Raw genomic sequence first — 43030 nt, forward strand, 5'->3', positions numbered from 1 at the left:
TTAATATTTTTCATAATTTGATCACTTGTCGAATTATGAAAATCAGAAAGCAAAACAACGTAATCTTTATCGGTTTTTTCAGCAGCTGTTAGTGGAGTTTTATCTTTAGGATAAATAACAAAAGCACCATATAAACCGTCTTGTTCTTGTCCTTTACTATGTGAATGATACCAATAAGTACCATTTTGGCGGACTTTAAACTTATATTCATAAGTTTTATTAGGGGCAATGCCATTAAATTTGTTAAATCCAGGTACACCATCCATAATTCCAGGTAATAATAAGCCATGCCAATGGATTGAAGAGTCCTGATTTTTTAACTTATTGTGAACACGGATAACGGCCTCATCACCTTCTTCAAATTCAAGAAGTGGTGCAACGAATTTACCATTTACAGTAATTCTCTCAACTGGTTTTCCTGTGATATTTACAGTTTGTTCAGCGATTGTTAAATCATATTCTTTAACTGCCGCCATTACCCAAGTTGATGAAAATAAACCAACTCCAATTAAGAGTATATGACTTAACTTTTTTGACATTCTATCTCACCTTTAGAAAGGTCAAGATTGAAGTAATAAAGCAAATATTTAGTATAAACTTTAATACTTCTTTCTCGCTATTTATAAAATTATTTATTGCTACTAGGCATATTCATCTTTGAATGATCCATTTTAGAATGGTCCATATTCATCATAGAATGATCCATTTTTGACATGTCAGATGAGTTAGGAGACTGATGTTGACTATGATCTTGCTGAGTCTTGTCATCTTTTTCCATTTTACAAGGTTTTGTACAAGGTTCCTGTGCTTTTACCGTTTTAGTGGCACTTGAGGTTGATACATCTTTTGCCCAAGATTGAGTACCAGCAATTAAAGTTCCAGCACACATTAAAATTGTTAGACTACGACGCACTACAGTTTTCATAAGTTTCTCTAAAAGTTAATTTCTTGCTACTACAATAAAGTGAAGCACTGAACATCTAAGTGACTTGAAAATGACATTTTTGTAATCTATCTCGATCAGATGTTTTATAACGTTATTATAGTTTTAATGAATGACTTAGGATTCGGAAATGAGAATACTATTAGTTGAAGATGAACAAAAAACTGGTGATTATCTCAAGCAAGGTTTATCCGAAGCTGGCTATATTACGGACTGGGTTACAGATGGGTTAACGGGTAAACATCAAGCTCTTTCTGAAGAGTATGACTTAATTATTTTAGACGTGATGTTACCTGGACTAAATGGTTGGAATATTATCAATGATATTCGTAGCAGCGGTAAAACAATGCCCATTCTTTTTCTTACCGCCCGAGATCAAATCGAAGATCGAGTAAAAGGATTAGAGCTAGGCGCTGATGATTATTTAATAAAGCCTTTTGCTTTTGCAGAGCTTCTTGCTCGAATCAAAACTCTCCTTAGACGAGGGCAGCAAAGAGAAGATAGTAATATTATTAAGATTGCTGATTTAGAACTTGATTTGAGAAAACGTCGGGTAACGCGAGCGGGTCAACGCATTGATCTGACGGCAAAAGAATTCGCGCTTATGGAACTTTTTATGCGTAGACGAGGTGAAATTTTACCAAGAGCGCTGATTGCTTCTCAAATTTGGGATATGAATTTTGATAGTGATACGAATGTCGTTGAAGTCGCTATTAAACGATTAAGAAGTAAAGTTGACAGTAACTTTACTCCCAAATTAATTCAGAATATTCGAGGAATGGGGTATGTACTAGAGGTAGAGGATGAATAATAATTTATTCAGAGCGATCAGTTTCCGGATCGGTATCATTTTCTCATTATCTACTATTTTCATTCTAATTATTATGGGTTTGTTCATAAATAAATTAGTAATGCATCATTTTGAAACTCAAGACCGTACCCAATTAGAAGGTAAAATCCAGCTTATTCAGAATCTTCTCCAACAGCATCCTAAAAATTCTCCAGAACTTAATCTTTATTTAAGAGATGCGTTAGTTGGACACCATGATCTTATGGTCCAAATAGAACGACCGACAGGCCAAATTTTATTTAGTTCAGCATCCTCAATCATTAATACTCAAAATTTAATCAAGTCAGCAAATAATTCATGGATTAAATGGCAAGTTCAAAATAAGACCTATCGTGGCATGATCTACACTACAGGTATAAATAGAAATTCTGAAATACAATCTGTACGAATTATTGTTGGGATCGATACATCAGAACATCTACATTTTCTAAAAGATTTTAAGCGTCAACTTTTGTATATTGGTTTGGCTGGTACAATTTGTTTAATGTTTTTAGGTTGGTTTGCAACCTGGAGAGGTTTAAGACCCGTGCAAAAAATGGCTAAGGTCGCAGAAGGAATTTCTGCTCAACATCTTTCAGAACGTTTAGAAGTTGAGCATACACCAACCGAACTAAAATCATTGGCAATCGCCTTCAATGCTATGCTGGACAGACTAGAGTCAGCTTTAGAAAAACTTTCCGATTTTTCATCTGATTTAGCACATGAAATTAGAACACCGATTAATAATTTAATGACCCAAACTCAAGTATGTCTCGCCCGTAACCGAGATATTGGTACTTATCAAGAAATACTATTTTCTAATTTAGAAGAATTTGAACGTTTGGCTCGAATGGTGTCCGATATGCTTTTCTTGGCAAAAGCAGAACATGGCTTAAATTTACAGAACTTACAGAATATTGACCTCATTAAAGAAGTTACCGCTTTATTTGATTTCTATGACGCTCTAGCTGCCGAAAAAAATATGACACTTCAACAAACAGGATCTGGCAATGTAAAAGGTGATCCTGCTATGTTACGTCGCGCACTCAGCAACCTATTGTCTAATGCAGTTAAATATGGAAACAAGAATTCTACAATACAGATAAAACTTCAACAGAATTTAGATAACACAATATTTTCAATTGAAAATGAAGGCCCTGAACTCTCTCCTGAACAACTATCCAGATTATTTGATCGTTTTTATCGAACAGATGCGTCTAGACAAAGAACAGAAGAAGGAACCGGCTTAGGGCTTGCCATAACAAAATCTATTCTTGATATGCTTGGGGCGACCATCCAGGCTGAATCCCTCAATGGTCGAATCATTTTTACCATTGTTTTTCAAAGTGAATCCATGCAAGGGGAATCATTTTAACTCATTTTTTGAACCTCTTCCATTTACCCGAGTTGACCTTACATAAAGCTCAAACTGAGAGCCAGAGCTACGCCAGCACCTATCATGGCAATTGTGTAGCCAAATATGATAGCTCGGCCAAACTGTGCCCCCCCTGTCATCCATGCAATTGTCGCTTTGCTTAACATGTTGCTCAGTGTGGCCAGCCCTAGCGCGACAGCAGCCACATTTGTTGTTAAGCCTTCAGTACTATGCAGGCGGGCAAGTGAGACTAAAATAGCATCTACGTCTGCTAGCCCAGAAATAGTCGATAATACGAAGATGCCGCTGGTGCCCAACCATTGTTTTGCTGCCGGGACCAAGACTGCCATGACAGCCAGGAAAGCAGCGAAGCTGAATGCTGTCCCAAGATCAAAAGGAGCCATTGCTTCTATTGTTCGATCGTTGTTTTCAGCGCTGGTAATTTGGCGTTGTCTCCACAATGCCATACCCAGCAGAAGGATTCCCGCAATCATCATTGCACCACCAAAAGTGCTTAGCAATGCTGGCTCAATGACGCCTATCAGCACAACCATACGAAAAAACATGATGCCACAGGCAGCCAATGTTCCAGAAATAGCAGCACTGACCATGACGGGGTGCTGGCGTGTATAGCGTGCCAGTGCGACAGTTGCAGCTGTAGAAGATGCCAAACCACCCAATAGACCTGTCCAGAATATGCCTCTTTCTGAACCGGTAAGCCGCATGGCAAAATGACCTGCCAGAGAGAGTCCGGCAATCAGGATCACTGCCCACCATAACTGGTAAGGATTTAATGCAGCAAAAGGTCCCAGACCCGTATTGGGTAAGTAGGGTAATATAACGACAGAAAGTACCAGCAACTGCAGGGATGCGGTTAATTCACGATGCTCTATCAAGCGTAGCCAACCGTGTAAGGTTGGCTTGAGATCCAAAAATACAGCGACGATTACAGCCGCGGTTAATGCTAAAGTAACATTACCATGGGATGCATATGCACCTAAAACTAATGTCAACAGCATCGCGATCGTCGTGGTAGCGCTTAGATTACCGGAAAGTTTTGCGGTACGCGCGTAGGACACTGTTAATAATAAGGAAAGCCCTAATACGGCCGCGACCAGCGGCCAAGGCCCGAAGTTTGGTTGTAAATGACCGAGCACTCCTCCGAGCAATCCTGTCAATGTGAAGGTACGTAGGCCTGCTACTCGGCTGCCCTCGGGCAATTCACGATCGTGCCATCCTCGTTCTAAACCAATGAGCAGGCCGATGGCAAGTGCTGCAATAAGACCTGGTACATCTGGTGGAAGAAAGGAACTCTCTATCATAACTTTTTATTTCGCAGGCGAAGGGCATTCGTGATGACTGAAGCTGAACTCAAACTCATAGCCAAGGCGGCAATCATCGGTGACAACAACCAACCGGTAAATGGATATAGTACGCCAGCCGCGATAGGGATACCCAAAGCATTGTAAAGGAAAGCAAACATGAGGTTCTGTTTCATGTTGCCGACAGTAGCTTCCGAAAGTGAACGGGCAACAGCAATCCCTCGTAAATCTCCCTTGACCAGCGTAACTTGGGCACTATTCATTGCAACATCAGTCCCGGTTCCCATAGCGATACCGACATCAGCTTTAGCCAAGGCTGGTGCATCATTGATGCCATCACCAGCCATAGCCACGATGCGACCTTCCTTCTGCAATTTGCTGACCAGTTCTAGTTTATCTGCGGGTTTGACTTCGCCATGTACCTCATCAATGCCTAGACGTGCTGCGACTGAACGGGCAGTGGTGAGACCATCTCCTGTTGCCATCACGATACGTAGACCCGCTTCCTTCAGGGTGGCAAGTGCTTCTGGGGTATTTTTTTTAATGGGATCGGATACTGCAAGCAGACCGGCCAATTCACCATTGATGGCTAGATGCATCACACTTGCACCTTCCGAACGCAGCTCTTCGGCTTGCGGAATCAGAGATTGTACCGAGATACCCAATTGCTCCATCAGTGCTGTGTTGCCCAAAGCTAACTGACGATCGCCCACTTGACCTCGAACACCAATCCCTGAGCCCGATTCAAAATTATCTGGTGTTTCAAGAGACAGGCCACGTTCGTGTGCTGCGTTTACAATCGCTTCGGCTAGCGGGTGTTCACTGCCTTGATCAAGACTGGCGGCTAAACGTAATACTTCAGATTCGTCAAAATCTGATGCGGCAACTACACGATCGAATACAGGGCGTCCTTCAGTTAACGTACCTGTTTTATCGATGATTAGTGTGTCAATCTTGCGTAGATTCTCAATGGCTGCTGCATCACGAAACAGCACACCATGAGTAGCACCTTGACCCGTCGCAACCATGATAGACATTGGAGTTGCCAAGCCTAGTGCACAAGGACAGGCAATAATGAGTACTGCCACAGCATTGATTAATGCATAAACCCAGCTTGATTCTTCTGGGCCGAATAGTCCCCATCCAAAGAAGGTAAGCAAGGCAATGGTCACTACAGCCATGACGAACCAACCTGCTACCTGATCAGCCATACGTTGCATTGGTGCTCTCGATCGTTGAGCTTGCGCCACCATCTGTACGATCTGGGATAACATGGTACTTGAACCAATTTTCTCTGAACGCATGATCAATGAACCATTGGTATTCAGGGTAGCTCCAATGACTTTATCGCCGATACGTTTAGTGATAGGTAAAGGTTCACCTGTCAGCATCGATTCATCCACTGAACTACTTCCTTCAGTGATTACACCATCCACAGGCACTTTTTCACCTGGGCGAATTCTGAGTAAATCTCCTACATGGACATGCGTTAGAGGAACATCTTCTTCAGTTCCATCAGGCAGGATTCGGCGAGCTGTTTTAGGAGCGAGCCCAAGGAGTGACTTAATTGCAGCAGAAGTTTGCGAACGTGCTTTTAACTCCAATATTTGTCCCAGTAGGGTCAATGAAATGATGACCGCTGAAGCTTCAAAGTAAACAGCGACACGACCCATGGAAATAAATGAGTCTGGGAAGATTTGCGGTGCAATGGTTGCGACCACACTATAAATAAATGCAGCTCCAGTGCCCAAACCAATCAGCGTCCACATGTTCGGGCTGCGATTCACAACCGATTGCCAACCCCGGGAAAAAAATGGCCAACCTGCCCAAAGTACAATTGGGAGTGACAACACCAGTTCAATCCAGCTCTGAACAGCCATATTGAACAGGTTCATTTGATGACCAAACATCGCCAAAAAAGTCACGATGATGGTCAATGGCAGTGTCCACCAGAAGCGTCGGCGGAAATCACGTAACTCCGGATTCTCATCTTCCTCTAATTCAGGAATGAGTGGCTCCAGTGTCATTCCGCATTTAGGACAGTTTCCAGGATGATCTTGCCTGATTTCTGGATGCATTGGGCATGTATAGATGGTCGTACCTGTTGTGCTTGCCGCATTAACGTGTTGAACAGTCTGATGATGCTGTGTATGTGCATCGGCAGTCGTCGTTGCGGGTTTAGCGATATATTGCACCGGGCTGCTATGAAACTTTGATTGACATTTATCACTGCAAAAAAAGTAAGTTTTCCCCTTAAATTCCTCATGGTATTTCGATTCTTCAGTGACGGTCATACCACAGACTGGGTCTTTCAGTACGTCTGTTGTAGCCTGTGCCATATGGTCCTGGTTATGATTTTTTTGATCTGACATAAATAATTCTCTTATGGCAAAGTGGTTTTATGGCCGAATTTTGGAATAAATCTCGGAGTCTGTTGAGCATAGCTGTCATAGACAGCGCCAAACTGTTTACTCATTTCAGCCTCTTCCTTAATTGCCAAGCGGCTGTACATTAAGAGTAAGATTGGAAACATAATCAGTGTCAGTAAAGTTGGCCATTGCAATAAAAACCCCAGCAAGATCATCACAAAAGCTACGTATTGTGGGTGGCGTATGCGCGCATAGGGTCCGCTTATTGCCAATTGGTGATGACGTTGTGCGTGGTACAACACCTGCCATGCTTTTGATAGTAAATAGAAACCATAGCCCAAAAAAATATAACTCGCGATGTGCAGAATGCCAAAATGTGGATCACCCTTTTCGCCTAGTAGCGTTGACCATAAGTGACCTGAGTTATGCGACAGCAAGTCAAGTTGAGGGAAGCGAGTTTGTAGCCAGCCTGACAACAGATAAATTGTTAAAGGGAAACCATACATCTCGACAAACAATGCAATGATGAAAGCAGAGAAAGCGCTAAAAGTACGCCAATCTCGCGCTGTGGCGGGTTTAAAAAAACTGAAGGCAAACATAATGAAAATTGCCGAATTTATGATGACGAGCCACCACAGACCATAGGCCGATTCCGCATGATTCATGAGGGATCTCCTGGTTCGCGTGATTTTTTATTATCTGATGTGTCTGGATTTTTCTGTTGATGATGGTGATGTCCATGACCCCCATGCATAAAAATATGCATGACTGGACAGGCTAAAAGGAGTAAAAAGGGCAAAACACCAACGACATGGGCCAAATGCTCGGTTAAGAGAAAATAGGCTGCCACACCACCCAACACGAATAGACCGATGGCGTAGCGAGTAGACCAGAAGTTAGGTACTGAATTATATTCTTGGTGTTGGTTATTCATGGTGCTTTCCCCTAATTCATGGGTAACTATTTAGTTGCTGAAGGAGGCATACAGTCCATCATCATCTGCATCATGGATTGCATCATGTCCATACGTTTTTCCATCATCTGCTGACGGTCAGCCATATTTGCATTCATGCTTTGGCTGCCCATCTGTTTCATCATACTCATACCTCCTTGCATGAGTTTCATGTGCTCAGCCATAAGTTTCTGACGTTCTTGTGGGGTTTTTGCAGCCATCATCTTCTCATGCATGGCTTGCATCGCCTTCATGTGTTGATCCATTGCAGCCATTTTATCTGTAGCAGTGGTGCTGGTAACTGTTTGCTTAATTGTTACTGCAGATGGTGCTGTTTTTTCAGGGTGGTGATCTTTGTGTTCATCGGATTGCTGTGCAAATGTATTCAATGACGCGGCTGCGATACATAAGCCCAAAAAAATGTTTTTGAATTTCATCATAATTTTTTCCTTTAAATAATTTGGAAGTAAAAGCTATGTTTTAGTACTGAACAGAGTCTAGGAATTTGACTACTAAACTGATGAAATTTTTGGTTATTCTCTGTCTCTCTTAAAAATTTTAGCACTATTAATTAATTATTTTTAAAAATGACAAAAATGTAATTTTGAGATCTTCTCGAAATATATAGTCTATGCTGAGATGACAAAAATTTTATTTAATATTAATCTTTTAAAACTATTAAAGTTGTTATGATTTTATGTGCTTAAAAAAATAAAAATGAAATGATTAGATGACTCCAAGGCTAGTTAGAGACACATTCTTAATGTAATTTACACTGTTATTCCTTTAAAGAAAAAATACAGTTGATCAAAATAGTTTTTTATAGAAAAAAGGGTGGATAATTTAATTATTAAACTTATTGGTATATTTATTAGATAGAAGGTAAAGAAGATTATTTTTAATATTAGGGTTTATAATCCAAATTTCAGAGTAAGGAATCTACTACTTATATAATAGAGATTCCATCTCCAAAACAGTACTACTGTATGAATGAGTTGTATTCAATGCAGGGAAGAATGTAGATCCTTAATACTAACGGAAAATTATTTTACTGAATTTTCATGTAAAGACTCATTTAATTGATCAATCACTGTCGTCCATTCACCATCAGAGTGTAGTTTTTCTTCTAAAAAATGACGTTGAGCATCAGTCCAAAAAATTGCTTGTGTTAAAAAAACATCTCCAGCTAGCTGATGGCTCTCTATGAATTTTGCAATTGCTTCTTCAGTAGAAGCTAAACCAAGCTGTTCAAATAATTTGGTCATTCTTGGACGTGTTTGAGTCATGTGCTTAGCCCACAAATTTATATTAGATCAAATTAAACATAACATGTTTATATTTAAACTAAAATATAAAAAATTAAATAGCTACTATTTTCTTAGACAAAATGATTACTACATTTCATAAATCAACCACCTACATAATTTGTTTGTTAAATGATCATTATTTTTCAATAAGATTATTTTAATAGTTAAAGATTTTAAATTTTAAAAATGACAAAAATGTAATTTTGAAGTCATCGCTCTGTTTCTGTCTCTCACTAATAATTGAAATATAAGAGGAGATGATGTGGTCTCATTAAATATAGATTTTATAAAGTCATCTCTAATGAACTAACGAATCAAGAGGAAACGTAAATGAAATTATTTCAAAATAAAATGACTGCTCTACGTAATGTTGTAGTAGCTGCAACGATGATTGTGGCTACTACAACTACGTTCGCTCATGTGAGTTTAGTGAGTGCGATTCCTGCGGAAAATGCATCTATCCTTAGTCAACCAAAGAACTTGACCCTTAACTTTGGTGCAGAGGTTATGTTGATGAATATTAAGTTACTGGATGCTCAGCGAAGAGATGTTCCTTTAAAATATAAAGTTACTCATGACTTAAAGAAATCCTTTGATGTCGCTCTTCCGAAACTGAAAAAAGGTAAATATACCGTTGTCTGGACAACAATGGGGAAAGATGGTCACAACATGAATGGTGAATATAGTTTCACTATCAAATCAACTAAATAAGAATTGATTACCTTTCAACATGTCAGTGAGGTGCTGGCATGTTGTTCTAGAATGGACAAAAATAATGATTTCTGAATATTGGATGTGGGCCACTTGGTTAACTAAGGTTATTTTATATTTAAGTGTAGCTTTTGTCGTTGGTGGAGCCTTTTGCTATTTTTTACTTAGACAATATCTTGAACTAAAAGAATCGATTCTTAAATATATTACAATTGGCGCTGGATTAGGCCTAATTTCCAGTACCTTGGGATTTTTTATTCTGATTGGTAGTTTTGCCAATACTGGTATTACAGGTATGGTGGACCCCACGTATATTAATATATTGGTTAATACTCCGACGGGGTATATATACGTTCTTCGTTCTATTAGTTTTGCTCTTTTACTTCTTCTCATGGTGGTTAAACTTAACAGGAACAAAGGTCATTTTTCTATAATTGAAAGTTCAATATTTTGTATTTTACTTATCCCGATTATTTTTAGTTTTTCCCAGCTCGGACATGTCGCTAATTTAACCTTACTTGCTCAAATTTTATTATCAATCCATATTCTAGTTATGTCGTTATGGATGGGGTCTTTATATCCGTTATGGAAAACCAGCCGGGAAATAAGTGGTTTACCTTTAAAAGATCGCATGCATGTATTTGGACGTATTGCTGCTTTCATTGTTGGGATATTAATCGCCTGTGGCGCTAGTGTAGCTCTTCTTTTAATTAAAGATTTTAATACCTTAATCAATACTGCATATGGCTATGGTTTCATGGTTAAAATGTTTTTTGTTATAAGTATTCTACTTTTAGCTGCCTTCAACAAATGGTATTTCACCCCGCGTCTTCAACATCCTAAATTCGCTAAACACCTTAGTCATGCCATTTTATTTGAGATGTTATTAGGTCTATCAATTCTATTAACAACAGGCTATATAACCACTGTCGTGGGTATTGAATAAGAGAATTTCAAAATAAGGGAATTGAGGAAATTTAACATTACTGCATTTATCTTTTGTAGCTGAGCAATAAAGTTTCTACTGGACTGTCAACTTACGACAATCAGAACAGTAAAATCGCATCATGAGGCATTATACATAAAGGTAGTCACCGGTTTTTAGCTTATCTTCAACCCATAACGGTCTCATCTATTCAGTTCACTACCATTGATTGAAATAACTAATCTTATAAATTTCAGAGTGATCGTAGATGACAAAAATGTCATTTTAAAGTCACATTAATGTTGGTTAAGTACTTTTACTGTAGTCATTAGAACACTCTTCTTTGGAATACTCTGAAGAAAACTGTAAGGTTGTAAACAGACCAAGTTACAGCGAGTAACTGATTCAGAAAAAGGCTGGTTGTATGGTGAAAGTTTAGAGTTACTGTTCTAATGTTTTAAACAAATGTTTTGTTAAAAAGGAGCAACATATGAAATTTCACATCGCTAATATGACTTGTGGTGGTTGTGCACGCGGCATTACTACCGCAATTAAAGAGCTCGACTCGAATGCTTCACTCGATATTGATTTACAAAACCGTATCGTTGAAATCAACACAACAGTGAGTCAGGACAAAGTCATTGCCACTCTCAGTGAGCGTGGATTTACAGCTGATCCTGCTTAATCTCTGTTAGAGTAACAGTGGGAATTCCTTACCACTTTTACTCTCTCTTATTTTCCTCATCGTACAGATAAAATCTGTACTTGCTTGCAATAAAAGTAGCCCCTGAATTCCCCATAATCTTGGTTCGAGCTGATCTTCGCATATAGAACTCAGCATATCTAAATGATAGAGATCGTATATGAGTACCGAAATGACTGATACGCCACACTACAGTGAAACATTAGAGATTGAGGGGATGACATGTGCTTCTTGTGTAGGCCGTGTGGAAAAAGCCTTAAAATCTCTTGAGGGTGTTGAATCGGCTCATGTAAATCTGGCTACCGAAAAAGCAGTCATTTATTCGCATCGTCCCCTTGATCGTTCTAGTTTAATTAAAGTTGTAGAAAAAGCTGGCTACGAAGTGGAAGCGCTGCAACCAATAGAGCTTACGATTGAGGGTATGTCATGTGCTTCTTGTGTAGGTCGAGTAGAAAAAGCCTTAAAATCTGTTGAGGGTGTGGAATCAGCACATGTAAATCTGGCTACTGAAAAAGCGACTATTCAGGCAAGCTCATCTGTCACTCGTGACTCGTTAATTCAGGCTGTCACCAAAGCAGGGTTTGAAGCAAAGTCAGTTCATCAAACTACGGAAAGCTTTCAAGATAAAAAGAATATTGAATTAGAAAAACTTAAAAAAGATTTAATTTTGTCAGTCTTATTGACTCTACCCGTTTTTATTTTAGAAATGGGATCACACCTGATTCCGGCCTTTCATACGTTTATGATGGATAACATTGGCCAACAAAATAGCTGGTTAATGCAATTTTTCTTGACCACAGTAGCATTAATTTTTCCAGGCCGACGCTTCTTCAAAAAGGGCATCCCAAGTTTATTCCGCTTAGCACCAGACATGAATTCCTTAGTGTCTGTAGGAACATTCGCTGCATATCTTTACTCAGTGGTTGCCACCTTCTTTCCAAGTGTCCTGCCACAAGGCACGGTCAATGTTTATTATGAAGCTGCAGCGGTTATTATCACTTTAATTCTATTAGGTAGATTTTTTGAAGCCAAGGCAAAAGGCCGAACGTCTTTAGCAATTCAACATCTAGTTGGAATGCAGCCTAAAGTTGCCAGAATACAGCTCAATAATCAGGTGATAGAAGTTCCGATTGCCGAAGTTCAAACAGGAACGATTGTAGAGATTAGACCAGGCGAGCGTATCCCTGTCGATGGTGAAGTTATTCACGGCCAAAGTTTTATTGATGAATCCATGATAACTGGCGAGCCTATGCCCGTTGAAAAAACGATAGGCTCTACTGTGGTAGGAGGAACAATTAACCAAAGTGGCAGCTTAAATATCAAAGCCACCTCTGTTGGTAGTTCATCAGTGCTTTCTCAAATCATCCGAATGGTAGAGCAGGCCCAAGGCTCCAAGCTGCCGATTCAGGCATTGGTTGATAAAATTACCATGTGGTTTGTACCTGTAGTAATGGGTCTCTCTCTTTTAACTTTTATTACTTGGTTTATCTTCGGCCCTGAGCCAGCCCTAACGTTTAGCTTAGTTAATGCAGTTGCGGTACTCATTATTGCATGTCCTTGTGCAATGGGACTTGCAACGCCTACATCAATCATGGTGGGAACTGGGCGGGGTGCTGAAATGGGGGTTTTATTTCGTAAAGGTGAAGCTTTACAGCTGCTCAAAGAAACTAAAGTGGTTGCAGTTGATAAAACAGGGACTCTGACTGAAGGGAAACCAGTTTTAACCGATCTGCATGTCTTAGAAGGTTTTGAATACAATGCCGTACTTTCACTGATGGCAGCCGTTGAATCAAAGTCTGAGCACCCTATTGCTCGAGCAATTGTACAAGCAGCTATAGATAAGGAATTAATCCTGTCTCCTATTGCTGATTTTAAATCAGTGACTGGCTACGGAATAGAAGCGAAGGTTTCTGAGCATTTGGTTCATATTGGTGCAGATCGATATATGGAAAAACTAAGTTTGAATCCTAATGTTTTTTCTCAATTTTCGGATCGTTTGGGAGAAGAAGGAAAAACCCCTCTCTATGTTGCGATTGACCAGAAACTTGCTGCCATTATTGCTGTAGCAGATCCAATTAAAGAATCAACATTTGCTGCAATTGAAGCGTTACATCAGTTAGGTTTAAAGGTTGCCATGATTACAGGTGATAACCGTCATACAGCTCAAGCGATTGCAAAAAAACTAGGTATTGATGAGGTTATTGCAGAAGTCTTACCTGAAGGTAAAATAGAGGCCGTTAAAAAATTAAAAAATCAATATGGTAAACTCGCATATGTTGGAGATGGCATTAATGATGCCCCTGCACTTGCAGAAGCAGATATTGGTTTAGCGATAGGTACAGGTACAGACGTAGCTATTGAAGCTGCTGATGTGGTTTTGATGTCTGGCAACCTGAAAGGAGTGCCGAATGCTATCGCTTTAAGCAAAGCGACTATAACCAATATTCGTGAAAATTTATTTTGGGCATTTGTTTACAATGCAGCTCTGATTCCTATTGCAGCAGGTGTACTTTATCCGCAATTTGGACTGCTACTTTCTCCTGTATTTGCTGCTGGTGCAATGGCTCTCTCGTCAATATTTGTACTAGGAAATGCTTTACGATTAAAACGTTTTAAAGCCCCCCTTGCAATTATTTAACCATTTTTTATATACATTTAAAGTTTTGTTGGCTTTACTTTATATATTTGGAAATAGTCTAAGCCATGTTGGCTTTTATTAAATATCATACAGTTGATATTCTAATTATTTGAGAGGGATTAAGATGAAAAGAATTTTATTAATATGCTTTATAGGCATGTCATTTACCTATGCGAATGCTCATTCTGGGGGAACGAACTCACAGGGTTGTCATACCAACAGTAAAACTGGTGATTACCACTGTCATTAATAGGTGCGCACACAGTTTTTTTATTTAAAAGACTGTGCTTTAAAGTTATAAGTAGCGTTTAACTAAAGCTAAAAATTCATTCAGTTCTTTTTCCTTTATTTCCTCAGTATCACCGAGTACATGTTCTCTAAGATGAAGTTCTATTAACTCATTCATTAAGCCATTTATCGCACCTTTAATGGCACTGTTGCAAATAGAGATTTGAGACGATGATATTCCCTTCAAAAAAGCTTAGAGACCGAAAACCCTGTTGATTAGACACACTTCACCCTGAGGCTGACCATAATAAAATGACGATGCTTGTCCTTTACGGTAAGCGTCCGCTGAACACACCTTATGAATTCATCCTATAAGCCTTAATTTAGTCCCCACTTAAAAACAAGTGGGGACTAAAATTCATGACTACAAATAACCAGACATCTATCGCATCTCTTGCGAAAAAACGAAGAACATACAGTGCTGAATTTAAACAGCAGATCGTTCAGGCTTGTAAAGCACCGGACGTTTCAATTGCTTCGGTCGCTTTGCAACATGGATTGAATACAAATCTTGTATCCAAATGGATTCGCTTAATTGATGGTAAGCCAGGGAATGATCGCTCACCACTACCGAATAAACCTGCATTTATTGCCTTATCTTGCTCTGCACCATTAGATCCTACTCCTACTGACATGTTAACGGTTCAAATTACTTTACCCCACTCAAAAGCAGAAATTGGCTTGAAATGGCAAGTATCAGAAATATCTGCTTTAGCAGAATTACTCAAGGCACTTGCAACATGATCCGCATTGATGAAATCTGGCTTTCTACCCAACCTCTGGATATGCGAGCAGGGATGGATACGGCTATGGCTCAGGTGCTGAGAGCCTTTGGCTACATTAAACCGCATTGTGCTTACCTGTTCTGTAATAAACGTGGCCATCGCATGAAAGTGCTGGTACATGATGGACTGGGCATCTGGCTGTGTGCCCGGCGGTTGGAACAGGGCAAATTTCACTGGGCTAAAGTTCACCAGGGTGAAAGCGTAGCCCTCAGCCCGGAACAGTTACAGGCACTGATCCAGGGTTTGCCTTGGCAACGTATTGGACGACAGCAGGTGGTCACGATGCTCTAAACCAAGCTCGGCTATTCTGCCATCCTCCAAACGTTCTATTTCATTCTCTTCATGACCTCAGGCATACTGCGGTCATGAATACGCTGCCTGACTTAAGCCAACTGACCCATGAACAACTACTGGAATTCACCAGACAGTTGGCTCTGCAGCATCAGTCTCTGGCGCAATCAAATCAAGAATTGGATGCCAAAGTTCAACACCTCTCTGTTCTCACTCAAAAATACGAGCATGAACTGGCGCTGTTTAAAAAGCATAAATTCGGCAGTAAAAACGAACATCTCACCGCAAAACAAATCCATCTCTGGGATGAAGCGGTCGAAGAAGATATTGCAGCCGTTGATCTGGAACTGGAACGGCTGAATGCAGATAAAACCGATGCAGCGACACACAAAGCCAAAGCAAATAAACCTAAACGTCGACTGCTGCCCGATCATCTACACACCATTCGTATTGAGCATGAACCTGCATCAACCCAATGCAGTTGTGGCTGCCAGTTACGTCGTATCGGCGAAGATATCAGTGAAAAACTGCATTTCAGACCGGCACAGTTCTATAAGGAACAGCATGTGCGTGGCAAATGGGTCTGTGATCAGTGTGACACCCTGACTCAGCAAGCGATGCCTGCCTATCTGATTGATAAAGGCATTGCCAGTCCTGAACTACTGAGCCATGTGCTGGTCTCGAAGTATGCCGATCATTTACCGCTGTACCGTCAACGTCTGATCTATCAGCGGGCGGGAATCGAGCTTTCTAGATCAACGTTATCTGACTGGATAGGTCGCTGCGGTGTAGAACTGGAGCCTCTGGCCAATGCCTTAAAAGAGGTGGTGCTGCAACAGCAGGTGCTGCATGCAGATGAAACACCAGTCACCATTATGCGGATGGGTGAGAATGAGAAAAAACCGAAGAAAGGTTATGTCTGGGCCTATGCCACCACACAGTACAATCCAGTTCAGGCAGTGATCTATGACTTTCAAGATAGTCGTTCAGGCCAGCATGCTGAAGAGTTCTTGAAAGGCTGGCAGGGCTATCTGGTCTGTGATGATTACAGTGGTTATAAAGCACGCTTTAAATCAGGCCAGGTCATTGAGGTGGGCTGCATGGCCCATGCACGTCGTAAATTCCATGAACTGTATGTGACCGGGAAAAGTCAGGTCGCTGAACAGGCATTGGTGCTGATTCAGAAACTGTATGCGATAGAAGCAGAACTCAGGAAAAAGACCGATGGTACGGCAGAACAGCGCCGCGAATACCGACAACAGCATAGTCAACCGGTGATGCAACAACTGTATGAATGGCTTAACCAACATCAACTGACTGTGCCATCGAGTTCTCCAACCGCCAAGGCCATCAATTACACTCTGAAGCGTTGGCCAGCTTTAAGCCGCTATCTGGATGATGGCAATCTACCTATAGATAATAATTGGGTGGAAAACCAGATGCGTCCTTGGGCCTTGGGACGCAAGAACTGGCTGTTTGCTGGGTCACTGCGTAGTGGTCAGCGAGCGGCAAATATCATGACTTTAATCCAGTCAGCAAAGCTGAATGGCCTGGATCCGTATGCCTATCTCAGTGATGTGCTGAAAAGGCTGCCGACACATAAAGTGACCCAAATAGAAGAATTACTGCCACACCGCTGGAAATCCGACCAAAATTAAAAAATAGGCATGGGATTCAGCGGACGCTTACCCTTTACGTAGTGCACGCATGACTTCAATACCTTTAATTGTGGCATAAGCCGTCTTCATAGATTTGAATCCTAATGTGGCCCTGATGATCCGCTTTAACTTACCATGATCACATTCAATGACATTATTTTTATACTTAATCTGCTTGTGCTCAATATCTACTGGACATTTTCCTTCTCGCTTTAACCGTGATAAAGCATGGCCATAGGTCGCTGCTTTATCTGTATTGATGACCCGTGGAATTTGCCATTTTTTCACCGTATTGAAGATCTTTCCTAAGAAACAATAGGCTGATTTACTGTTCCGTCTAGCGGAAAGGTAAAAGTCAATCGTATGACCACGTTGATCAACTGCACGATACAGGTAAGTCCATCGCCCCTTCACTTTGATATAAGTCTCATCCATATGCCATGAATGTAAATCTGTAGGATTACGCCAATACCAGCGTAACCGTTTTTCCATTTCTGGAGCATAACGCTGAACCCAACGATAAATTGTACTGTGGTCCACATTTATGCCTCGTTCAGCGAGCATTTCTTGAAGTTCACGATAGCTGATGCCATATTTACAATACCAACGAACAGCCCAAAGAATGATTTCACCTTGAAAGTGCCGACCGTGGAAGGGATTCATCTGCTGTATCTCGAAATAAATAAGATATTTAGCTTATCATGTCAGCCTATTTGCAACAGTGCCATAAAAAATGGGTAACTGTCAGATCAGGTTTGAGCTAGTACAGCTAAGTAAATGACCTTTTTCACTGAATTATTAGAAGAGAAGATCTTTCTCTTTTTAGCTGAATGGCGGATTACGCTATTCAACGATTCAATCGCATTCCTCGTATAAATTACATGACCTATTTCAGCTGGATTGCTAAAGATCGTTCGTATATTTTCCCAATTTTCCTGTCAAGATTCGCCAATTTTTGGATATTGTTGATTCCATTGATCACACAAGATATCTAGGGACTTTAATGCATTGTCCTCTGTGCTTGTCTGATAGATTGCTTTTAGACCAGATGTAAAAGAGGTCTCAAATTCTTTCTGATAATAGATTAACTAATGCTTTTAATTCATCTCGTAATTGATTTAAGTTAGCAAACTCAATGTTCTTGGTAAGCTCTTTAGGAATCTTTTCTGCTTCAGCAGATAAGTCTCGCCCTTTATCTTTTAATGAAATAAGAACTCGTCTTTCATCATTAGGATCACGTGATCGATTAATTAGACCAGATGTCTCCATTCTTTTTAATAGTGGGGTTAATGTTCCACTATCAAGATGTAAAATTTGTCCAAGATCACCCACACTTACACAGTCTTTTTCCCACAAAACCAACATTACTAAATATTGAGGATAAGTAAGTCCGAGAGGTGTAAGAAAAGGGCGATAAGCTTTTACGATTAAATTAGATGCAGCATAAATAGGAAAACATAGTTGCTCATCTAAGCAAAGCTGATTCTTGGACATAACTTTTTATTTGGTATAGACAGTGGTAGACACCTGTATATTACCTCGAATAGCATTTGAATAAGGACATACTTGATGTGTTTGTTCCACTATTTTCTCTGCGTCAGCTTGTGAAATACCTGAAATCGTGACATCTAAGTGTACTGTCAAGGCAAATCCACCATTGCCATTAGCAACCATTCCAACAGTGCTCAGGACTTCTACATCGTTATCACGGATTTTATATTCTTTATTGCTACGAGTTACATGGATCACTGCATTTCCAAAGCATGCAGCATAGCCAGCTGCAAATAATTGCTCAGGATTCGTTGCATCACCTTTACCACCTAATTCTTTTGGTAAAGCCAATTTCAACTCTAGAATACCATCTTCGCTACGAATAGTTCCCGAACGCCCACCAACTGCTTTAACTTGAGTTGAATAGAGATTACTCATGTGTGTTACCTTAACTTAATTTAATTTAATTTAATTTGTACAAAATATAATTGCACACAATTTAAATTAGATCAAATATTTGTTCACTATTTCTTTCTATTAATTGGACTATCTTCTATATAGATATTAGGATAAAGATTCCGAATCCTTATCTATCTTTAAAATAGAAAACGCCCAATGAAACTCATTAGGCGTTTACTTAAAATAAGTGTCAGCTTATTTTAAGGCTAGAAAATCATCATCTTTTTTCTCAATCTCCTTGAGAAAAAATCAATCTTGCTATTTTAGCTTTTCACACCATCTTGTTCAATTTGTACTGCGGCTTGCCAGCTAGGTAGTTGGCTTAAACCTGCTACATAACGTTGGATATGGGGATAATTTCCACCTTGTCCCATATGATAAACTAAAGCATGTAGCCCAAAGCCCATCATAAAGTCAGCACCGGTTAAACGGTCTGCCACTAGAAATTCTTTATCTTTTAAATATTCATTTAAATGGCCAAATACTTTATCGAACTCAACTTGAGTATAATTTTCTAGAAATACCAACTTCGTGCCCTGCTTGGTTTCTATCGCATTAAACGTTTTTAATAAAAATGGCAGCATGGCAGAGCTTTCTGAGAAATGAATCCACTGTAGATAATCGACATAGGTAGGTTCATCCATATCTGGTCCTAAATGCGGCGCAAGTTTCTGAATTAATAACTCAACGATTGCGCCTGACTCTGCAATAACTTTGCCATCCCATTCCAATACTGGAGATTTCCCTAACGGATGGATGATTTTTAAAGATTCAGGTGCCAAATGCGTGCTTGAGTCACGATAATAGCGTTTCAACTCATAAGGCTGCTTGATTTCTTCAAGTAACCACAAAATGCGAAAAGAACGTGATTGATCTAAATGATGTAGTGTAATCATGATAATTCCTATTTTTTTAAATTTTTACAACCACTTTGCCAAAGTTTTCGCCTTTTAACATACCATTGAAAGCATTGATCGTGTTATCTAAACCTTGCACCATATGCTCTTTATATTTGATTTTTCCGTCTTTCAACCATTCGGACATTTGCTGATTGAATTCTGGATACTGACTGCCATAATCATCAAAAATAATAAAGCCTTGCATGCGAATACGCTTTCTTAAAAGGGTGGAAATAAAGCCCGGTAAACGGTCTGGCCCTTGTGCTTGCTCGGTAGCGTTATACTGGGAAACCACACCACACACCGGTACACGTGCCGTAGAGTTAAGCAATGGCCATACCGCATCAAACACTTTACCCCCTACATTCTCATAATAAATATCAATACCGTTGGGAACTGCTTGTTGTAATTGTTCTGCAAAATTTTCATCATGATGATTGATACAAGCATCGAAGCCGAGTTCTTCTACTGCATAACGACATTTTTCAGGCCCACCTGCGACGCCAACCACGCGACAACCTTTAATTTTGCCAATCTGTCCAACCGTAGCACCAACAGGTCCCGTTGCAGCTGCAACGACTAAAGTTTCACCGGCTTTAGGCTGACCAATGTCCAACAGCCCCATATAAGCAGTAAATCCTGGCATTCCCAAAATACCCAATGCCCAAGATGGATGTTCAGGTTGCATACCTAAGCTTTGACATGCAGTCCCATTAGAAATTGCGTAGCCCTGCCAGCCATTTCCGGAAAGAACCCACTCGCCTTCTTTGAATTTTGGGTTTTTAGAGGCCACCACTTGACTGACTGTTCCACCGACCATCACTTCGCCAATTTCAACCGGTGCTGCATATGAAGGAGCATCACTCATGCGACCACGCATATAAGGGTCGAGTGACAAGTAAATGGTTTTTAACAACATTTCGCCTTGTTTAAGTTGAGAAAGCTCAACTTGCTCAATTCGAAAATCGCTGTGTTTTGGCTCACCGACTGGCCGTTTAGCTAAAACGATGCGTTGGTTATTAATTGTGCTCACCTGTATAACTCCATGTTTTATATAGAAGTATTTCTATTGATAATCAAAACTGTCGATTAAAACGTCTTTACATCCATTGTAGATGAGTTATAATGAAAAGCAATACGACTGGTCTATTTTTTACAATAGAGTACACAATTAATATGAAGCTTACCCCTATTAAGAAGTCTGAAGCTAAGCGCTTACACATTCTTAACACCAGTTCAGACCTAATTTTGCATAAAGGTTTTACCGGTGTAGGATTACAAGAAATTTTACAAAGCTGCGAGATCCCTAAAGGCTCATTTTATCATTACTTCCAATCCAAGGAGTCTTTCGGCTGTGAATTGGTACAGTATTATGTAGATAATTACCAAGTCCGTTTAAATGAAGTATGGAGTAGTGATCAATCCGCTTATCAAAAGCTGATCGGGTATTTTAAATTATGGATTGAAGATCCTGAAACGCAGTGTGGTTGGGCAGATAGCTGTTTAATTGTGAAACTTGCCGCAGAAGTTGCCGACCTATCTGAAGATATGCGCTCCATTATGTCCGCTGGTGTCGATGATGTAATCCAACGGATTGCTGGGTTAATTGTTTTGGGAAAACAAGATCAGTCTATCCAAGCAGACACTGATGCCTCTACGTTGGCACAAGTGATTTACCAAATGTGGTTGGGTGCAGCATTACTGAGTAAGTTGCAAAAAGATAAAACACCATTACATCAAGCCCTGAGAGCGACTGAGTTTCTATTAAAAAGTGCAGAGTCTTAAAAAGATTATATTCAATATCAATTAGATAAGTAAAAAGTTGTGATAGCAGCCAAATGATTACTTATTAATGTGCTGCTATTACATCAACTTAGTATCAATGAGTATAGCGCACAATGAATTCTCCTTCTAAAGCCCTCCTGACTCGTATTTTAGTCGGATATTTAGGCTTATATCCCACACTATTACTGGTACTGACTTTATTAAAGCCAATTACTCAGCATCAAAGTTTCCCGATGATGGTGTTCATTGAAGTCATAGTATTAGTGCCCGTGACGCAACTCATTTCCTTTCCACTGGCGGGTTGGCTCATTACACAGCTAAAAAATCTTAAGAATTTGTTTTAAGAAGAAATTGTGCTAGCAACAGCAATCCTAAGTCCTTATTTTGCCAACCACAAAGGTTGGCAAAATAACTCACTTAGTCAATATTAATCTGCGTAAGCTGGGTAATCAATATAGCCTTTTTCCGTCCCACCATACATACTGCTTGCATCTACTGCATTCAATGGCCAGCCATGGGCGAGACGATTGGGTAAATCTGGATTCGCAATAAATGGCCGTCCAAATGCAATTAAATCGGCCAGTCCTGCCTCTAAAATTCGAGTCCCTCTTTCTGCCGTATATCGACCTGCATAAATAATGCGACCACTGAAAGTGTCTCTGACATCTCGACGAAAATCATGAGGAAGTTCTGGTGCATTGTCCCAATCAGCTTCTGCAATCGATAAATAGGCAATCCCAACTTCTTCAAGTATCTTTATGGCCTCAATATAAGTCGCATGTGGATCTTCTTCAACCAACCCCATGTAAACACGATCTTCCTCTGTACTTTCAAATAGCGGGGCAAAACGCACTCCTAAACGATCTGCACCAACCACCTCGGCAACCGCCTGTACCACTTCACGTAAAAAACGCAAACGGTTGTTTAGTGATCCACCATATTCATCTTCACGGTGGTTACTATGTGCAGAGATAAATTGATTCACCAAATAACCATTTGCACAATGAATTTCAACCCCATCAAAACCGGCAGCCAAGGCATTGCGTGCAGCTTGAGCATAGAGTTGTACTAACTCTTTAACTTCTGCATTGCTTAAAGCACGTGGCATGGAGGGATCAGCTAAGGTCCCTGCATTGGGCCCCGTCTCAATAAAGACTTTAACATTGCTATCAGCCGCAATAGCCGAGGGTGCGACCGGTGCTGCATGATTGGGTTGCAAAGATGTATGTGAAACACGCCCAACATGCCAAAGTTGCGCAAAAATAATGCCTCCTTTGGCATGCACTGCTTCGGTCACTTTACGCCATCCAGTAATCTGTTCAGGGCTGTAAATACCAGGAGTCCAAGCATAGCCTTGACCACGTGGCTCGATTTGCGTACCTTCGGTGACCATAAATCCAGCCCCGGTACGCTGTTGATAATAGGTCGCCATCAACTCATTTGGAATATTCCCTGGCTGAGTACTGCGCGACCGCGTTAATGGTGGCAATACAATACGGTTTTGCAAAACATACGGGCCTAAGCTCAGGTTTTGAAAAAATTTGCTGGCTTTCATTTCATTGTTTCCAAGTGATCATGACCATAATTGATCTAAATTTTAAAAAAAATACCCCTCCTTCCTGCAACAGAAAAAATAAAGGGGTAAAAGGGTATTAGAGGCTAGGCTTTGGTTTTACTATCAGTAACATAAATCAGTTTATGATTAATAAATTCTTTGATACCAAGACCGATAAGTTCACGCCCATAACCAGAACGTTTGATTCCTCCAAAGGGAAGATTTGCATTGGAAAAAGCAGGTCGATTAACGAATACCATTCCACTCGAAATACGCTTAGCTACTTCAGCACCATGTTTTGTATCTTCTGTAAAGACCGACCCACCCAGACCAAAAGGCGAATCATTAGCTATATCAATTGCATCTGGTTCATCTTTAGCACGTAAAATCATTGAAACAGGACCAAAAAACTCCCAATAATACGCTGGATTTTCAGGGGTTAGATTAGTCAGGATAGTTGGTTGCACAAAAGCTCCTTGACTCGGCACTCTAGCTCCTACTTCAGTAGCAATAGCACCATGTATAACTGCTTGACGAATTTTCTCACGTACTTCTTCAGCAGCTGCCTGTGAGGATAGAGGTGCCAATGTAGTTTCTACATCAAAAGGATTCCCTGCTTTTAGTTGTGCAACACCTTCTGTATAGAGTGTTAAAAATTCATCATAAATTTCATCTACAACGATTATTCTTTTAGATGAAATACATACTTGACCTGCATTTGAATGACGGCCTTTTACTGCCCATTTTACAGTTTCTTTTAATACCGCATCACGCAGAACCACCAATGCATCTGCGCCTCCTAATTCCAATGTGGATTTTTTTAATGCCTGCCCTGCTTGGGAAGCAACAACAGAGCCTGCACCTTCTGAACCTGTTAACGCGACTCCATGTACGCGTGGATCATTCAAGATAGTCTTAATTTGCTGTCTTGTTGCAAAGATATTACTGAAAGTACCTACAGGAAGACCTGCATCTAACATCAATTTTTCAAAAGCTAAAGCACATTGTGGGACATTGGATGCATGTTTGAGAATCAATGTATTACCAGCTGCTAATTGCGGCGCCAAAATGCGTGCAATTTGATAATAAGGAAAGTTCCAAGGCTCAATAGCCAATATAATACCCAAGGGTTCATTAACTAGTGTTGCTTGCCCTTCATTAGGATCAAATGGTAACTGCTCATCAGCCAGTAAAGACTCTGCATTCTGAACGTAATATTCGAAAATACGTGCAGAAATTTCAACTTCTGCCAATGCTTCACTGGTGATTTTACCCATTTCAAGAGTAAGCAAACCTGCGTATCTATTCGCATCTGCACGCAGGAGATCAGCGGCACGTTGCAAAATCACACAACGCTCAGAAACCGATCGATCTTTCCAAGCCAAGAATGCTTGATGAGCGTTTGTGAGGATTTGTTCTACTTCTGTATCACTTGCAACAGGAAAGGTTTTTAGTACTTCACCGTTATAAGGATTAATAGATGCATAAGCCATATTATTTTCCAGATTTTGTAATCAAAAACATACTCTGATTAATTTTGTTACCACCCTATTAGAGTGCTTCTTCGATACCTTCGATCATAAAAACACGATAAGTCGCCCCTTTCAGACGATGTTGTAATGCTTCTTGGTAGGCAGGACTGTGATACCAGTCTCGCGCTGCCGCCATATCAGGAAAGCGTAGAATGACAGCTCCTTCAATTTCATTGCCTTCGAGCACTTCTAATTGACCATAAAAAGCCAATGCTGTTAACTCACGACCTTCACGAGCAAGTGGGGCTTTCTCTGCATATTGCACCAGTTGCTCAGAATCAGAAGTTTGCTCACGGGTAAATACCACATATGCAGACATTGACTACTCCTTATTTTAACAATTGAAGTAATGCTGTGGCGGTTGCAGCAGAAGAGGCGGGATTTTGTCCAGTAACCAGTAAGCCATCTACTTGGACATGCACTTGCCAATCACCCGCTTTAGAATAATGACCACCATTTTCTTTGAGCATGTCTTCGACCAAAAACGGTACAATTTCGGTCAACCCTACAACGGCCTCCTCAGTATTGGTAAAACCAGTCACAGATTTACCGCTGACTAAAGGCATTCCATTACTCTCTTTCACATGACGAAGAACACCCGGGGCATGACAAACTGCTGCAACTGGTTTTCCAGACTGAATCGCCTGTTCAATCAGAGCAATTGAAATCGGATCTTCTGCTAAATCCCACAATGGACCATGCCCGCCCGGATAAAACACTGCATCATAATCAGCAACAGAAATTTCGCTAAGTTTTTGCGTCTGTGCCAATGCTTGCATTGCAGTTGGATCCGCCTCAAAACGATGTGTGGTTTCAGTTTGTGCATCGGCTAAGTTACTTTTCGGATCGAGTGGTGGCTGCCCACCTTGAGGTGAAGCTAGCGTGACTTCAGCCCCGGAATCAATAAAGGTGTAATACGGTGCAGCAAGTTCTTCTAGCCAGAAACCTGTTTTCTCACCAGTATTGCCTAGTTGTGCATGTGAGGTCAGAACGAGTAAAATTTTCATATTATTTCTCTGATAATTTTTAGGATTGGGGGAGCATCGTTACATGATCACATGCCGTGTGGCGTGACCATGACAGATACGCTTGTTTAGAGGCTCGTCTCGAGAATTTGGCGACTGATCTCTAATGAAACATTTTTATGTTCACCTAACTGGGTCAGATTGTGTGATTCGAGTTGCGTAATGATGATCTCAATATCTGTCGCCCCCAATTGATAATCGCTAAGACGAGTTGGCAGTCCGAGTTGCTCAAAGAAGGTTCGAGTACGGGCAATGGCTGCATCAATACGTTGTTCTTCATCACCTTCGACAATCTGCCAGACACGAGTCGCATATTGTAGTAATTTTTCTCGCTTCTCTTGACGACGTACTTGTAGATTGGCCGGCAACACAATTGCTAAGGTACGAGCATGATCAATACCATGTAAAGCCGTGAGCTCATGTCCAATCAAATGGGTCGACCAATCTTGTGGTACACCTGCTCCAATCAGGCCATTCAGTGCCATGCTGGCGGTCCACATTAAATTGGCACGCGTGTCATAATCTGCCGAATCTTCCAAGACTTTCGGTCCAATCTCAATCAGGGTTTGCAATAGACCTTCGGCAAAACGATCTTGTACTTGTGCATTGACAGGGTAAGTTAAGTACTGTTCCATGACATGAATAAATGCATCGACCACGCCATTTGCCAACTGGCGCGTCGGCAAGCTATAGGTTTTATTCGGGTCTAGCACCGAAAATTGCGGAAAAACATAGGGACTGCTAAATGCAAGTTTGGCTTGGGTCGATTTTCGGGTAACTACCCCACCGTTGTTCATTTCTGAACCGGTTGCCGGAAGAGTGAGTACACTGGCAAAAGGCAAAGCTTGGCTAATTTGAGTGCCATGGGTTTCTAAAATTTCCCATGTATCACCTGCATAATTGACTGCTGCTGCAATAAATTTGGTGCCATCAATCACCGAGCCACCGCCGACAGCCATTAAGAAATCAAGCTTTTGTTCACGAATCAGTTCTACTGCTCTCATTAGGGTTTCATAGCTCGGATTCGGTTCGATTCCTCCGAATTCGTGAATTTCTCGTGTACCTAATGCTTCACGCACTTCAGCTAATGTGCCATTTTTACGGGCACTTTCGCCACCATACAGCATTAATACCCGTGCTTCTGCAGGCACATAGTCATTGATTTTGACAATCGTGTCGGCACCAAAAAGAATACGGGTTGGATTATAAAAGTCAAAATTCAGCATATTTTTATCCTCAAAAATCAGTTAATGATTTGAAAAACCACCGTTATTAATCGCGTCAACTATAAAAATTAATCCACACTGCGGTTTTTGCTGTGATCATGCAGCAACTATATACAAAAATAGACCAGTCGTCTATTTATATATAAATTAAAGAAGAAGGCACTGTTGCAAATAGAGATTTGAGTCGATGATGTTCCAATAAAATGGCTAATTAACGAGGTGCTTATTAGCAGTAAGCGATACCCTGAAGAATTCAAAATTGAAGCAGTAAAGCAAGTGACTGAAAAAGGTCATAGTGTGGCTGAAGTTGCCGCACGTTTAGGTACAACCACGCATAGTCTTTATGTCTGGATTAAACGTTATGATCCTCAACAGCCTAAAATCATAGAATCTGGTGATCCACTTGCAGAATTGGCAAAGCTAAAAATGTGTGAGAGTAAAAAATTATCATACTGGTTTACTCTCAACCCTTTGATTTTACGTAGTAAGACCTAAGCTAAAAAAATAAAGACTCATACTGAAGCAATCCAACATGACCTACTAAATTTTTTTAGAGTAATAAAGTTTCATACTTATATGAAGCTTTAGGCTCAATGAGTTAATTTCATCTTATAAGTCTTATAAAAACTAAATAAACAAAAGATTACTTTGTAAGGCAGAAAACATTCTAAATTGGAATATCAATCGAATTAAAAGGATACTATTGAAAAATGAAAAAAACTTATATTCTTGCTTTGTCTTTATCTTTAATAACAGGCCAGTTATACGCTGCTGATAAAAAGAGTAGATGTTATTGGTGATTTAGCACCGAATGCTTCATATAAATATCAAATACATTATTCAGATACTGAGGATTCAATAAGTATTAATTATACGGACAAAGATAAAAAACTTCATTCTGAGTCTGTAGTAGCATATTCTGCTAAATATGATAAAGAAAATCTTATATTTGATATCAAATAGATATATCAAATTAATTTAAAAAACCACTGCAAAGTGGTTTTTTTGTAGAATTAAAAAAGTTATGGATAATAGAATATTAAACACTATTACTCAGTATGATACTTTAATACTTAGTATGAAACTTTATTACTCTCATACAAAAAAAAGAACTTCAAAGGGTCACAGAAGAAAGAGGGCACTGTTGCAAATAGGCTGACATGATAAGCTAAATATCTTATTTATTTCGAGATACAGCAGATGAATCCCTTCCACGGTCGGCACTTTCAAGGTGAAATCATTCTTTGGGCTGTTCGTTGGTATTGTAAATATGGCATCAGCTATCGTGAACTTCAAGAAATGCTCGCTGAACGAGGCATAAATGTGGACCACAGTACAATTTATCGTTGGGTTCAGCGTTATGCTCCAGAAATGGAAAAACGGTTACGCTGGTATTGGCGTAATCCTACAGATTTACATTCATGGCATATGGATGAGACTTATATCAAAGTGAAGGGGCGATGGACTTACCTGTATCGTGCAGTTGATCAACGTGGTCATACGATTGACTTTTACCTTTCCGCTAGACGGAACAGTAAATCAGCCTATTGTTTCTTAGGAAAGATCTTCAATACGGTGAAAAAATGGCAAATTCCACGGGTCATCAATACAGATAAAGCAGCGACCTATGGCCATGCTTTATCACGGTTAAAGCGAGAAGGAAAATGTCCAGTAGATATTGAGCACAAGCAGATTAAGTATAAAAATAATGTCATTGAATGTGATCATGGTAAGTTAAAGCGGATCATCAGGGCCACATTAGGATTCAAATCTATGAAGACGGCTTATGCCACAATTAAAGGTATTGAAGTCATGCGTGCACTACGTAAAGGACAAGCATCGTCATTTTATTATGGTCAGCCTCAGGGTGAAGTGTGTCTAATCAACAGGGTTTTCGGTCTCTAAGTACTTTTTAAAGGGAATTTCATCGACTCAAATCTCTATTTGCAACAGTGCCTTAAATTGTCATATAAAATCAGCAAGATAGTGCATTGTAAAAAGCCTATTCACCCTCGAATGGGCTTTTCATGGATTTATCACGTTTCACGATTTTTATAAGCTAAACTAAATATAATCGCCAATTTCAATTGAGTTAATCACCTACTTTCAAATACCGATATACCGCCTGACGACTAATTCCAAATGCCTGGCCTAATGCCATTTTTGAAGAGTACTTTCCTTCCTTCCATGCTTGTCTTAAAGCTTCAGCCTGGTCAGGTTTCAATTTATGTACACGACCTTTATATTTCCCTTGAGCAGAGGCTAGTTTTATTCCTTCCTTTTGCCGTTCCAGAATGATTTCACGTTCAAATTGTGCAAAGGCCCCCATCAGTTGCAGCATTAAATTATCCATCGGGGTAGATTGAGCAGTGAAAGTAATATTTTCTTTTACAAACTGGATGGAAATCCCTCGTTTGACCAGTTTATCTACTTCAGTGACCAAATCTTTTAAGCTTCGCGCAAAACGATCCATGGAATGTACTATCACCCTGTCCCCTTCCCGGACATAGTTCAACATTTCTTGAAATTTCGGTCGGTCGGTATTTTTACCCGAAGCACGGTCAACAAAAATCCGGTCGACTTCAATCCCCTCAAGTTGACGCCCAGTATTTTGCTCGACCGAACTCACTCGCACATAACCTACTTTTTGGCCTTTCACTCTTTCTCGCCCCAATTGGATAAAAATGAACAATTTTGTAAATTATAAATCTTTAATATCAAAGTTACATGTTACTTATGATTAAAAATCATTTAAATGGTACATGGTTTTACGAACTTTTAAAGTGTTACTTTAGGGTATACTCTAAAATTACATAAATTTTATTATGCATTCAATAGTTCCATATCGCTCGATACATGAGTTCTGATTTTAGAAAAATAATTTATGCTTTAATACAACATAATTTTTGATTGGAAAAATTAATAAGAAAAAAAGGCTATTTGTATGGCTTTGTTAGCCAAGTATTTAAAATGTTAGAGCATTCATCAATAACCAAAGTTCAAGTTCTAACTCGAGGAGTATTTTTGCCTAATTTTGTAAATTTATTGAGTACCGTTACACGTGTATGTTCCCTCTTAAACCTTTAATCAGTTTTTATTTAGAATTAGTCTTCAAGCGGTATACTGCTATTTAAAATCCGATGAATAACTCAATTGAAATTAGCGACTATATTTAATTTAACTTATGAAAATCTTATAATTCGATAAAACCATTTAAATACATATTCAATTTTAACGGACCACTACAATTTACTATTCTAATGAACTTATATAAAAATTTAATTCAATTTTATAGAACATATATTATCTTAATATTTTAAAAGACTTTACCCCAAAAAGCCCATATTCATAATAAAAATATCTTCAAAAAAGACATTAATAAATTATTAAAAAAGATGATATAGCCTTAAAAATCAAAAAAATAATTTTATATTTTAATCTATTTAACAGTTATATAATTTTAATTATTTTCTTCCAATATTTTTATAAAATATTTAATATATATTTATAAATAAATCAATGTAATTTCTCATTATGTAAACAAATTAATAATATTATTAAAAACGTACGCTGCTTAGCCGACCTATAAAAACGGTCGGCTAATAACGCATACTACTTTTTCTGTTAATTTATTCATTATAAATCTGAAAAGGATTATTTGGATTAATTAAAATAGAATTCTTTTTGTTATTGAACTCTCTACCGATATCGGAAATGTTAAATTCATTAATCTCTGCATGAGATAATAAATCTTTTCCGAAATAATCATGCATCAGATGCAATTTTACCATTTCAAAAAAAATTTCAAGTGGGTCATCATCAATCCCATATAAGTTAAAAAATGAAAGAAATGTTGCACCAATAAAAAATTTTTTATGATCTTTCATTTTTTTATCTTTTACTTTTTGTTTTTTTTCTACTTCATTATCAGCAGATAAAATGTTTTTATGAATATTTATTTTTATCTCATCTGGTAAATTAGACATATAATTTTCTAACATTTTCTCAGCTAATCGGTAATGTTCGATCACCAACGGGATAACTTCTTTTCTATAGCTGTAATCTAAAATATCTTTTTCTATAGGCGTAATTTCATTTGGATCTTTTTGAGATATCGTTACAAGTACTTCATTAATTTTAATTCTTTTTTGAATGTACTGATATGTCTTTTTTAACAATAATATTTCTTCATGACTTAAATCTTTTAAATCTTTTTCATCAATTAATTTAAGAACAGTGAAATGAGATTTTTCAAAATCCGGATAGATACTAGCGAAATCGAGTATTGCATAAATGTGATCTGTACTTGTTAATGCTTTGCGACTCATCGTGATAATTCCTCAAAAAATAAAAAATTTATATCACAAGTCCAATTTTAAAATTGAGATATGTTCAAATTTTGAAAAAAAAGTTCTACTTTTTTTTACTGCTCTCTTTTAGTTTACTTTTAATTTGCTGCTAGTTTGACTGTTAGTAATGAGAGATAAAAACCTTCTTTTGCGAATGCAAAAAGAAGGTTTTTATCTCGTCTCCGTGTTCATTAAAATTCGCTTATCAGCGAATTTTAATGAACACTACACCTCGTCCTGCGGAGCCCTATTAGTTTTCAAGTTACTGTTTTAAAATAAATTATTAAATATTTATTAAACATTTATCAAATTTTTATTTGAGCGTGTTACACGATAGCTTTACCCGTGTTACACGATAAAATGAACGAAAATAGACAGTGTTACACGATAGCTTTACCCGTGTTACACGATAAAATGAGCGAAAATAGACAGTGTTACACGATAGAATGAGTGAAAAATAGACAGTGTTGCACGATAGTTTTAAGAATTTGATGAAATCTTCATACATAATTTAAATGAATTTTAAAAATCTAATTATTAGTTTGACTGTGCTAATACGTATTTTTAAATAGCTTAAATTATTTTTCAGTTTTCTATATGAAACGAATAATTTTTTTTAGAAATTTTATATGATCTCTGCTCTTTATTAAAATTTTAGAGTTCATATATGTATTATTTTGATTTACGTCATAATCTAAAAAAGGTAAAAAGTGAGCGTAAAAATACGCGTAGAAATAAATTTATACATTCATCAAAAGCTGGCTATCACTATATTACTCGTACTTCGCATTTTTCGATGCATAAACAAAATGTTGAAGAATTAGAATATACAGCATCAGCTAATATGCCAAACTGGGCGGAAGATAATCCTGAATTTTTTTGGAATGCTGCAGATCAATATGAAAGTATGAGCAAACGAACGTCTACCCATATTACCATCGCCTTGCCCAAAGAGCTCAGTAAACTAAAACGCGTAGAATTATCTAATCAATTAATACATGAATTTTGTGGTAAATATAAAATGCCCTATAGTTTTGCAATTCATAGTCATATTGCATCAATTGATGATCGTTATGAGCAACCGCATTTGCATTTATTATATTGTGAAAGAAGTATTTTTGATGGAATTGAACGTACACCGGAAAAATTTTTTAAAAAATATTGTTATAAAAATCCTGAGAAAGGTGGCGCAAAAAAAATTACTGCAGATGTACTAAAACTTGGACGTTATCAAATTAGTCATTATCGTAAAATAACAGAAAAAGTAATAAATAATTTTTTGAAATTATATGCACCAGTTAAAGAGGTAGAAATTTATGGAATTAAGATCGAGGTTGAAAATAAAGTCTCTTGTTTATCAAATGAAGATTATAATCAAAAATATGGTACAAATTTACAAGATGTTCCCCAAATACCGCGTCATTATTTTCATAGTCAAGATCAAGAAATTCAAGATAAAGTTCATAGATTTAAAACCTCAATCAAGAAAATTCGAGAAACTAATTTATATGAAATTTATAAAAATGAGTATCATCTTGAGTTATCCAAAAAAAGTGAATATCAAAATGAGACTACTTATACGGTAGAGTTTGAGGAGTCAGAAGAAAATAACTTTGAATGTTAATTATAATTTTTAAGACCAATAACTAACAAATACCATTCTGATTAATCAGTAATTATCATTAAATTATCTATAGTCTTTATACAATGATTTTATTTAATTAGAATGTATTTGTTTTCATGCTAAATGCTGAATAAAATGACCTCACCTTCTTATTCGTGGTTTAGCGCTCATGCTTATTCTAAATAGCTCCTCATAAAATTACATATCTGATTTTTCTATTATCGAACGTTTAAACAAGCATTATATTTTATATTCAAGATAATATAGTATCTATCATATCGTGTGAGGTCTTAGATATGGACAGACTAACGTTTATTGATGGTGCAATTGTTTTTGCCACTGATATTTGCAATATCCTGGAGCAAAATTGTTCAAAGTGTCAAAGAAAACCACAAACCCATTTTTGTTTGCACCAATAATACGCCCGAAGCTGTCATTTTTAGTTTCGATGAATATTAAAACATGCAGGGAATCGTGGAAGTTGCTCATCGTGAATAGCTAGGACAACAAATGGTTGGTGATCTTTTAGAGATTGATCAGCCGATCAGACATATGATTTCGAATAAAAATGGGTGTTTGAGGAAGCATAAGAAAAATAAATAGGGTTGTGGGTGATATCTATCGAATCTTCACAAAATTTGACTAAGATCCGGCTGATGGATAGGAATTTATATAGTTGAAATTGTTAAAATTAATTCAACTGTTGTATTTGTAGATTCGATTACAAACCAAGACAAACCAGATTATATTAAATTGCAATATTATCCGATTCAAGAAAGCTGAGTGCCCTCAGCTACTTAAGAAGTTACTTTCTAAACGAATAAAAATATTAGTAAGCTCATCATTAATTCTAATGCTTATTTCCCGAAATAGCTTTCCATTTGAAGCTGCTCAAGCTGATGCCACCGATAACGTTCATGACCACAAAAGGAATGTTTGATATACCCAATATGCCGAATAATCTGCTTTTGATATTTCAATAGTTGCTGAATACGTTGATCTTCATAATGAATATCTACCCGTTGCTGTCGCAATGCTTGATAAAAATAACGGTAATCTAAGGGCATGTTGTTGAGGATTTCATCGGGTGCGACAGGACAGAGAGATTGGCTCAACCCTTGTATTGTTATGTTTTCAGAGATAGTAGAGTCGGGCTGTACACAAGATTCTCTGACCATTTTTAATGGTTGTTCTAGTGGACTCGATTGAGCATGGATTGTTTGAAATGCCTGTTGAATCGAATGCAAAAGCATAGACGACTGAGTCTTCTCGGCTGGATTAACGACGCTTGGAAGCGGTGAATCTGTGGTAGGCGTCGTCCGTATTGATTGTTGTGCTTGAGTTGCAGGATTTTTGTTTGGCTGGATCAACTGTTTTAACTTTCTATAGTTAATCGAATAAAAGTTGGTCTGAAGCCATTTATTTTTTGCCAATTTTTCAACAACAAGAACGCCTGCCTGTTTTAATTTTGACACGATACGTTTAATCGTTGATTGGCTATAAATACCGAGGGTTTGTTGCCATTGCTCGTAGCTATGAAACCAGTATTTTTTTCCATTAACGACTTTAGCCTCATTGTTTTCTAAACAGTAATGCAATTTTTGTAAGAAGGTCGCGGCTGCTACGCCATACGCTTTGGCAAGCGTAGGCGAAGCAATTAATAGATAGTCTCCTGAAATAAGGAGGACATTCTTATTAAGCTTGGACATACCGTGCTCCAAGAAGACGTTCAGCACGATCAATCAGGTTCTGACGCTGATGAGTACGGAATGTCCATAAAGAGGAGAGATTGTCGTTTTGATTGAGTTTTGCGACTTCAAGGATTTGCTCATCATTCATCTGACGCATACATTGGCGAATAATCTGATGTGCATGCTCAAGCTCTGTCAGTAATGAATCTGCAGAATCGAGTGCAATATAAATATTGGTTAAAGTTTGACGCTGAGGATTTGAAATTGTTTTGCCAAGTTCAACAATCAATTGAGAAGCTTGTTTTTTAGGTGCGCACGTTTTTGCAGCATGAAAAATTGCGTTCATAGTCGTTTCCTTGTAGATAAGTTTTTTTTAACACTTACCTCCATCACTTCTCACGGTAATGGTGGCAGCAAAACAGGGGTGAGAATACCGTTCTACAAGGTACGGCCAGCCAAAGGCTGCCCTGTCAAGCTGCCATAACGACTGCTAAAACAGTAGACAAAAAAATAGCCGCATAAGCGACATTTATTTGCGCTTGTAGAATATAACAGGTTCTCACGCCTGTACACAGATTTTGCTGTGTAAGACTAGATTAGCTGGGTATCCCTTAAACTGTCAATGCTTCATTTTGTTGTTTTACAAAAAGTAACACTTAATCAATCTATTGATTAAGCTTCAGTTATTTTGAAAGTCTGACGGCTGGTTCTACGTACGATAAACAGTCACTCGATTTTTCATGACGGATGACAATTACTAAAATTAGCGTAAAAAAAATAGTGGTTGGCTAGAATCTATTCAATAATTTTATTGGTTTATTTTAATTAAGAAGAACAATTCATTTTAGACTCATCCATAAGATCAAAATAACCCAATCGATGGTTTTAATTTGAGCTTATGGGAAAAATCAAGGACTTAACTCAATTCGCCCCCAAAGAATAATGTGAATTTTATCGTATGGTGAAATTGACTAAATTCTTAGATAAAACTAATATGAACTCGCTGGCCTACATTGCCAGTCGGTTTTAGCAGACCGTCCAACACAAGAGCATTAAAGGACTTGTCCTTTCGTGTTTATCCCCTCGTGCCCCCTCTACGGTGGAACGGGAGGGGGACGTCTTCTGACGTGCTGGATTCTTGTGTTCCAGTCTGCTAACCCGCTCTCGTTCTGCCACCATTATTTAGCAGTAATTTGGTAGAACTTTTTTAACACAAGGGGCTTCTCATGCTGTACCTATCTGTTCTTATTTACGCTTCACCACCTGTTCAGCTTTGTTGTGCCATTCAACAGAGAATACAGCACTCATTTTAATTTCTAAGCTGTATTAAAAATACAATATCTATTACGCGAACAATCCCTAAGGTGAATGGCTAAATTACGCCGATAAAAAATACATTTTTTATATCCCCTGGTGATTGTGAATTGCATTGAACATGTGGGGGAACAACCATGCCTGAATTCAATCAACCTAAAATCATTCCCATCGAAAACCGTCCCAAAAAATCCAAAGTATTTTTAAAATGTGTAGTGTTGCCGATTATCATTTTTCTCGTTATTGCCAAAATATTTTCCTTTAATTGGTTTGGCTACTTGTTCTTTGGCTTCTGGTTATTCTGGTTTGTGATCACATATTACTTCTATGCGTATGGAAATACCTTCTTTGCTGGGATGACTGAACAACTTAAAGGTCAAGGTGAAAGCTTTAATTATCAAAATCGTGGTGTTTGGATTAACAGTCAGACTAAAACCATCATCCTGTTTGATGAGCCAGATCAACGTTTAGTGAAATATCCATTTGACTATATTACCTCGGTTGGGCACTTCAACTTGGTTGAAGATAAAGTGTCTTATTCCACCACGGTGATCAGTAACCCTATGATGGGAACCCACGTCAATCATCATGAACATAGAAGTCCAATTAAAAGAGAATACCAAATCAATATTGGAACACGTGATCAATTCAAGCCCAATTATTGCCTCAAAGTGCTGTTTCCTTGGCGTAGCCCAAAAATGGCCAGTGAAATCCGCCAACTTCTATCGGCTGATCATTATCAATAACACTTATAACAGGTAGTAAAATCATGATGAATTCAAAAAAGTTGATGCCATCTGTATTGATGCTGGCAATAAGTATCATAACGCTGGGATGTGGGGGCGGTGGTTCGGGTGGAAATTCTAGTTCATCGAATAACAGTGGAGCAGATGACTCAAACAATGAAAATACCCCACCCAAACCAGTCACCTGTTCAGAAACCCAATATCTGCAAGAGGGTGAATGCAAGAACAAGACCGTACAAACCCTCCAGCCTTTACAGATTAAGCGATTTATAAAAGGTCAGGCTTACCAGCTCAGACTCAAGACGGATCAAGACCTCACGCTCAGTTTCAGCAGTGATCGTCCAGATATTTGCAAATTTGAAAGTGGCGAATTAAAAGCCCTTGAGTTAGGCAAATGTAGGTTGACACTGACTCAGGCTGGAACAACACAAATTCTGCCATTGAGTACCAGCATGACTGTTGATGTCATTGATGCTGATGCAGAAAGTAATAAAGACTTAAATGCCTGCCAGGCAGGTAGACCGAGTGAGGCTGATCGTCAGCTCTTCATCAATACGCTGAATGAAATTCGTGCATTACATGAACTTCCTAAAGTTGAATACGACTATGCCCATGAAGACCAGATGATACAAGCATCCATGCTCTTGGCTGTAAATGAAAAGACCTCACATTACCCGGATACAAGTTGGACCTGCTTTAGTGATATTGGTCTTCAGGGGGCTTCAACATCTAACTTGAATTTTATTCAGGCCTACGAGAATCTAGAAAAATATGGCGCTGATCAGCATCTGGCTAACTGGTTGATAGAAAAGAACTCACCCAGTATTGGACATCGACGGTATATCTTAAGTCCGTTTCTGACAAAAGCATCCTATGGGGAAGTATCAAATACCGATGCCAAAAGCTTTCCTACGATCGTGGGGGCTGCCATGAAAACTGTTTATCCGTTTGAATCGCAAAAATTAACCACGACAGTAGAAAAAGGTGTTATTGCCTATCCGTATCATGATTATCCCAAGAAATTCTTTCTAAAAAGTGAACCCTTATCCCTCTCAATTTTAGTTAATCCACAGAATGCCTACGCCAACAATAAGGTAGACTTTTCTGAGGCCAAGCTGACGGTAGTCAGACGAGATAATCAGCAAATCCAGTCAGTTAGTAACCTCCAGTATGACAATACCAACTACGGTCTGGTTGCCAATAACCTGCAATTTCATTTTAGTTCAATGCAATATAACGTGACTTATGATGTCAAAATTATGAATGTCCTGGTCGATGGAAAAGCTGAGGAATATTCCTACTGGTTTAAAGTCGATGACCCATCAAGTTAAGAAGGAAAATAAGATGAAATTTACGATCAAACAACTTCTCGTCACCAGCACCCCCCTTCTAGGGTCTGTTGAGAATTAACCAGAGTTAATGATGCGAGCACAAAGATAGATCATGGCGGCAAAACACCAATCCGTTTTGTCGCTACGCATGGCGATGCTTTTGAACTTTTTTAATTTTCAAAAATAACTCTCTATCAGAGGTACTCTTGGGTTTAAATCTTACAACTTTGTGCAATTTTACAAATAGCTTGGTACTGACCGCACTCAACAGTATTGACAATAATACAAATCCTTAATTTCATGAATTATCTTCTCTATAGCATATGTATTTTTTTGTCTAAAAAACTATAAGTTAATCAATATTTATTTGTCTGAAACTATTGTACTATTTTAATATATAAATTTGAGAATGTTATGAAAAATGTAGCTCAAGTACACACGACAATTACTAAAAATGTAAAACATCAAATTGGAAAAATTAAACGTGGAGGTGTTTTTACCATCAACGATATTAAAGTGGAGACTAGTTCACGCCAGACCATTCAACGCTGCTTATCCCGGATGGTTGAGCAAGGTCTTCTTCAGCGTGTACAAAACGGAATTTATTACAAACCGGAAATAAGCAAATTTTTAAAGGGCAAGCAGATTCCGCCAGATGTTAACAAGGTTATCCAAGTTATTAGCATTAAGAATAAGGAAATCATCCAATTACATGGAGGAGCAGCAGCAAACCGGTTGGGTTTAAGTACTCAAGTGCCTATGCATCGAGTATTTCATACCAGTGGTACAACCAGAGAAATGGAAATTTCCGGGACTAGAGTATATTTCGTGCACACGAATGATGCCAAGTTACTTCAATTTTCAGGTACTAGAGCTGGGCTGGCTATTTCAGCCATGTCCTACCTGGGTAAAAATCTAGTCAATAACAAAGTCATTGATCAAATTAAAAGTCGTCTGACTGAGCAAGAATTTAAGCGATTGCGCAAAGCGCATCTTGTAAGCTGGATGCAGAAGGCTCTACAAATGGCAGAAGACATTATTTAATAAATATTAAATATAATCTAAGGCCTAGATTGTTAAAAATTTATTAAACTACGATTATGAACCGTAATGAGTTTGTCAGAGACGGAGTTTGGAATTGATAGTTTGACACGACCGGTATGGGCTAATGTAGCTGGGCTTTGAGCTTTATATTTTTTGCAATGAACGCCGATCTTACATTGTGAAATATACAGTAGCGGAGTAGCTTGGGCTTGAGTTACGTGTTGATCACAGATTTCCCGCAAGACTGATAATCGTTTAAGTTCCTTATGCGACATAGATACGAACATATCAAACCGTCTACTAAGAGAATCGCAAAAGTGCATATTCTAAAAGCGGACATTTTAAATGGTATATCGAATTATTAGAGCCCATTTAAAGTGTCTATATTCTCACCAATAAAAATGTCTGGTTTATGATGGTATTTATCTCTATGGGCTGGATATAAAATATAAATGCTGATCACTATGTTGGATAAAGAAATTCAACGTCCTGCTGCTCAGCTACTCCATATTTCAGAACATTAGATCAAATGCTTACTGAAGAAATATAAAGTCCAAGGCCCAGCTGGAAGCCTGTATTTTTATCTGGTTGCCATTATAAAATGTCAACAGACTCTAATCTACGAAAATACTTTTGGAAGCATTGGTTTAAAAAAAGTTACGCAACCAACATAAGTTACGTAACTTAAATAAGTTATTGCGAAAGTTGTTGATTAACGATTTCCTTCATTTCCTCTGGACTTTTTAAAGCCAAATTTTCTAATGCGATTCTTACAATACTTGATCTGCTAACACGTGCATTTTGACTTTTAACTACCAGTTCATCAATTAACTGATTAACTTCCTCATTCAAAGAAAATGTACATCTAACAAATTTTTTCTCCTTGGTTTCTAAAGCTCTTACCCTTTTTTCAGCCCCAGATATGAATACTTCCGCTAACTTTTCTTCCGGAGATATTTCAACTTTCTTTTTTAAACCGTTTAATCCAGCCATGATTAAATTCCTAAAAATTCACTAGCAATATTTTTAATTTCTGCTTTTGCTTTTGGATCACTATTTACTTCAAAAACAGAAAGGCCATTTTCATCAGCATCATCATATACATTTCTATTAGTCGTAATTGCATTTAACGCATTTATACCAAATGATTTACATGCATCTTTCGCATCTAAAATTCTTTGAACTTGTGATGGTAACGTCGGACATTGTGTAATAATTGCTCTTGCATTCAGATCTGGATTGACTGTTTTCGCTAATTTTAAAACTTGTTCCATATGTGCTAATGTTTTTAAATCCCTACGCTTTGGTCTAAAAGGCAATAACATATGAGTAGCAATTGTCATTGCAGAACGTAAAGCTTCAGAATCTTGCCCACCAGCATCAATTACAATGTCTTGATATCTACCTTGCAGATCTTTAAGAACTGAACGGATGTTACCTGAAGCTTGAACTGAAGGAATATCTTTTAAATCATCATTCTCATCACGTTCTTTTATCCAATCAGTTGTTGTTCCTTGAGGATCCGCATCTAATAAAAGAACATCTCTGTTTTTTGTTTGAAGGTATACTGCTATATTTTGAGATAAGCAGCTTTTTCCAGCACCACCTTTTTCACCACCAACTAATATAATCATATTTTATGTAAGTTACGTAAGTTTAATAATTTAAGTAATGTAAATTGATTTCATATAAAAATCAACTATCGAGACAAACATTTAATTAAAAAGTTATCCACAAGTAATTCTTTTTTATTATTTTATATATTATTTTTTAAATTTATATTTTATATATCCTCTGTAACTATTGATATAATTGGGATACAAAGAATTAAAATGGACAAATTCCTACCAATAAGTGGACAAATTCCTACCAATAAGTGGACAAATTCCTTTATATAAATGGACAAATTCCTTTATATGAGTGGACAGATTCCTTCCATAAGTGGACAGATTCCTTCCATAAAAAAAATACTTCCATTTGTGGACGTTAAGTAGTATTGTCCATGTATGGTTAATCAAAAATTTTAGTACTGACATATGGGTAATGTAATTTATAAAGATAATAATTTAATTGAAGCTTCATATGCACTAAATCTTTCAGAACAAAGATTAATTTTAATAGCAATTCTTGCCGCCCGTGAGATTGAGACAGAATTGACGGCTGATACTATGCTAACGATTCATGCCTCGGAATATATGAAACAGTTCAAACTTGGTCGACAATCAGCATACGAAGCATTACAAGCAGCATGTGATAATTTGTTTGAACGTAGACTTAATTATAAAGCGATAGATCCTATTACAGGGAAAAAAGGTGTTTATAAAAGTCGATGGGTAACTAAAGTAGGGTATGTTAAAGAGGCTGCTTGTGTACAGTTGATATTTGCTCCTGATATCCTCCCTCTTTTCATTAAGCTTGAAGAAAAATTTACTAGATATGAACTTAAGCAAATTTCGCAACTTACTAGTGTGTACTCAATTCGATTGTACGAGCTTTTAATACGTTGGAGATCCACAGGTAAGCTGTATGTCCCTATTGCAGATCTTAGAGAAAAATTAGGCTTGCTAGAAGATGAATACTCTCAAATGGGAGATTTTAAAAAGCGCGTTCTAAAGGTGGCTATAGAACAAATCAATAAATTTACTGATATTGAAGTTACTTATACCCAGAAAAAAGAAGGTAGGACTATTACTGATATAGAGTTTTCTTTTTTTGAAAAAGATACGGTTCTAAGACTCGGGGATAAAGTTCCTGAAAATTTATATAAATTAACAGCAAAACAGATTTCATATTTTGCACAAAAACTTTGCGATATTGATAATAATTCAGATTTTGGACGTGATTTTGGAAAAATAGGCGAAACACAAGAAGATTTTCAGGACAGAATCGAAGCCGAATTAACCGATCAAGAGAATGTTAAAAAATATTTTTCTCATCTATTAAATGTTGGTTATAAACCAAAATATAGGAGTCAAAAATAGTTACTGGTTTACTTACAGTACTCTAGAGATGAGATAGCCTCATTTTGGAAGGACATATACCATAGATGAATAGCTGTTGATTCGATTGTAAAACATCTTGATGTAATCAAACACATTTGCACGGGGCATTTCTTGTGTTTTATAGATCCTATTTTTAATTTTTTCCTTCTTTAAGCTGCTAAAAAAAAGATTTAGAAACAACATTGTCCCAACAGTTGCTTCTACGGCTTATACTCGGCACCAAGTCATGTTTCTGACAGAATTTTTGCTAGTCTCCCCTGCTGTATCGAGCCTTGGTCCGAATGTATGATCTAGGTTCATTGGGCCTACGTCTCCATCCCGCCATAAAAAGTGCATCCGAAATAATATCCTTGGTAAACGTAGGTTTCATGACCAACCGATGACTTTTCTCAAATATAGATCAAGAACTACAGCCAAATATAACCAGCTTTGCAAAATACGAATGTAAGTTAAATCATTCACCCCGGAAGTATCTAGGGGGTGTTCACAACAAACTTTTGATTTACATGAATTGGCGTAACCGGCTGAGGATGAATACTAAAATATCTTCTGTGCTTCTTATATCCTTGGACCGGGGCAATACATTTTTTAGTGGTTTTACACGATTTTTTACGCAGTTTCCCCCTCGTTTCTTCAGATCTAAGGTGATCCGAAGATAACTATAAAGGCTGTAATTAGAATCATAAGAATGGTAAATGAGCTATCGTTTGTCTTCAACAGTCTGCCTAATTCGGATTCATGTAGTCAGATGTAACCGTCACATCCCCAATTTTTAAATCTTGACGCCTCTTCTTCACCTTACATTGTCTGCAATAGCTCGGATATGACAAAAACGCGTATATGTCTAGACGGCCATAAGTG

Annotated in this window: 42 protein-coding genes and 5 pseudogenes (1 of these 47 running past the window's edge); 19 read left to right on the top strand and 28 right to left on the bottom strand. The window is 38.2% G+C overall.

Annotation, left to right across the window (positions count from 1 at the left end; translation table 11 throughout):
• Both AC3CAU_RS15390 and AC3CAU_RS15395 read right to left on the bottom strand, forming a co-directional pair.
• On the bottom strand, window positions 1-539 hold the 5' portion of the coding sequence (locus AC3CAU_RS15390; RefSeq protein WP_086194807.1) for a copper resistance system multicopper oxidase. 1375 nt of this gene lie to the left of the window's left edge; only the first 539 of its 1914 coding nucleotides appear in the window; its start codon is at window positions 537-539; the stop codon falls past the left edge of the window.
• A gap of 89 nt (window positions 540-628) precedes the next feature.
• Window positions 629-925, bottom strand: coding sequence for a hypothetical protein (locus AC3CAU_RS15395; RefSeq protein ID WP_004281865.1), 297 nt, complete (start codon window positions 923-925; stop codon window positions 629-631).
• 148 nt (window positions 926-1073) lie between these two features.
• Here AC3CAU_RS15395 and AC3CAU_RS15400 point away from each other — a divergent pair, with 148 nt between their 5' ends.
• Together AC3CAU_RS15400 and AC3CAU_RS15405 are read left to right on the top strand one after the other, a co-directional pair.
• Window positions 1074-1754 carry a heavy metal response regulator transcription factor gene (locus AC3CAU_RS15400; protein WP_004668313.1) on the top strand — a complete coding sequence of 227 codons (681 nt, stop codon included), beginning with the start codon at window positions 1074-1076 and terminating at the stop codon, window positions 1752-1754.
• Window positions 1747-3147 (top strand): heavy metal sensor histidine kinase, encoded by a 1401-nt coding sequence (locus AC3CAU_RS15405; protein ID WP_086194808.1) that lies wholly within the window; start codon window positions 1747-1749, stop codon window positions 3145-3147. Before AC3CAU_RS15400 ends, AC3CAU_RS15405 begins: the two co-directional genes overlap by 8 nt.
• A 38-nt stretch (window positions 3148-3185) precedes the next feature.
• Here the strand turns inward: AC3CAU_RS15405 and AC3CAU_RS15410 are convergent, their stop codons facing one another.
• The 6 genes from AC3CAU_RS15410 to AC3CAU_RS15435 all read right to left on the bottom strand — a co-directional run bounded on the left by AC3CAU_RS15410 (window position 3186) and on the right by AC3CAU_RS15435 (window position 9076).
• On the bottom strand, window positions 3186-4469 hold the full coding sequence (locus AC3CAU_RS15410) for an MgtC/SapB family protein (protein WP_004663995.1): 1284 nt from the start codon (window positions 4467-4469) through the stop codon (window positions 3186-3188).
• On the bottom strand, window positions 4466-6841 hold the full coding sequence (locus AC3CAU_RS15415) for a heavy metal translocating P-type ATPase (protein WP_004663996.1): 2376 nt from the start codon (window positions 6839-6841) through the stop codon (window positions 4466-4468). The genes AC3CAU_RS15410 and AC3CAU_RS15415 overlap by 4 nt, the downstream gene beginning before the upstream one ends.
• An 11-nt stretch (window positions 6842-6852) precedes the next feature.
• Entirely contained in the window at window positions 6853-7503 is a 651-nt protein-coding gene (locus AC3CAU_RS15420; protein ID WP_436914089.1) for a methyltransferase family protein, read from the bottom strand.
• Window positions 7500-7772 (bottom strand): DUF2933 domain-containing protein, encoded by a 273-nt coding sequence (locus AC3CAU_RS15425; protein ID WP_436914088.1) that lies wholly within the window; start codon window positions 7770-7772, stop codon window positions 7500-7502. The genes AC3CAU_RS15420 and AC3CAU_RS15425 overlap by 4 nt, the downstream gene beginning before the upstream one ends.
• 26 nt (window positions 7773-7798) lie before the next feature.
• The gene (locus tag AC3CAU_RS15430; protein WP_004695737.1) at window positions 7799-8230 is read right to left on the bottom strand and encodes a hypothetical protein; all 432 of its coding nucleotides are present in this window, start codon (window positions 8228-8230) and stop codon (window positions 7799-7801) included.
• 603 nt (window positions 8231-8833) lie between these two features.
• Window positions 8834-9076 carry a DUF2789 family protein gene (locus tag AC3CAU_RS15435; RefSeq protein WP_004281876.1) on the bottom strand — a complete coding sequence of 81 codons (243 nt, stop codon included), beginning with the start codon at window positions 9074-9076 and terminating at the stop codon, window positions 8834-8836.
• A gap of 351 nt (window positions 9077-9427) precedes the next feature.
• On the opposite strand from AC3CAU_RS15435, the gene AC3CAU_RS15440 reads away from it, so the two are divergent.
• The 5 genes from AC3CAU_RS15440 to AC3CAU_RS15460 all read left to right on the top strand — a co-directional run bounded on the left by AC3CAU_RS15440 (window position 9428) and on the right by AC3CAU_RS15460 (window position 14324).
• A complete protein-coding gene (locus AC3CAU_RS15440) occupies window positions 9428-9808 on the top strand; it encodes a copper resistance CopC family protein (RefSeq protein ID WP_004681441.1) in 381 nt (126 codons plus the stop codon).
• Between the two features lie 64 nt (window positions 9809-9872).
• Window positions 9873-10754 (top strand): copper resistance D family protein, encoded by an 882-nt coding sequence (locus AC3CAU_RS15445; protein ID WP_004733231.1) that lies wholly within the window; start codon window positions 9873-9875, stop codon window positions 10752-10754.
• Window positions 10755-11223: 469 nt separating this feature from the next.
• A complete protein-coding gene (locus AC3CAU_RS15450) occupies window positions 11224-11418 on the top strand; it encodes a heavy-metal-associated domain-containing protein (RefSeq protein ID WP_004733233.1) in 195 nt (64 codons plus the stop codon).
• Window positions 11419-11596: 178 nt separating this feature from the next.
• The gene (locus AC3CAU_RS15455) at window positions 11597-14074 is read left to right on the top strand and encodes a heavy metal translocating P-type ATPase (RefSeq protein ID WP_243475388.1); all 2478 of its coding nucleotides are present in this window, start codon (window positions 11597-11599) and stop codon (window positions 14072-14074) included.
• Window positions 14075-14231: 157 nt separating this feature from the next.
• Complete coding sequence (locus AC3CAU_RS15460; RefSeq protein WP_151809984.1) at window positions 14232-14324, top strand: YHYH domain-containing protein; 93 nt, start codon at window positions 14232-14234, stop codon at window positions 14322-14324.
• 45 nt (window positions 14325-14369) lie between these two features.
• Here the strand turns inward: AC3CAU_RS15460 and AC3CAU_RS15465 are convergent, their stop codons facing one another.
• A complete protein-coding gene (locus AC3CAU_RS15465; RefSeq protein ID WP_447054540.1) occupies window positions 14370-14549 on the bottom strand; it encodes a metal-sensing transcriptional repressor in 180 nt (59 codons plus the stop codon).
• A 6-nt stretch (window positions 14550-14555) separates the two neighbouring features.
• Window positions 14556-14642: pseudogene (locus AC3CAU_RS15470) on the bottom strand (IS6 family transposase); the annotation flags it as partial.
• A gap of 80 nt (window positions 14643-14722) precedes the next feature.
• Here AC3CAU_RS15470 and tnpA point away from each other — a divergent pair.
• From tnpA to tnpC, 3 genes are all read left to right on the top strand, one after another.
• The gene (gene tnpA, locus AC3CAU_RS15475; RefSeq protein ID WP_005006377.1) at window positions 14723-15106 is read left to right on the top strand and encodes an IS66-like element accessory protein TnpA; all 384 of its coding nucleotides are present in this window, start codon (window positions 14723-14725) and stop codon (window positions 15104-15106) included.
• On the top strand, window positions 15049-15438 hold the full coding sequence (tnpB, locus tag AC3CAU_RS15480; RefSeq protein WP_101598935.1) for an IS66 family insertion sequence element accessory protein TnpB: 390 nt from the start codon (window positions 15049-15051) through the stop codon (window positions 15436-15438). The genes tnpA and tnpB overlap by 58 nt, the downstream gene beginning before the upstream one ends.
• A 74-nt stretch (window positions 15439-15512) precedes the next feature.
• Window positions 15513-17096, top strand: coding sequence for an IS66 family transposase (gene tnpC, locus AC3CAU_RS15485; protein WP_447054539.1), 1584 nt, complete (start codon window positions 15513-15515; stop codon window positions 17094-17096).
• Between the two features lie 30 nt (window positions 17097-17126).
• Here tnpC and AC3CAU_RS15490 read toward each other — a convergent pair.
• The 6 genes and pseudogenes from AC3CAU_RS15490 to AC3CAU_RS15515 form a co-directional block, all read right to left on the bottom strand.
• Window positions 17127-17759, bottom strand: a pseudogene (locus AC3CAU_RS15490) (IS6-like element IS1008 family transposase); the annotation flags it as partial.
• A gap of 104 nt (window positions 17760-17863) precedes the next feature.
• A pseudogene (locus AC3CAU_RS15495) lies at window positions 17864-18148 on the bottom strand (transposase); the annotation flags it as partial.
• Between the two features lie 10 nt (window positions 18149-18158).
• Entirely contained in the window at window positions 18159-18590 is a 432-nt protein-coding gene (locus AC3CAU_RS15500) for a MarR family winged helix-turn-helix transcriptional regulator (RefSeq protein ID WP_005401805.1), read from the bottom strand.
• A 6-nt stretch (window positions 18591-18596) separates the two neighbouring features.
• On the bottom strand, window positions 18597-19025 hold the full coding sequence (locus AC3CAU_RS15505; protein ID WP_062034276.1) for an organic hydroperoxide resistance protein: 429 nt from the start codon (window positions 19023-19025) through the stop codon (window positions 18597-18599).
• A 284-nt stretch (window positions 19026-19309) separates the two neighbouring features.
• Entirely contained in the window at window positions 19310-19942 is a 633-nt protein-coding gene (locus tag AC3CAU_RS15510) for a glutathione S-transferase family protein (RefSeq protein ID WP_010116200.1), read from the bottom strand.
• 16 nt (window positions 19943-19958) lie between these two features.
• On the bottom strand, window positions 19959-20978 hold the full coding sequence (locus AC3CAU_RS15515; protein ID WP_010116201.1) for an NADP-dependent oxidoreductase: 1020 nt from the start codon (window positions 20976-20978) through the stop codon (window positions 19959-19961).
• Between the two features lie 143 nt (window positions 20979-21121).
• On the opposite strand from AC3CAU_RS15515, the gene AC3CAU_RS15520 reads away from it, so the two are divergent.
• Together AC3CAU_RS15520 and AC3CAU_RS15525 are read left to right on the top strand one after the other, a co-directional pair.
• On the top strand, window positions 21122-21730 hold the full coding sequence (locus AC3CAU_RS15520; RefSeq protein ID WP_010116202.1) for a TetR/AcrR family transcriptional regulator: 609 nt from the start codon (window positions 21122-21124) through the stop codon (window positions 21728-21730).
• Window positions 21731-21843: 113 nt separating this feature from the next.
• Window positions 21844-22074: a hypothetical protein gene (locus AC3CAU_RS15525; protein WP_029574618.1), complete on the top strand. Its 231-nt coding sequence runs from the start codon at window positions 21844-21846 to the stop codon at window positions 22072-22074.
• Window positions 22075-22157: 83 nt separating this feature from the next.
• On the opposite strand, the gene AC3CAU_RS15530 is transcribed toward AC3CAU_RS15525, so the two are convergent.
• The 5 genes from AC3CAU_RS15530 to AC3CAU_RS15550 all read right to left on the bottom strand — a co-directional run bounded on the left by AC3CAU_RS15530 (window position 22158) and on the right by AC3CAU_RS15550 (window position 27068).
• Window positions 22158-23285 (bottom strand): alkene reductase, encoded by a 1128-nt coding sequence (locus AC3CAU_RS15530; RefSeq protein WP_062034280.1) that lies wholly within the window; start codon window positions 23283-23285, stop codon window positions 22158-22160.
• Between the two features lie 104 nt (window positions 23286-23389).
• Window positions 23390-24778 (bottom strand): NAD-dependent succinate-semialdehyde dehydrogenase, encoded by a 1389-nt coding sequence (locus AC3CAU_RS15535; protein ID WP_074947921.1) that lies wholly within the window; start codon window positions 24776-24778, stop codon window positions 23390-23392.
• A 58-nt stretch (window positions 24779-24836) separates the two neighbouring features.
• Window positions 24837-25136, bottom strand: coding sequence for a DUF1330 domain-containing protein (locus AC3CAU_RS15540; RefSeq protein WP_010116206.1), 300 nt, complete (start codon window positions 25134-25136; stop codon window positions 24837-24839).
• 10 nt (window positions 25137-25146) lie between these two features.
• Complete coding sequence (locus AC3CAU_RS15545) at window positions 25147-25824, bottom strand: type 1 glutamine amidotransferase domain-containing protein (RefSeq protein ID WP_074947920.1); 678 nt, start codon at window positions 25822-25824, stop codon at window positions 25147-25149.
• Between the two features lie 86 nt (window positions 25825-25910).
• Entirely contained in the window at window positions 25911-27068 is a 1158-nt protein-coding gene (locus AC3CAU_RS15550) for an iron-containing alcohol dehydrogenase (RefSeq protein ID WP_062034281.1), read from the bottom strand.
• A gap of 225 nt (window positions 27069-27293) precedes the next feature.
• Here AC3CAU_RS15550 and AC3CAU_RS15555 point away from each other — a divergent pair.
• Both AC3CAU_RS15555 and AC3CAU_RS15560 read left to right on the top strand, forming a co-directional pair.
• Window positions 27294-27494, top strand: a pseudogene (locus tag AC3CAU_RS15555) (transposase); the annotation flags it as partial.
• 774 nt (window positions 27495-28268) lie between these two features.
• Window positions 28269-28973 carry an IS6-like element IS1008 family transposase gene (locus tag AC3CAU_RS15560; protein ID WP_125269125.1) on the top strand — a complete coding sequence of 235 codons (705 nt, stop codon included), beginning with the start codon at window positions 28269-28271 and terminating at the stop codon, window positions 28971-28973.
• A 187-nt stretch (window positions 28974-29160) separates the two neighbouring features.
• On the opposite strand, the gene AC3CAU_RS15565 is transcribed toward AC3CAU_RS15560, so the two are convergent.
• The gene (locus AC3CAU_RS15565) at window positions 29161-29727 is read right to left on the bottom strand and encodes a recombinase family protein (protein WP_062034269.1); all 567 of its coding nucleotides are present in this window, start codon (window positions 29725-29727) and stop codon (window positions 29161-29163) included.
• A gap of 970 nt (window positions 29728-30697) precedes the next feature.
• Complete coding sequence (locus AC3CAU_RS15570; protein ID WP_447054537.1) at window positions 30698-31396, bottom strand: hypothetical protein; 699 nt, start codon at window positions 31394-31396, stop codon at window positions 30698-30700.
• A 688-nt stretch (window positions 31397-32084) separates the two neighbouring features.
• Between AC3CAU_RS15570 and AC3CAU_RS15575 the strand changes: the two genes are divergently transcribed.
• Complete coding sequence (locus tag AC3CAU_RS15575; protein WP_447054536.1) at window positions 32085-33041, top strand: MobA/MobL family protein; 957 nt, start codon at window positions 32085-32087, stop codon at window positions 33039-33041.
• Between the two features lie 857 nt (window positions 33042-33898).
• Here AC3CAU_RS15575 and AC3CAU_RS15580 read toward each other — a convergent pair.
• Both AC3CAU_RS15580 and AC3CAU_RS15585 read right to left on the bottom strand, forming a co-directional pair.
• Window positions 33899-34750, bottom strand: a complete 852-nt coding sequence (locus tag AC3CAU_RS15580; RefSeq protein ID WP_447054535.1) for a hypothetical protein — start codon at window positions 34748-34750, stop codon at window positions 33899-33901.
• Window positions 34737-35078: a hypothetical protein gene (locus AC3CAU_RS15585; RefSeq protein WP_447054533.1), complete on the bottom strand. Its 342-nt coding sequence runs from the start codon at window positions 35076-35078 to the stop codon at window positions 34737-34739. The genes AC3CAU_RS15580 and AC3CAU_RS15585 overlap by 14 nt, the downstream gene beginning before the upstream one ends.
• Window positions 35079-36183: 1105 nt before the next feature.
• Here AC3CAU_RS15585 and AC3CAU_RS15590 point away from each other — a divergent pair.
• The 3 genes from AC3CAU_RS15590 (at window position 36184) to AC3CAU_RS15600 (ending at window position 39167) form a co-directional block, all read left to right on the top strand.
• The gene (locus AC3CAU_RS15590; protein ID WP_447054532.1) at window positions 36184-36792 is read left to right on the top strand and encodes a sortase family protein; all 609 of its coding nucleotides are present in this window, start codon (window positions 36184-36186) and stop codon (window positions 36790-36792) included.
• Window positions 36793-36815: 23 nt separating this feature from the next.
• Window positions 36816-38123, top strand: coding sequence for a CAP domain-containing protein (locus tag AC3CAU_RS15595; protein ID WP_447054531.1), 1308 nt, complete (start codon window positions 36816-36818; stop codon window positions 38121-38123).
• A 414-nt stretch (window positions 38124-38537) separates the two neighbouring features.
• Window positions 38538-39167, top strand: coding sequence for a DUF6088 family protein (locus AC3CAU_RS15600; protein ID WP_447054530.1), 630 nt, complete (start codon window positions 38538-38540; stop codon window positions 39165-39167).
• A gap of 693 nt (window positions 39168-39860) precedes the next feature.
• Here the strand turns inward: AC3CAU_RS15600 and AC3CAU_RS15605 are convergent.
• Window positions 39861-40160 carry a hypothetical protein gene (locus AC3CAU_RS15605; protein WP_425919413.1) on the bottom strand — a complete coding sequence of 100 codons (300 nt, stop codon included), beginning with the start codon at window positions 40158-40160 and terminating at the stop codon, window positions 39861-39863.
• 2 nt (window positions 40161-40162) lie between these two features.
• Window positions 40163-40801, bottom strand: a complete 639-nt coding sequence (locus AC3CAU_RS15610) for an AAA family ATPase (protein ID WP_447054529.1) — start codon at window positions 40799-40801, stop codon at window positions 40163-40165.
• A 402-nt stretch (window positions 40802-41203) separates the two neighbouring features.
• Between AC3CAU_RS15610 and repM the strand changes: the two genes are divergently transcribed.
• Complete coding sequence (gene repM, locus AC3CAU_RS15615) at window positions 41204-42148, top strand: replication initiation protein RepM (RefSeq protein ID WP_447054528.1); 945 nt, start codon at window positions 41204-41206, stop codon at window positions 42146-42148.
• Window positions 42149-42187: 39 nt separating this feature from the next.
• On the opposite strand, the pseudogene AC3CAU_RS15620 reads toward repM, so the two are convergent.
• Window positions 42188-42869: pseudogene (locus AC3CAU_RS15620) on the bottom strand (IS3 family transposase); the annotation flags it as partial.
• Window positions 42870-43030: the final 161 nt, after the last annotated feature.

This window comes from Acinetobacter sp. GG23 (genome assembly GCF_057766365.1).

Coding starts and splice junctions, on each gene's coding strand:
- AC3CAU_RS15545 (WP_074947920.1), bottom strand. CDS start 25,824: ATGAAAATTTTACTCGTTCTGACCTCACATGCACAACTAGGCAATACT.
- AC3CAU_RS15410 (WP_004663995.1), bottom strand. CDS start 4,469: ATGATAGAGAGTTCCTTTCTTCCACCAGATGTACCAGGTCTTATTGCA.
- AC3CAU_RS15535 (WP_074947921.1), bottom strand. CDS start 24,778: ATGGCTTATGCATCTATTAATCCTTATAACGGTGAAGTACTAAAAACC.
- repM (WP_447054528.1), top strand. CDS start 41,204: ATGGGTAATGTAATTTATAAAGATAATAATTTAATTGAAGCTTCATAT.
- AC3CAU_RS15460 (WP_151809984.1), top strand. CDS start 14,232: ATGTCATTTACCTATGCGAATGCTCATTCTGGGGGAACGAACTCACAG.
- AC3CAU_RS15560 (WP_125269125.1), top strand. CDS start 28,269: ATGAATCCCTTCCACGGTCGGCACTTTCAAGGTGAAATCATTCTTTGG.
- AC3CAU_RS15450 (WP_004733233.1), top strand. CDS start 11,224: ATGAAATTTCACATCGCTAATATGACTTGTGGTGGTTGTGCACGCGGC.
- AC3CAU_RS15570 (WP_447054537.1), bottom strand. CDS start 31,396: ATGAGTCGCAAAGCATTAACAAGTACAGATCACATTTATGCAATACTC.
- AC3CAU_RS15510 (WP_010116200.1), bottom strand. CDS start 19,942: ATGATTACACTACATCATTTAGATCAATCACGTTCTTTTCGCATTTTG.
- AC3CAU_RS15550 (WP_062034281.1), bottom strand. CDS start 27,068: ATGCTGAATTTTGACTTTTATAATCCAACCCGTATTCTTTTTGGTGCC.
- AC3CAU_RS15430 (WP_004695737.1), bottom strand. CDS start 8,230: ATGATGAAATTCAAAAACATTTTTTTGGGCTTATGTATCGCAGCCGCG.
- AC3CAU_RS15530 (WP_062034280.1), bottom strand. CDS start 23,285: ATGAAAGCCAGCAAATTTTTTCAAAACCTGAGCTTAGGCCCGTATGTT.
- AC3CAU_RS15395 (WP_004281865.1), bottom strand. CDS start 925: ATGAAAACTGTAGTGCGTCGTAGTCTAACAATTTTAATGTGTGCTGGA.
- AC3CAU_RS15575 (WP_447054536.1), top strand. CDS start 32,085: ATGTATTATTTTGATTTACGTCATAATCTAAAAAAGGTAAAAAGTGAG.
- AC3CAU_RS15425 (WP_436914088.1), bottom strand. CDS start 7,772: ATGAATAACCAACACCAAGAATATAATTCAGTACCTAACTTCTGGTCT.
- AC3CAU_RS15590 (WP_447054532.1), top strand. CDS start 36,184: ATGCCTGAATTCAATCAACCTAAAATCATTCCCATCGAAAACCGTCCC.
- tnpC (WP_447054539.1), top strand. CDS start 15,513: ATGAATACGCTGCCTGACTTAAGCCAACTGACCCATGAACAACTACTG.
- tnpB (WP_101598935.1), top strand. CDS start 15,049: ATGGCAAGTATCAGAAATATCTGCTTTAGCAGAATTACTCAAGGCACT.
- AC3CAU_RS15525 (WP_029574618.1), top strand. CDS start 21,844: ATGAATTCTCCTTCTAAAGCCCTCCTGACTCGTATTTTAGTCGGATAT.
- AC3CAU_RS15400 (WP_004668313.1), top strand. CDS start 1,074: ATGAGAATACTATTAGTTGAAGATGAACAAAAAACTGGTGATTATCTC.
- AC3CAU_RS15435 (WP_004281876.1), bottom strand. CDS start 9,076: ATGACTCAAACACGTCCAAGAATGACCAAATTATTTGAACAGCTTGGT.
- AC3CAU_RS15585 (WP_447054533.1), bottom strand. CDS start 35,078: ATGAACGCAATTTTTCATGCTGCAAAAACGTGCGCACCTAAAAAACAA.
- AC3CAU_RS15440 (WP_004681441.1), top strand. CDS start 9,428: ATGAAATTATTTCAAAATAAAATGACTGCTCTACGTAATGTTGTAGTA.
- AC3CAU_RS15445 (WP_004733231.1), top strand. CDS start 9,873: ATGATTTCTGAATATTGGATGTGGGCCACTTGGTTAACTAAGGTTATT.
- AC3CAU_RS15540 (WP_010116206.1), bottom strand. CDS start 25,136: ATGTCTGCATATGTGGTATTTACCCGTGAGCAAACTTCTGATTCTGAG.
- AC3CAU_RS15505 (WP_062034276.1), bottom strand. CDS start 19,025: ATGAGTAATCTCTATTCAACTCAAGTTAAAGCAGTTGGTGGGCGTTCG.
- AC3CAU_RS15595 (WP_447054531.1), top strand. CDS start 36,816: ATGATGAATTCAAAAAAGTTGATGCCATCTGTATTGATGCTGGCAATA.
- AC3CAU_RS15415 (WP_004663996.1), bottom strand. CDS start 6,841: ATGTCAGATCAAAAAAATCATAACCAGGACCATATGGCACAGGCTACA.
- AC3CAU_RS15580 (WP_447054535.1), bottom strand. CDS start 34,750: ATGTCCAAGCTTAATAAGAATGTCCTCCTTATTTCAGGAGACTATCTA.
- AC3CAU_RS15520 (WP_010116202.1), top strand. CDS start 21,122: ATGAAGCTTACCCCTATTAAGAAGTCTGAAGCTAAGCGCTTACACATT.
- AC3CAU_RS15605 (WP_425919413.1), bottom strand. CDS start 40,160: ATGGCTGGATTAAACGGTTTAAAAAAGAAAGTTGAAATATCTCCGGAA.
- AC3CAU_RS15600 (WP_447054530.1), top strand. CDS start 38,538: ATGAAAAATGTAGCTCAAGTACACACGACAATTACTAAAAATGTAAAA.
- AC3CAU_RS15405 (WP_086194808.1), top strand. CDS start 1,747: ATGAATAATAATTTATTCAGAGCGATCAGTTTCCGGATCGGTATCATT.
- AC3CAU_RS15500 (WP_005401805.1), bottom strand. CDS start 18,590: ATGTCCAAGAATCAGCTTTGCTTAGATGAGCAACTATGTTTTCCTATT.
- tnpA (WP_005006377.1), top strand. CDS start 14,723: ATGACTACAAATAACCAGACATCTATCGCATCTCTTGCGAAAAAACGA.
- AC3CAU_RS15455 (WP_243475388.1), top strand. CDS start 11,597: ATGAGTACCGAAATGACTGATACGCCACACTACAGTGAAACATTAGAG.
- AC3CAU_RS15610 (WP_447054529.1), bottom strand. CDS start 40,801: ATGATTATATTAGTTGGTGGTGAAAAAGGTGGTGCTGGAAAAAGCTGC.
- AC3CAU_RS15420 (WP_436914089.1), bottom strand. CDS start 7,503: ATGAATCATGCGGAATCGGCCTATGGTCTGTGGTGGCTCGTCATCATA.